General features: G+C 61.2%; 35 protein-coding genes and 1 pseudogene (1 of these 36 running past the window's edge). 8 read left to right on the top strand and 28 right to left on the bottom strand.

Going from position 1 to position 57,671, the window contains the following annotated elements:
- Positions 1 to 710, top strand: the 3' end of a protein-coding gene (gene ppk1 / locus F8C90_RS04775; RefSeq protein WP_211361024.1) for a polyphosphate kinase 1. The gene continues 1,921 nt to the left of window position 1, outside the view; only the last 710 of its 2,631 coding nucleotides appear in the window; its start codon lies beyond the left edge, outside the window; its stop codon occupies positions 708 to 710.
- Positions 711 to 1,254: 544 nt separating this feature from the next.
- Here the strand turns inward: ppk1 and F8C90_RS04770 are convergent.
- The 5 genes from F8C90_RS04770 to rpoB form a co-directional block, all read right to left on the bottom strand.
- Positions 1,255 to 2,205 (bottom strand): leucine-rich repeat domain-containing protein, encoded by a 951-nt coding sequence (locus tag F8C90_RS04770; RefSeq protein WP_158049316.1) that lies wholly within the window; start codon positions 2,203 to 2,205, stop codon positions 1,255 to 1,257.
- Positions 2,206 to 2,274: 69 nt separating this feature from the next.
- The gene (gene glmM, locus F8C90_RS04765; protein ID WP_158049315.1) at positions 2,275 to 3,651 is read right to left on the bottom strand and encodes a phosphoglucosamine mutase; all 1,377 of its coding nucleotides are present in this window, start codon (positions 3,649 to 3,651) and stop codon (positions 2,275 to 2,277) included.
- A gap of 3 nt (positions 3,652 to 3,654) precedes the next feature.
- Complete coding sequence (locus tag F8C90_RS04760; RefSeq protein WP_158049314.1) at positions 3,655 to 4,134, bottom strand: phosphoribosyl-ATP pyrophosphatase; 480 nt, start codon at positions 4,132 to 4,134, stop codon at positions 3,655 to 3,657.
- Between the two features lie 237 nt (positions 4,135 to 4,371).
- The gene (locus F8C90_RS04755; RefSeq protein ID WP_158049313.1) at positions 4,372 to 8,793 is read right to left on the bottom strand and encodes a DNA-directed RNA polymerase subunit beta'; all 4,422 of its coding nucleotides are present in this window, start codon (positions 8,791 to 8,793) and stop codon (positions 4,372 to 4,374) included.
- A 3-nt stretch (positions 8,794 to 8,796) separates the two neighbouring features.
- Positions 8,797 to 12,258 carry a DNA-directed RNA polymerase subunit beta gene (gene rpoB, locus F8C90_RS04750; RefSeq protein WP_417294847.1) on the bottom strand — a complete coding sequence of 1,154 codons (3,462 nt, stop codon included), beginning with the start codon at positions 12,256 to 12,258 and terminating at the stop codon, positions 8,797 to 8,799.
- A 499-nt stretch (positions 12,259 to 12,757) separates the two neighbouring features.
- Here rpoB and F8C90_RS04745 point away from each other — a divergent pair, with 499 nt between their 5' ends.
- A complete protein-coding gene (locus tag F8C90_RS04745; protein WP_158049311.1) occupies positions 12,758 to 15,889 on the top strand; it encodes a YfhO family protein in 3,132 nt (1,043 codons plus the stop codon).
- The gene (locus tag F8C90_RS04740; RefSeq protein ID WP_158049310.1) at positions 15,886 to 16,860 is read left to right on the top strand and encodes a glycosyltransferase family 2 protein; all 975 of its coding nucleotides are present in this window, start codon (positions 15,886 to 15,888) and stop codon (positions 16,858 to 16,860) included. The genes F8C90_RS04745 and F8C90_RS04740 overlap by 4 nt, the downstream gene beginning before the upstream one ends.
- A 608-nt stretch (positions 16,861 to 17,468) precedes the next feature.
- On the opposite strand, the gene F8C90_RS04735 is transcribed toward F8C90_RS04740, so the two are convergent.
- From F8C90_RS04735 to F8C90_RS11115, 10 genes are all read right to left on the bottom strand, one after another.
- Positions 17,469 to 18,581, bottom strand: coding sequence for an IS110 family RNA-guided transposase (locus tag F8C90_RS04735; protein ID WP_246155786.1), 1,113 nt, complete (start codon positions 18,579 to 18,581; stop codon positions 17,469 to 17,471).
- A gap of 272 nt (positions 18,582 to 18,853) precedes the next feature.
- A complete protein-coding gene (locus tag F8C90_RS04730) occupies positions 18,854 to 19,396 on the bottom strand; it encodes an NYN domain-containing protein (RefSeq protein WP_158049308.1) in 543 nt (180 codons plus the stop codon).
- Positions 19,397 to 19,411: 15 nt separating this feature from the next.
- Positions 19,412 to 20,158 carry a 23S rRNA (guanosine(2251)-2'-O)-methyltransferase RlmB gene (rlmB, locus tag F8C90_RS04725; protein WP_158049307.1) on the bottom strand — a complete coding sequence of 249 codons (747 nt, stop codon included), beginning with the start codon at positions 20,156 to 20,158 and terminating at the stop codon, positions 19,412 to 19,414.
- Between the two features lie 137 nt (positions 20,159 to 20,295).
- Positions 20,296 to 20,727, bottom strand: a complete 432-nt coding sequence (locus F8C90_RS04720; RefSeq protein WP_158049306.1) for a hypothetical protein — start codon at positions 20,725 to 20,727, stop codon at positions 20,296 to 20,298.
- Positions 20,728 to 20,812: 85 nt separating this feature from the next.
- Entirely contained in the window at positions 20,813 to 22,375 is a 1,563-nt protein-coding gene (locus F8C90_RS04715) for a hypothetical protein (RefSeq protein ID WP_158049305.1), read from the bottom strand.
- Positions 22,376 to 22,555: 180 nt separating this feature from the next.
- Positions 22,556 to 24,151, bottom strand: a complete 1,596-nt coding sequence (locus tag F8C90_RS04710; RefSeq protein ID WP_158049304.1) for a PucR family transcriptional regulator — start codon at positions 24,149 to 24,151, stop codon at positions 22,556 to 22,558.
- A 319-nt stretch (positions 24,152 to 24,470) separates the two neighbouring features.
- Positions 24,471 to 26,759 carry a methylated-DNA--[protein]-cysteine S-methyltransferase gene (locus F8C90_RS11290; RefSeq protein WP_211361023.1) on the bottom strand — a complete coding sequence of 763 codons (2,289 nt, stop codon included), beginning with the start codon at positions 26,757 to 26,759 and terminating at the stop codon, positions 24,471 to 24,473.
- A gap of 569 nt (positions 26,760 to 27,328) precedes the next feature.
- Positions 27,329 to 28,873, bottom strand: coding sequence for a DEAD/DEAH box helicase (locus tag F8C90_RS04700; protein WP_158049302.1), 1,545 nt, complete (start codon positions 28,871 to 28,873; stop codon positions 27,329 to 27,331).
- Between the two features lie 260 nt (positions 28,874 to 29,133).
- On the bottom strand, positions 29,134 to 30,789 hold the full coding sequence (locus tag F8C90_RS04695; RefSeq protein ID WP_158049301.1) for an ABC1 kinase family protein: 1,656 nt from the start codon (positions 30,787 to 30,789) through the stop codon (positions 29,134 to 29,136).
- 23 nt (positions 30,790 to 30,812) lie between these two features.
- Positions 30,813 to 31,412, bottom strand: a complete 600-nt coding sequence (locus F8C90_RS11115; protein WP_211361022.1) for a phasin family protein — start codon at positions 31,410 to 31,412, stop codon at positions 30,813 to 30,815.
- Positions 31,413 to 31,664: 252 nt separating this feature from the next.
- On the opposite strand from F8C90_RS11115, the pseudogene F8C90_RS11400 reads away from it, so the two are divergent.
- Both F8C90_RS11400 and F8C90_RS11195 read left to right on the top strand, forming a co-directional pair.
- Positions 31,665 to 32,084, top strand: a pseudogene (locus tag F8C90_RS11400) (AAA family ATPase); the annotation flags it as partial.
- Positions 32,085 to 32,264: 180 nt separating this feature from the next.
- The gene (locus F8C90_RS11195) at positions 32,265 to 33,056 is read left to right on the top strand and encodes a DUF4143 domain-containing protein (RefSeq protein ID WP_246155784.1); all 792 of its coding nucleotides are present in this window, start codon (positions 32,265 to 32,267) and stop codon (positions 33,054 to 33,056) included.
- Positions 33,057 to 33,314: 258 nt separating this feature from the next.
- Here F8C90_RS11195 and F8C90_RS04680 read toward each other — a convergent pair whose 3' ends face one another.
- Together F8C90_RS04680 and F8C90_RS04675 are read right to left on the bottom strand one after the other, a co-directional pair.
- Positions 33,315 to 34,622, bottom strand: a complete 1,308-nt coding sequence (locus F8C90_RS04680) for an RNA-binding domain-containing protein (RefSeq protein ID WP_158049299.1) — start codon at positions 34,620 to 34,622, stop codon at positions 33,315 to 33,317.
- Between the two features lie 269 nt (positions 34,623 to 34,891).
- Complete coding sequence (locus F8C90_RS04675; protein ID WP_246155783.1) at positions 34,892 to 35,842, bottom strand: DMT family transporter; 951 nt, start codon at positions 35,840 to 35,842, stop codon at positions 34,892 to 34,894.
- 213 nt (positions 35,843 to 36,055) lie between these two features.
- Here F8C90_RS04675 and F8C90_RS04670 point away from each other — a divergent pair, with 213 nt between their 5' ends.
- Positions 36,056 to 36,961, top strand: a complete 906-nt coding sequence (locus F8C90_RS04670) for a LysR family transcriptional regulator (protein WP_158049297.1) — start codon at positions 36,056 to 36,058, stop codon at positions 36,959 to 36,961.
- Between the two features lie 97 nt (positions 36,962 to 37,058).
- Here the strand turns inward: F8C90_RS04670 and F8C90_RS04665 are convergent, their stop codons facing one another.
- From F8C90_RS04665 to lysA, 5 genes are all read right to left on the bottom strand, one after another.
- Complete coding sequence (locus tag F8C90_RS04665; protein ID WP_158049296.1) at positions 37,059 to 37,715, bottom strand: HAD family hydrolase; 657 nt, start codon at positions 37,713 to 37,715, stop codon at positions 37,059 to 37,061.
- Positions 37,716 to 37,962: 247 nt separating this feature from the next.
- Entirely contained in the window at positions 37,963 to 39,714 is a 1,752-nt protein-coding gene (locus tag F8C90_RS04660) for a proline--tRNA ligase (RefSeq protein ID WP_158049295.1), read from the bottom strand.
- Positions 39,711 to 40,796, bottom strand: coding sequence for a flavodoxin-dependent (E)-4-hydroxy-3-methylbut-2-enyl-diphosphate synthase (gene ispG, locus F8C90_RS04655; protein WP_158049294.1), 1,086 nt, complete (start codon positions 40,794 to 40,796; stop codon positions 39,711 to 39,713). Before ispG ends, F8C90_RS04660 begins: the two co-directional genes overlap by 4 nt.
- Before the next feature lie 23 nt (positions 40,797 to 40,819).
- Positions 40,820 to 42,103: a homoserine dehydrogenase gene (locus tag F8C90_RS04650; protein ID WP_158049293.1), complete on the bottom strand. Its 1,284-nt coding sequence runs from the start codon at positions 42,101 to 42,103 to the stop codon at positions 40,820 to 40,822.
- 9 nt (positions 42,104 to 42,112) lie between these two features.
- Complete coding sequence (gene lysA / locus F8C90_RS04645; protein WP_158049292.1) at positions 42,113 to 43,468, bottom strand: diaminopimelate decarboxylase; 1,356 nt, start codon at positions 43,466 to 43,468, stop codon at positions 42,113 to 42,115.
- 245 nt (positions 43,469 to 43,713) lie between these two features.
- Here lysA and F8C90_RS04640 point away from each other — a divergent pair, with 245 nt between their 5' ends.
- Positions 43,714 to 44,109: a molybdenum cofactor biosynthesis protein MoaE gene (locus F8C90_RS04640; RefSeq protein ID WP_158049291.1), complete on the top strand. Its 396-nt coding sequence runs from the start codon at positions 43,714 to 43,716 to the stop codon at positions 44,107 to 44,109.
- Positions 44,110 to 44,211: 102 nt separating this feature from the next.
- Here F8C90_RS04640 and F8C90_RS04635 read toward each other — a convergent pair whose 3' ends face one another.
- From F8C90_RS04635 to leuB, 6 genes are all read right to left on the bottom strand, one after another.
- A complete protein-coding gene (locus F8C90_RS04635) occupies positions 44,212 to 47,199 on the bottom strand; it encodes a tetratricopeptide repeat protein (RefSeq protein WP_158049290.1) in 2,988 nt (995 codons plus the stop codon).
- Between the two features lie 174 nt (positions 47,200 to 47,373).
- Positions 47,374 to 47,757 (bottom strand): NifB/NifX family molybdenum-iron cluster-binding protein, encoded by a 384-nt coding sequence (locus F8C90_RS04630; RefSeq protein ID WP_158049289.1) that lies wholly within the window; start codon positions 47,755 to 47,757, stop codon positions 47,374 to 47,376.
- Positions 47,758 to 47,962: 205 nt separating this feature from the next.
- The gene (locus F8C90_RS04625; RefSeq protein WP_158049288.1) at positions 47,963 to 53,359 is read right to left on the bottom strand and encodes an S-layer homology domain-containing protein; all 5,397 of its coding nucleotides are present in this window, start codon (positions 53,357 to 53,359) and stop codon (positions 47,963 to 47,965) included.
- Between the two features lie 145 nt (positions 53,360 to 53,504).
- The gene (locus tag F8C90_RS04620; protein WP_211361020.1) at positions 53,505 to 54,704 is read right to left on the bottom strand and encodes a YibE/F family protein; all 1,200 of its coding nucleotides are present in this window, start codon (positions 54,702 to 54,704) and stop codon (positions 53,505 to 53,507) included.
- A gap of 423 nt (positions 54,705 to 55,127) precedes the next feature.
- A complete protein-coding gene (locus F8C90_RS04615) occupies positions 55,128 to 55,499 on the bottom strand; it encodes a histidine triad nucleotide-binding protein (protein WP_158049287.1) in 372 nt (123 codons plus the stop codon).
- Between the two features lie 36 nt (positions 55,500 to 55,535).
- Positions 55,536 to 56,645: a 3-isopropylmalate dehydrogenase gene (gene leuB / locus F8C90_RS04610; RefSeq protein ID WP_158049286.1), complete on the bottom strand. Its 1,110-nt coding sequence runs from the start codon at positions 56,643 to 56,645 to the stop codon at positions 55,536 to 55,538.
- A 209-nt stretch (positions 56,646 to 56,854) separates the two neighbouring features.
- Between leuB and F8C90_RS04605 the strand changes: the two genes are divergently transcribed.
- Positions 56,855 to 57,550, top strand: a complete 696-nt coding sequence (locus F8C90_RS04605) for a TFIIB-type zinc ribbon-containing protein (protein WP_158049285.1) — start codon at positions 56,855 to 56,857, stop codon at positions 57,548 to 57,550.
- Positions 57,551 to 57,671 lie beyond the last annotated feature (121 nt).

The following is a 57,671-nucleotide window of genomic DNA, read 5'->3' as shown; positions in this document are numbered from 1 at the left end:
CCATTGTGGGGCGCATGCTCGAGCATAGCCGCATCTACGGCTTCGGACCGCGCACGAACATGAAAATATACCTGGCGAGCGCCGACCTCATGACGCGCAATATGGACAAGCGCGTGGAAATCGCCTGGCCCGTGCTCGACGAGAAGCTGCGCGACCGTATTCTGTCCTACATCGATGTCTCGCTTTCCGACACGGCAAAGCTGCGCGAGCTGCTTCCCAACCGTCGCTACACGCCGCTTGGGTTCTTCGCGCAGGTGAGCCCCGAGGGCGAGACGATTCGTTTCGACTCGCAGGCGCATTTCATGGACGAGGCGCGGCTTAAGGCGCGCATGAGCACCGAGGTGGAAGTCGAGCGCGAGGTTGAGAAGCGCGAGGTTGAGAAGCGCGAGGCGGTCGCAGCTGCTGAGCCTGCAACTCCCGTGACGGCGACGGCCCCCGCGGCAGCGGCTGCGGCCCCCGCAGGCGCGGCGACTCCCGCGACCTCGGAGGCTGCCACGGTTCCTCCAGAGGCGACGAGCACGACGAGCAGTGCCGCTCCCGCAGACGCGGCTAGCACCTCCGAGCCTGCGCTCGAGCCCGATGCTATCGAGCCCGCCGAGAAAGCGACGACCACGGCGATCTTGCCCCACATCGAGCAACCGCCGCACAAGCCGAGCCTGCTCGTACGCGCACTTGCCGCAGCCATTCGCTTCTCCAACAGGAGAAAGTAAACATTTCTCCCTATTGCCGCGGGCGTATCGTAGCATGTAAGAAGGCCCGTCTAAGCGGGCCTTCTTGCTGAATGGTGCAACGAAAAATGTGTGCTGGCCTGCGTCAACGCCCTTCGGACACACTTTTTAATCGCGTCCCGATTTGTGGTGCATCAAGGGTCATCGCCGGAACCGCCGGCCACCCTTCTTTTCGAAAAACGAGGTGCGAGGGACAAATAATGCCGATATGTGAGTCCTCGAAGTCGGTAGCGATTGCTCGCTCGCGCTTATGTCAGCGTTTTCCCAGGTCCGAATTATCGAAAGGAAGTTTGCCTTATACTACTCCTCACATATCGACCTTTTTTGTCCACGATGAATCGATTTCGAGAAAGAAAGGTTTAGGGGCACAAGAACAGCATCCCGCGAGCCCGCGCAGGCCATCGCGCCCGAGCGCCCGAACACCGAGCTGACAGACACGCGCGATCTTGAACGCCGGGCTCGCGAGCGACGGCTCGGGGCGTATGGGCGCGCACGCACCCCGAGGACCGCGCGCCTCCCCTGCGCGCTACAGCATCGCGAGCAGCTCCTCGTCGGTCGGGTTGTCGAGCGCGTCAATCAAATCGCGCACCTCCGCAAGCTGGCCTTCCAGCTCGTCGAGCCGCGCCTGGATCCGATCCTTCTCCGCACGCGCGAACATGCCCAGGCCAGCGAGCTGCTTGCGCAGCTCGTCCTCTTCGGCGCACAGGCGCTTGCCATCGGCCATGAGCTCCGCCCGATCCGCCTCGTGCGCTTCCTGAAACGCCGCCGAAAGCCGCGTGCGCTCGGTCTTCAACACGACGCCCGCCCTGGCCGCCACTTCCTGCGTGAACGACTCGGGAAAACGCTGCACAATGCTCTCGGGAATCGAGGCCGCATCGAGGCTGGTGCATCCGCGAAACGCCCGCGGCTCGATTTCCTCCACGCTCTCGGGGATCACGACCTCGCGAAGGGCTTGGCATCCCGAGAAGGCCTCCTCTCCAATCACCTTCAACGTGCCGGGCAGTTCGATCCGCTCAAGCTCGGTGCAGCTTGCGAACGCACGTCGGCCGATTGTCTTCAGGGCGCCAAACTGCACGTCAACAAGCGAGGTGCAACGCTGAAAGGCATAGCGGTTGATCTCGGTCACCCCAGGCGCCACGATGCGGGAAAGCGAGGTTGCTCCCTGGAACGTGGCGTCATCGATGCAGCCGAGCGTTTCAGCAAACGTTATCTCGCGCAGCGAGGTGCAGTGTTGGAAAGCGCGCTTTCCCACCATAGCGACATCACCTGGAAAATCGACCTGCACGAGGTTGCGGCAGCCATCGAAGGCGGCATCCCCCACCTCAATGAGGCTTTGGGGGGCGCGCAAGGAACGCACCTCGCCCTTGAAGCGAAACGCCTTCGCCCCGATGCCGACGACACCGTCGGGCAGCACGGCATCGATGCGCTCATCCGGCTCGTCGGGGGTGAACTTCGCGACTATGATCTCGTATGCCATGGGTCTCCCTCACCTCGAGCACCAGGAAAGAAACCGCCCCCGGTGAACAGCGGCGATATGCGATATCTTCTAGATTTCGGCCTCAACGACAGCGGCAATCGCCTCGGCATGCGTCTTCGCGGCGTCCGCGTCCTCCGCCTCGACCATCACGCGAACCACGGGCTCCGTGCCGCTCGGGCGCAGCAGCACGCGGCCCGAATCGCCAAGCGCTTCTTCGGCCTTCGCGACGGCAGCGGCGATGGCCTCGTTGCCTTCCACCGCATGCTTGTCGCGCACCCGCACGTTGATAAGCGTCTGCGGGAACTTCTTCATAATAGAAACGACATCAGCCACCGGCATATCCGCCCGCTTCACCGCCGCGAGGAACTGGCAAGCCGTCATAAGGCCGTCGCCCGTGGAGTTGTGCTCAAGAAGGATCATGTGGCCCGATTGCTCGCCGCCGATGGCGTAGCCCTTCGCGCGCATCTCCTCGAGAACATAGCGGTCGCCCACCTTCGTCTGCACGACAGTGATGCCGTTGTCGCGCATCGCGTGGACGAACCCGAGGTTGCACATCACGGTGGACACGACAGTGTCCTCGGGCAGGCACCCGCGGCGCTTCATATCGAGCGCGCATACGGCCTCGACCATATCGCCGTCGATCTCGGTGCCGTCGGGCGTCATGAGCATCACTCGGTCAGCATCGCCGTCGTGCGCCACGCCGACGTCCGCACCGCTTTCGCGCATGAGCTGGGCAAGCGGTTCGAGATGGGTGGAACCGCAGTTCACATTGATATCGGTGCCGTCGAAGTCCTCGTTGATGGCGATGACCTCCGCGCCTAAGCGGCGAAAGGCCTCAGCACTTGTGAGCGACGAGGCGCCGTGCCCCGTGTCGAGCGCGATGCGCATACCCGAGAAGTCGATGCCCTGCGCGCGCACGCTCTGAACCGCATGCTCGATGTAGATTTCACAGGCCTCGTCAACAGGAAGGGCAACGCCCACCTCGTCGCCGGGAAGCATCGCGGCGGCGTCCTCGCCCTCCGCGCCCTCCTCGGCTCGATCAGCAGCACCCTCGAGGCCGCCCTTCTTGATAAACTCCTCGATCTTATCTTCCACCTCGTCGGGAAGCTTGTAGCCCTCGGCGTCGAAGAGCTTGATGCCGTTGTACTCCGGCGGGTTATGCGAAGCGGAGATCACCGCACCGCCGTCGGCGTGCAGCTCGCGCACGAGCAGCGCAACCGCAGGCGTAGGGATAATCCCCACCGAAAGCTCGGTTCCCCCCGCACTCATGATGCCGGCGGCAAGCGCCGATTCCAGCATGTCGCCCGACAAGCGGGTGTCCTTGCCGACCACGATGTTCTTGCCGAGGAACACGGCCGCAGCCTGTCCCAAGCGATAGGCAAGCTCGCAGGTGAGCTCGGTGTTCGCGACTCCGCGGACACCATCGGTTCCAAATAGACGTGCCATAGGCTACTTACCCCTTTTAACGTGGCCTTGCTTGAGGCGAACCGCCCCCGAAGGTCGCTCTTCGTCGGTCATGCGCTCGTTGAGCTCGGCGGCGAACTCATCCAAATCGATGCCATAACGCTCGAGCACAACAAGAAGATGATACACCACGTCGGCCGCCTCATAGCGCAGGTGGTCGGTGCACGCATCAACGCGCTCGCCCGCGGCAGCGACCAGCGCTTCATGGCCATGCGCGTGGTGCTCCATAGCCCTCAACATCACGAGCTCCGACTCGACGTCCTTGGCTGCAAGTCCCACTTCACCTGCCTCTTCCATCACCTTCTTGAGCGGCTTGTCGGCCGGCCCATAGAGAAGCTGGTGCGTGTAGCTTTCCTCGCCTGCATCCCGGCGCGCGCGAATCGTCGCAGCGAGCGCCTCGATTGTGGTTGCAATCTGCGAAGACGGGGCAACCTCGCCTTCGGGGACATACGTTTTCTCAGACATATGCGCCTTTCCTTGACCTGGCGCCCCATGCGGATTGCGAGGGGGACAATCCCCCTATCCGCGAGGCTTCCTTGTCCTGCACGGGAAAATGACGAAAGGCCCCGAGGTACCCAGGATCGCCCGTGCGCACGCTTGCGTACTTGGAAGGTACGCGCCGCGATGCGCAGGGGCAAAGCTGAGTGCCTCAGGGCCTCACAGCGTCAAGTGGATCCGCCGCCCGTGGGGGCGGCGGAATGATTATTCCTCGTCCTTGTCGTCCTCGTCGGAATCGTCGGAATTATCCTCGTCATCGGCGTGCTTCAAGCTGAAGCCGAAGTTGCCGACCGACCCGAGCAGCTCGTCGAGCTCCTCGAGGTTGCGATGGTAGCTGCGCGGAGGCAGCGCCTCGCCGAGCATGTCCTCGCCTTCCGTGTTGAACGTCGCCGGCTCGTCACCGCCGATGAGGATGTTGTCGTCGGGGCTGAAGACCATGTCAAGCAGCTGGCTCATGTCGTCGGAGGATGCCGAAAGGTCGTCCTCGATGACGTAGAGCAGGTCGTGCTCCTTCAAGCCCTCCTTGAGCTCCTCGATCGCCTTCACGCCGATGCCTTCGATGCGAAGGAGATCCTCCTCGGTGTGGCCCACCAGATCGGCGACCGTCTCGATGCCCGCCTCGCTGAACTTGTTGGCCCAACGCTGCGAAACGCCCAGGTCGTCGAAGATGTACAGGCGCGCATCCTCGTCGGAAAGCTGCGGACCGCGATGCCCGAGCGACAGGCCCGAGTAGTAGTTGCCGTAGCTCGACCCCATGGAGTTGAGGTAGCCATCGCCGTCGAGCGACCAATCCTGCGGCTGCGGCAGAAGCTCTTCCACCTCGCGCAGCGCGTCGGGAGCGGTATCCGGCAGCGTATCGCCGATAACCTTGCCCGTCGGGCGGCCCTTGTAGGTAAGGCCCACCTCGCGGTAGCGCTTAAGGCCGGTGCCAGCGGGAATCGGCTTGCCGATGATAACGTTCTCCTTCAGGCCAACCAAGTGGTCGGTCTTGCCCTCGATGGCGGCATCGGTGAGAACCTTGGTGGTCTCCTGGAACGATGCAGCCGACAGGAACGAGTCGGTGGCGAGCGAAGCCTTGGTGATACCCAAAAGCAGCGGCTGGCCGACCGGCGGGTTCTTGCCCTCGGCGATCAGAGCGTTCGCCTCGTTCTCGAACTCGTAACGGTTGACCTGGCGGCCCGGAAGGAACTCGGAATCGCCCGCGTCGAGCACAGCCACCTTGCGCAGCATCTGGCGCGCGATGACCTCGATGTGCTTGTCGTTGATGTCTACGCCCTGGGACACGTACACGCCCTGGACCTGGGCAACGATGTAGCGAAGCGTCGTGTTGGGGTCGGTCAGGCGCAGCAAATCGTGCGGGTTCACCGAACCCTTGGTGAGCTGCTGGCCAACCTTGACCTCGCCGCCGTCTTCCACGCCGGGGAACAGCGTCGCGCGAGCGGAAACGACGTACTCGCGGTAGTTGCCTTCCTGGTCGTGGATCGTGAGCGTCTTGGACGACTTGTCGCCGGAAACCTGCAGCGTGCCAGAGATCTCGGCGAGGACGGCCTGGCCCTTCGGCTTGCGCGCCTCGAAAAGTTCCTGAACACGCGGGAGGCCCTGCGTGATGTCCTCGCCTGCGACGCCGCCGGCGTGGAAGGTACGCATCGTAAGCTGCGTGCCCGGCTCGCCGATGGACTGAGCTGCGATGATGCCGACTGCGGTACCGATGTTGACCGGGCGTGCCGTCGCGAGGTCCCAGCCATAGCACTTCTGGCAAACACCGTGCTCGGCATGGCAGGTCATGACCGTGCGAATGGTCACTTCCTCGATACCCGCAGCGGCCATCTCGGCCAGCTGATCCATGGAGGAGATGTAGTTGTCGCCCTCGAGGACCACCGTGCCGTCGGTGCCCACAGCGGACTCGAGCAGGCAACGGCCGATGAGGTTCTCGTCGAGCTCGCCCTTCTCGTTGTACAGCGGGTAGGGAACGCCCTCGGCGGTGCCGCAGTCGATTTCGCGGACGATGACCTCCTGCGCGACGTCGACGAGACGACGCGTGAGGTAGCCGGAGTCAGCGGTACGAAGCGCCGTGTCGGCCATGCCCTTTCGAGTACCGTGCGTGGAGATGAAGTACTCCAACACCGACAGGCCCTCGCGGAAGTTCGACTTAACCGGAATGTCGATCGTCTGGCCCTTCGTGTCGGCCATGAGGCCGCGCATGCCTGCGAGCTGACGAATCTGCTTGATGTTACCACGAGCACCAGAGTCGGCCATCATGTAGATGGGGTTGTAGTGGTCGAAGTTGGCCGACATCGCGTCGCCGACCTTCTCGTTCGCATCGGTCCAGATGTCGACGACCTGCTTGTGACGCTCTTCGGGGCTCATGAGACCCATCTCGTAATCCTCGTCGATAGCGTCGACCTTGGCCTCGGCATCGTCGAGAATCTCCTTCTTGTTAGGCGGCACCGTCGCGTCGTACACCGAAACGGTAATGCCCGCGAGCGTGGCGTAATGGAAGCCCGTCTCCTTCAGACCGTCGAGGATCGGCGGCACGTCGGCGAGGTCGTAGCGGTTGCAGACGTCCTCGACCAAGCGGCCGATTTCCTTCTTGTTCATCTGGTAGTTCATGAACGGGTAATCGTCCGGGAAGACGTTGTTGAAGATGATGCGGCCGATGGTCGTCTCGAGGCGCGTGCCAGCCTTATGCTCCTCATAGGTGTGGAACGCAGTGGCAACCTGGGTGTCCTTCGGAAGGCGAACCCAGATCTTGGCCTGCAGGTCGACGTCGGCATGAGCGTCGTGCGCGTTCACGGCGTCCGCGAAGTTCACGAACGCACGACCCTCGCCCGGGAAGTTGTCGCGAGCGGCGGTCAGGTAGTACACGCCGATGATCATATCCTGCGTCGGCACGGTCAGAGGACGACCATGAGCAGGGGATTTGATGTTGTTAGCGGAAAGCATGAGCACGCGCGCCTCGGCCTGAGCCTCGGCTCCCAGAGGAACGTGCACAGCCATCTGGTCGCCGTCGAAGTCGGCGTTGAACGCCGTGCAGACGAGCGGATGGAGCTTGATGGCCTTGCCTTCGACGAGCACCGGCTCGAACGCCTGGATGCCCAGACGGTGCAGGGTAGGTGCGCGGTTCAAAAGCACGGGATGCTCGACGATGACTTCCTCGAGAACGTCCCACACGTAGCTCGCGCCACGATCGACGGCACGCTTCGCAGCCTTGATGTTAGCGGCGTATTCGAGCTCGACCAGGCGCTTCATGACGAAAGGCTTGAACAACTCGAGGGCCATCTGCTGCGGCAGGCCGCACTGGTGCAGCTTGAGCGACGGGCCGACGACGATAACCGAGCGGCCGGAGTAGTCGACGCGCTTGCCGAGCAGGTTCTGGCGGAAGCGGCCCTGCTTGCCCTTGAGCATGTCGGAGAGCGACTTCAGCGGACGGTTGCCCGGGCCCGTGACGGGGCGGCCGCGGCGACCGTTGTCGAAGAGGCTGTCGACCGCTTCCTGGAGCATGCGCTTCTCGTTGTTCACGATGATCTCGGGGGCACCGAGGTCGAGCAGGCGCTTCAAGCGGTTGTTGCGGTTGATCACGCGACGGTACAGATCGTTCAGGTCGGACGTCGCGAAGCGGCCGCCGTCGAGCTGCACCATCGGGCGCAGGTCGGGCGGGATGACCGGGATGACGTCCAAGATCATGTCGGAGGGCTTGTTGTCGGACTTCAGGAACGCGTCGACGACCTTCAGGCGCTTGATCGCCTTCGCGCGCTTCTGGCCCTTGCCGTTGGCGATGGTGTCGCGCAGCTCTTCGGCGGCCCCTTCGAGGTCCATCGCGTCGAGCAGATCGCGCACCGCCTCGGCACCCATGCCGCCGGTGAAGTAGTTCTTGTAGTTCATGCGCATCTCGCGATAGAGCGCCTCTTCGGGAACGAGCTGCTTGGGCTCGATCTTCATGAAGGCCTCGAAGGCGTCCTGACGCAGCTGCTTGCGCTCGATGAACTCCTCGTGGATATCGGCGATCTCGGCCTCGACCTCTTCGGGGGTCAGGCGCTCGTCCTCGTCGATCTCGTCGACGAAGTCATCGTCTTCCGGCACGTAGTCGGTGCCCAGTCGGCGCGTCGCCTCGATGAGGCGGTCGCGCTCGGCGTCGAGCTCCTCGAGGTCGGCGGCAAGCTCGTCACGAAGCTCGTCAGCGTCCTCGTCGCGGCCTTCCTTGTCAACCGAAGTGATGATGGAGCTGGCGAAATACAGCACCTTCTCCAGCTCTTTCGGCGGGATGTCGAGCAGGTAGCCAAGGCGGCTCGGGCTGCCCTTGAAGTACCAGATATGGGACACGGGCGCAGCGAGCTCGATATGGCCCATGCGCTCGCGGCGAACCTTGCTGCGGGTCACTTCGACACCGCAGCGCTCGCAGACGATGCCCTTGAAGCGAACGCGCTTGTACTTGCCGCAGGCGCACTCCCAGTCCTTGGTAGGACCGAAGATCTTCTCGCAGTACAGGCCGTCCTTTTCGGGCTTGAGCGTGCGGTAGTTGATGGTCTCGGGCTTCTTGACCTCGCCGTGCGACCAGCTGCGGATATCGTCGGCGCTCGCGAGGGAGATGCGAAGCGCGTCGAAGTTGTTCACGTCGAATTCGGTCATCTCTTACTCCTCTCCACCGATAAGGTCGTTGGTCGTATCGTCATTAGATGAATCGCCCATCAATTCTCCCAGTTCAGCTGCGATGTCATCGAGAGCCTTGTCAGACTCTTCCTCAGAAAGCTTCGCGTCCGCGGCAATCGCATCGAACAGCGCCTGATCCGAATCGTCGTCCTTCTTCTCGACGACGCCTTCGTCCTCGCTGATCGGCTGCATGTCGTGGCCCTCGAGCTCGACGTTCAAGCACAGCGACTTCATTTCCTTCACGAGAACCTTGAAGCTCTCCGGCACCTCCGCGGGCGGGATGTTCTCGCCCTTGACGATGGCCTCGTAAGACTTCACGCGGCCGGCGGTGTCGTCGGACTTCACGGTCAAGATTTCCTGCAGCACGTTGGAGGCGCCGTATGCGTAGAGCGCCCACACTTCCATCTCGCCGAAGCGCTGGCCGCCGAACTGGGCCTTGCCGCCGAGGGGCTGCTGGGTGATGAGGCTGTAGGGGCCGGTCGAGCGGGCGTGGATCTTGTCGTCGACCATGTGGCCCAGCTTCAGGATGTAGGTCTGGCCGACCGTGATCGGCTCGCGGAACTTCTCGCCCGTGCGGCCGTCATAGAGCCAGGTCTTGCCAGTGCGGGACAGCTGCGGAACGAACTCGTCGCGCGCCAGGTCACCGTACTTGGCATGGTTGATGTTGATGAGGTTCTTGTTCGCATGCTCGATGGCGTCGGAGATTTCCTCCTCGGTCGCACCGTCGAAGACAGGCGTCGCCACGAACTGCGGGCCGGCAACCGGCTTGTCGGTGTCCTCGTCAGACCAGCCCCACTTGGCAGCCCAGCCGAGATGGTTCTCGAGCAGCTGACCGACGTTCATACGGGAAGGAACGCCGAGGGGGTTGAGCATGACGTCGATCGGGGTGCCGTCGGCGAGATAGGGCATGTCCTCCACCGGAAGCACGCGGGAGATGACGCCCTTGTTGCCGTGGCGGCCGGAAAGCTTGTCGCCCTGCTGGACCTTACGCTTCTGAGCCACGAAGATGCGGATAAGCTCGTTCACGCCGGGGGCAAGCTCGTCGCCTGCCGCGCGGCTGAAGCGGTGGATGCCGATTACGCGGCCGCCGGAGCCATGGGGCACCTTAAGCGACGTGTCGCGCACCTCGCGGGCCTTCTCGCCGAAGATGGCGCGCAGAAGGCGCTCTTCAGCGGTGAGCTCGGTCTCGCCCTTCGGGGTGACCTTGCCCACGAGCACGTCGCCCGGGAACACCTCGGCGCCGATGCGGATGATGCCGTCAGCATCGAGATCGGCCGTCATGTCGTCGGACATGTTTGGGATCTCGCGAGTGATTTCCTCGGGGCCGAGCTTGGTGTCGCGCGCATCGACCTCGTATTCGGAGATATGGATGGACGTGAGCAGGTCTTCGGCAACCACGCGCTCGGACACGATGATAGCGTCCTCGTAGTTGTAGCCTTCCCACGGCATGTAGGCGACCATGAGGTTCTGGCCGAGTGCCAGCTCACCGCCGTCGCAGGACGGGCCGTCGGCGAGCACATCGCCGGCATGGACCTCGTCGCCCTTGCGGACGATCGGGCGATGGTTGATGCAACCAGACTGGTTGGAGCGCTGGAACTTGGGCACCAGGTACTCGTCGTATTCTCCGTCGTTGTTGAGCACGATAATCGTCTGGCCATCGACGTAGTCGACCACGCCCGGGTTCTGAGCGACCAGGATCTCGCCGGAGTCGACCGCGATGCGGTGCTCCATGCCCGTGCCGACGAGCGGGGCGTGCGGCTTGAGCAGCGGCACAGCCTGACGCTGCATGTTCGAGCCCATGAGGGCGCGGTTCGCGTCGTCGTGCTCGAGGAACGGGATGAGCGACGTTGCGACCGACGTCATCTGACGCGGGGAAACGTCCATGTAAGTAACCTGCTCGGGCAGCACCTCTTCAGGCTCGCCGAACACGCCGGAGGCGTCCTTGGTACGGCAGAGCACGCGCGTTGCCTTGTGGAACACGCCGTCGGCATCGGTGGTGCCGAACTCGCGGGTCTCGAGGTTGAACGTCTCGTTCGCCTGGGCGATCGTGTAGTTCTCCTCCTCGTCGGCCGTGAGGTAGTCGATGTCGTCGGTCACCTTGCCGTCGACCACGCGGCGGTAGGGCGTCTCGATGAAGCCGTAGGGATTGATGCGGCCGAACGTCGCGAGCGAGCCGATAAGGCCGATGTTCGGGCCTTCAGGCGTCTCGATCGGGCACATGCGGCCGTAGTGGGAGTTGTGGACGTCGCGGACTTCGAAGCCTGCGCGCTCGCGGGACAGACCGCCCGGGCCGAGTGCGGACAAACGACGCTTGTGCGTGATGCCTGCGGCGAGGTTCGCCTGGTCCATGAACTGCGAGAGCTGGGAGCTTCCGAAGAACTCCTTGATGGCAGCCACGATCGGGCGGATGTTCACGAGCGACTGCGGGGTGATCTCGTCAGGCTCCTGCATGCTCATGCGCTCGCGCACGACGCGCTCCATACGGGAGAGGCCGATGCGGAACTGGTTTTGAATGAGCTCGCCGACCGTGCGGATACGGCGGTTGCCGAAGTGGTCGATGTCGTCGACGCTCGCGCCTTCCTCACCGGCATGCAGCGCGATGATGTATTTCATCGTGGCGGTGATGTCCTCGTCGGTCAGGGTCGAGGCGTCGTTGTCGGCGTCGAAGCCGAGCTTCTTGTTGATCTTGTAGCGGCCGACTTTCGCCAGGTCGTAACGCTGCGGGTTGAAGAACAGGCCCTCAAGCAGCGTACGCGCGGAGTCGATCGTGGGCGGCTCGCCCGGACGGAAGCGCTTGTACAGCTCGATGAGGGACTCTTCCTTGGTGGTTGCCGGGTCGCGATCGAGGGTGCGCAGCACCATGTCGTCGGAGCCCAGAAGGTCGATGATCTCCTCGCGCGTCTCGGCAAGGCCGAGGGCGCGGACGAGCAGCGTGGCCGGCTGCTTGCGCTTGCGGTCGATGCGCACGGAGAGGATGTCGCGCTTGTCGGTCTCGAACTCGAGCCATGCGCCGCGGCTCGGGATGACCTTCGCGTTGTAGATGGTCTTGTCCGACGTCTTGTCGCGCTCGGACGAGAAGTACACGCCCGGGGAGCGAACGAGCTGAGAGACGACGACGCGCTCGGTACCGTTAATGATGAAGGTACCGCGGTTCGTCATGAGCGGGAAATCGCCCATGAACACGTTCTGCTCCTTGATTTCGCCCGTCTCACGGTTGATGAAGCGGATTTCCACGAACAGGGGCGCCTGATACGAGACGTCCTTCTCCTTGCACTCATCGACGGTGTACTTCGGCTCGCCGAACTCATGCTTGCCGAACTCCACGCACATGTCTTTCGTGCTGTTCTCGATAGGAGCGATGTCCTGGAAAGCTTGCTGGAGGCCTTCTTCCTTGAACCACTTGAAGCTATCCGTCTGGATTGCGATAAGATTGGGGACGTCCATTACGTCCGGAATCTTCGCGAAGCTTCTGCGATTCCTATAAAGGCTGGTGGGAGCGCTAGTTTTTGCTTTGGCCACGAGGCTTTTCCTCCTTCACGCACGCACTCATTTCCCAAAAAAGTTGCAATCGAAAAAGATACTATGGGGATAGTTGCGTGTCAAGAAAAATTTTTACGAGCTGTGGAAGTTTTTTGTTCTTTCGGCCTTTAAGCTGGGGAAACGAGGCCGAAAAAGTTGCTTTCCGATGGTGTGCGCGGCGGAGGGCGAGGCGCGCAGCAGCGCGCGGGGCAACGCGAGGGGGGGCGGAGCGCGAGGCGGAGGAACCACACCCCGAGCGTACTTGTTCGGAAGGTGGCGACAATCGAGGCATAATTGCCGCTGCAAGGTTGCTTCCCCGCACTAATAATATGTAGTCTTTGGGTAAGCTTTTGGATTTATGCCACGAACCTTCGGCTGAAAGCCCGTTTTCTCCTCGCAGGCGCTAGGATGGCTTTCAGAAAAAATGGCAGTCTGGAAACGAGACATAGCAGATTCAGCATCGAGGGCAGGCGAACCGCTTTCCGCCGCCGCAGGATCTCACGCGAAGCCCGAGGAGCGCCCCGAGAGGCGCACCCCGCAGGCACCGAGCGCGAGGCCCGCTGTGACGAAAAGCGCGATCGCGGCATACGCCCTCTCCTTCGTCGTGCCCTTTTTCGTGATTCTCTTCGCGTTCGCATCGAACAACATCTACCCCTTCGGGGACGTCTCGGTCATGATGTACGACATGCCCGTCCAGTACGCGCAGTTCTTCGGATGGCTCTCCAACGTGATCAACGGCGACGCGTCGCTGCTGTACTCCGCCGACGCGGGCATGGGGTGCGGAACCTACGCGCAATATACCTATTACCTGTCGAGTCCCTTAAACGCGCTCGTCGCCTTCTGCGACCCTTCGCAGGTGCCCTACTTCTTCAGTTTCCTCTCCCTCGTGAAGATTCCGCTTGCCGCCGTGACCTGCCTCGTTTTCCTGCGCGGTCGCTTTGTCGCGGCAGGTGCCAAGGGGTCTTGCGCAACGCAGGTGCTTGCGGTGGTCGGCGCGATCGCCTACTCACTCACCTCGTATGTCACCGGGTATTCGAGCAACATCATGTGGATCGACGGCGTGATTATGGCGCCGCTCGCCTGCCTGGGCGTGTACCGCCTGGTGCGCGGACGCGGATGCGCGGCCCTGTTCGCGTCGTGCGCGTGCGCCATCCTCTTCAATTGGTACACGGGCTACATGGTGTGCTTCTTCACCATCTTCTACTTCTTCTATGAGTACGCACGCCTTCGCATCGAGGAGAGCGAGCGCGCCTGCGACGAGGGCGAACTTAGGCTCGGAAACGAACGCAAGTGCGCGGACGACGCGGGCAAGCGCAACGGAGGCAGCGCAAACGAGCCCGCGCGCATTGCCCCCAAGAACCGAAAGCTCGCAGGCCACCCCCTCATCCACCTGGGCCTACGCTATGCTGCGACGATGATTCTTGCCGTGGGAGCCTCTGCGGTAATCCTCTTCCCCACGCTGATTGCGCTTTTGGGCGGCAAGGGTTCAGGCGCTGGTCTGGCGGCGCTTGCGGGGACCATCTTCTCGCTCAACCCCTTCGACTACGCGAACTTCTTCGCCATCGGCACGCGGCCGGGCATCATCGTCGCGAACGCGACCCCTGCGATCGTGATTTCAGCTCTTGTACTCGTAGGCGTCGCCGTCTTCTTCGCAGACGCTCGCAGGTCCCGCGCCCTGCGCATAGCGGGTGCCGTCATTATGGGCATTCCTGCCTCGTCGCTCGTCCTCATCCAGCTGAACACGATCTGGCTCGGATTCGTGCCCGAGTCGTCCTACACGGGCCGCATGGCGTTTCTGCTGCTGCTCACGATGGTGGCGCTTGCCTTCGAGGGCATCGCCTTCTGCCTGGACAATAAAAACGAGGCGCTCGTCGTCGCCGGAAATCCGAAGAACCGCCCCGTGCGTCACACATCGCTGCGCGCCGTGGTGAAGGGCGGCGCGGCAGCGTTTCTCATCTTCGGGTGTGCCACCTTCAACGTGTGGTACCGAACGCTCTCGATTCGCCCGAGTGCCGCGAACGCCGTGCTCGAACTGGTACTGATTACGGGATTCACCGCCTTCCTTGCGCTCATGGTGCGCCAGGGCCTGCGGGTTCCCGCCGAAGGGAACGCCCGCGAGAAGCGCGAGACGGGGCGCAAGATTCTTGCCCGAGCGGGAATCGCCTGCCTGGTCGTCCTGTTCGCCTTCGAACAGTGCTACGGCACGGCGGCTCAATACGCCGCATGCGACTTAAGCGCGAGCGAATACTCGAACCGCATCGCCGAGCTCGAGGAATACTACGAGGACTACCCCACCGACAACGGCTTCGCGCGCACGGGGCAAACGTGCGTGTACTATGGGTCGTCGAAGTACAACGGACCTGATTGCACGGGGCTCGTGCTCAGTGGGCCGGGCTCGTTCGATCTGTACTCGTCCACCCAGGAAAACAGCGTGCAGAACCTGCTCATGCGCCTCGGCTACTCGAAGAAGACGCCGTTCGGAACCGCGTACCAGTCGCCCAACACGGCGGCAGATGCGCTCCTTTCGGTGACCAACGTCATTGCTGAGGAGCAGCCACCCGAAACCGAGCTCGTCGCCGACCATGCTCAAAAGCTCTACGGGTCGTATCGCGATTGGAAGACGACCTCGTCGATGCCTCTCGGCTACGGCATTGCGGCCACAGCCGAGGAGACGGAATTGGCGAATAAGGCGGACTACTCGGGTTCTGCGACCGATGCGACCGACGACGAGCCCACCGACGCATGGAGTGCCAACCCCTTCAACAACCAGATAGCCATGTACGCGTCCGCCACGGGCGCCGACGCAAGCGGCCTCTACCATAAGGCGACCGCCGTCGACGCGGAGAGCACGAGCACAACCCAGCGCGACTTCACCGTCACCACCACGAGCGCAGGGCCGCTTTTCCTGTACTTCCCGAGCATCTACCTGCTCGACATCGAAGAGGCCGGTATCTCCTGCTATGCCCAGGTCAACGGCAACACCGTCGAGCACGTCGGCGGGCGCGGGTCATGCAACGTGGTCTACGCGGGCACGTTCGACGCAGGCGAGACCGTCACGGTGTCGATTGTCCCGACGGCCATGAAGCAGACGACCGTGAACAAACACGGGCAAATCGTCGACGTTCAGCAGGCGGTCTTCGACGCACCGACCGAGGCAGCCATCAAGGCGGAGACGCTCGATATCGACGAGATGAAGACGCTGCTCGGAAAGCTTGATTCCGCCGGCTTCTCGTTGAAATCGTTCTCGAACGGCCAGGTGAGCGCCTCCTTCGACGCCCAACGCGACGAGACGCTCCTCGTTTCCATCCCCTATGAGAAGGGCTGGAGCGCCACTGTGAACGGACGCAAGGTACCGGTCCACGAGCTCTACGGCGGACTTTTGGGCATCGACGTCACCGCGGGCACCAACGACATCGAACTCCACTATATGACGCCCGGCCTCATACCGAGCGCGATTATCAGCATCGCGAGCGTCGCTGTGTTCTGCGCATGGCGCGCCTTCGAGAACCGTCGCCATCGCACGCGCGCGACCAGCGGAAAGAGAGCAGCGCAATGACCAACCCTTACAGCTTGAGCTTCGTCGTCCCCTGTTATAACGAGGTCGACAACATCCGCCTGTTCAAGCGCCGCGCCTTCGAGTGCTTCGACGCGGAGGGCATTTCGCTTGAGATCGTGTTCGTAAACGATGGCAGCCAGGACGGCACCTTCGAGCTGCTGCGCGAGGTTGTGGGCGAGACCGACCCTTCTCATCCCATGCAGGCCGTGCAGTTCTCCCGCAACTTCGGCAAGGAGGCAGCACTGTATGCGGGCATGGAAGCGGCACGCGGCGAGTGCATCTGCCTCATCGATGCCGACCTGCAGCAAACGCCCGAGGACGCGCTGCGCATGTACAAACTGCTTATGGACAAGCCCGAGTACGATATCGTCGCGGCCTGCCAGGTCGAGCGCAAGGAAAGCGTCGTGTTAAAGCTGTTCAAGCACTCGTTCTACAAGACCTTCAACGGTATCTGCACCGACATCGAGATCCCCGCGAACGTGAGCGATTTCCGCGTGTTCCGCCGCACCGTGGCCGACGCCCTGCTCTCTCTGCCCGAAGGTCAGCGCTTCAGCAAGGGACTTTTCGCATGGGTCGGATTCAAGACGCTCGAAGTCCCCTACGAGCCGGACGCGCGCGCCAACGGGGAGAGCAAATGGTCGGTGAAGTCGTTGTTTCACTATGCAGCGAACGGCATTTTAGGCTTCACGACCTGGCCTTTGAAGGTCGCCGTCTGGATCGGGCTCGTCGCCTCGCTCGGAGGGTTCGTCTATCTTCTGTGGATCATCTTCGAATACGCGCTGCGGGGCACCGACGTGCCGGGCTTCCCGACGCTCGCGTGCCTGATTCTGCTGTTCGGCGGCCTGCAGCTCACCGTGCTTGGCGTGATCGGCGAGTATCTCTCGCGCAGCTACATCGAGGGAAAGCACCGCCCGCTCTACATCGCGAAGGAGCACCTCACGAACGAGGGGCGCGGAGAGAACGAAAAGTAGAGCAAATGCAGCCGGCAAGCAACGAGGTTTGCTGGCATTGCGAGGTCGCTGTCGCGCGTCGACAGGGGCGCATCGAGCATTCGGTCACCTCGCGCACTCGCGAAGCGCGTCCACGGGAGTGTTCCTTTCTCGAAATCGGCTCGCCGTGGACAAAAAATGGCGATATGTGAGGAGTTGCACATATCAAACTTATCTTTAAAGAATCTGAACTGGGAAAATGTCGAGGAACGGATGCCGAGATGCCCAAAAGCGTCGATTCGGACTCACATATCGGACGCTTTTTAATATGAGCAGGACATTGTCAAGAGGCAAAGTCGGGCCTGGCCCAATATTCTGGGTCAGGCCCTTTCTCTATCTCAACCCTCCTGCGGCGACCTCGGCGTGTCTTTCCGACGCTCGTCTTTGCAGTTTAATATCCGCCCGTGGCGCACCTCTGCGCTGGGCAATCCGTTGCTACGGCTGGGGCTGCCTCGTCGAAACGACAGTCTGTGCACGCGGGTGGCGCCTGCGGCGCTCGCAAAAAAAGAGACTGGGGTTCGCCCCAACGGCCTCGGATTCGGCCGAAGGATGGGATGGATCGCGCTATGCCGGCGCGGCCTTCCCTAAGGCTAGCCGTTCTCGACCATGCGGCCTATCGCCCAGCACCAGCATGCGAGCTCGCGGGCGGTCGCGACGTTGGCCTTGTTCTTGTGGACGCCGCGCTCGAGCATCGCGGCCCGCCTGCCGACGAGCCTTCTCACGCCCTTGGCGGCATGGCGCCTCGCGCCGGGGTCCGGCGCTTGGCCTTTGGCCAGGTCTTTCGAATGGGGAGAGCATCCCAGGTAGTGCCACGCCGACTCGACGAGCACGCGCCTCAGATGCTTGTTGCCCGCCTTCGTGATGCCGCCCTGCCGCACGCTCTCGCCGCTGGAGTGCTCCGACGGCGTCAGCCCGATCCACGCCGCGAACGACCTGGCGTTCTTGAACCTGGAGAACTCGCCGGCCTCGAAGACCAGGTCTGCGGCGCTCGTCACGTCGATTCCCTTGAGGCACCTGACGGAGTCGACCCTCTTCTTCCACCTGGGCTTGGACGCCTCGGCCTCGACCAGCCTCTCGAGGCGGGCCTTGTCCTCCATCGCCTGCCTGGCGGCGTCGATGTAGTAGGCGAGCACTTCGTCGTCGGCCTTATCGGGAAACGATATCGACCTTATCCAGGCCCAGTGGGCGGCGGTCCAGTTCTTCTTCCTCTGCCCCTTGGCGTTCGTCTCGCTGAAGACGAGCCCGTGCCGCAGCAGGAACTTCGACAGCCGCTGCTTGCAGCGCTTCAGGTCCTCGCGCGCGTCGTCGAGGGCCCGGGTCAGGTCGCGCGCCGCCTCGCACTCGTCGTCGGGCACCCACACCTCCACGACGTTGCCGACCGACAGCATGCGCGCCAGGAACTCCGCGTCGTTGCGGTCGTTCTTCCTCCGCCTGTCGGCGCTGGGCTTGATCATCTTGGACACCGCGCCGACGACGCAGTCGATTCCCATCGAGGACAGCCTCTTCTGCAGGTCGAACCCGGTGACGCCCGACTCGTAGACGCATTTGGCGGACGGGTCGACGGACGACACCCAGCCCGCGACCTCGGCGGCGTCGTAGCCGAAGGTGGCCGAGCGGACCTCGCCGGTCATCGCGTCGAGGGCGACGGCCTTTATCGAGCGCGCGTGCACGTCGAGGCCGACGAAGGTGGTAGTATTCAACATGAGAGAGCCCCTTTCCATGCTTGTGGCGTGGCCGCCACCGGTTCGAATCAGACACTCACCATTGTCGGCCTAATCCACGGGATTGCATGCAGCAGGGGCTCTCAATGTTTTTATGTCCTGCTCATATCGTCTGTCCACGACTTTGCCCTTGAGCTCATTTGCTCTTCGGGGCAAAGGCGGGGCGCTCGTAGTCGAAGCCGATGATCGGAAAACAGAGGGCGCATCGAGCATTCGGTCGCCTCGCGCGCCGTCAAGAAAGCACTCGCGTGACCTTAAAGTTTCCCGTCGCGCATCGCTTTTAGCTTGGCGAGAGTGTCGGCGGGAATGCGATCGCCGAGCGTTCGCTTCTCGGCCACCTTCGGCGACTCGTCGAGGCGCGCCTGATCGTAGTATTCCCCCACTTCATAGCTGAATCCGTTCGCGCTCATGCGGTCGACGCCGCCTCCGAAGACGGTGTCTTGGATGGTGGCGTCGCTTGTGACCACGAGCGTTTCGACCATGCGCTCGCGGGCGTCGTGAGCGAGCTTCTCGATAACCTTGTCGGCGGACTGGCCAGCTGGGCTAAACATGATGCGCACGCCGCCGATGGTTTGCGTTTCTCCTGTTGAAAACTCGTTTTTCGCACCGTCGAACACGATGATGGCACGCCAATCGCGCCCGGCGAAGTTCACGACGTCATTGATTAGCCGCTCGCGGGCGGTGTTGAACGCGTCGTCGGTATAGTCGGGCCCGAACGCCGTCGTTTTGTAGCGCTCACCCGAGCGAAGCACATTGTACCCATCGACGATGAGCAGCTTGTTTCGTTTCCTTGCCATTTTCGAATGCGCGACCTATTGCTGCTGACGGAGCCACTCGTACATGAAGACAGTGGACGCCTGCGCTACGTTGAGCGAGGACACCTTCCCCATCTGGGGAAGCTTCACCGCGAAGTCGCAGTTTTCGAGCACGAGGCTCGACACGCCCTCGCCTTCCGAGCCCATGACGAGCGCAATCTTGCCCTTGAGGTTCGACTTCCACGCCACTTCTTGCGCATGCTCGCTCGCCGCGCAGACCCAGAAGCCCTCTTTTTTCAGGCGCTCGATTGTCTGGGAGAGGTTCGCGACCTGCGTCACGTTGATGTGGGAAATCGCGCCGGCCGAGCTTTTGTACGTCGCCGCCGTTACGTGCGCCGCGCGCTTGTTGGGGATGACGATGCCGGCAGCCCCAACCGACTCGGCGGAGCGGGCGATGGCGCCCAGGTTGCCCGCGTCGGTGATGTGGTCGAGGATGACGACGAGCGCCGAGCCGCCGTTTTCGGCAGCCTGCGCGTTCGCAGTCTCCACGATAGTCGTGACATTCACGTAGTTGAAGGGCTTGGTTTCCGCCATAACGCCCTGGTGACTGCCGCGTTCGGAGAGCTTCTCGAGACGCGCGCGCGGCACCGTTTCCACAGGCACGTTGCGCTTCTTCGCCTTGCGCAGCACGTCCTCAATGAGCGGATCGCGCTTCACATTGTCGGCAAGAAGAACGCGCTTACACGGAATCTCAGTGCGCAGCGCTTCGATGACGGGGCGTTTGCCCTCGATGAAATCAGCCATGGTGTTCGCTTTCGTGAGTGATTGACGCCGCACGAGGCGGCGAATTCGTCTAGCGAGCAAGTGTACCACGAACCGTCCAAGAGCATACGCCTTTTCGCCGCCGGATAAATTCGAGACAGATTCGCGGCAGTTTAGCCCTAAGACTCGCTTTCGCCATTTTCCCTCAGCCTGAAATAAAGATTCTCGCCAAGGGCACGCGTCGTCTTGAGCTTATACGCTTCATCGGCGGGCATGGGCTGAAGCCCCAACTCGCGTTGCAGCTTCAAGATAAGCAGAACCTTTTTCGTGGCAGTGGAACTGATACCTGTACACGAAACCGAAGCATGCCCCAACTGGACGCTCTTATCGTGCAAGTAAAGCAACTTATCGACGCTTATCTTGGAGAGTTCGAGTAGCTCATCAGTTGTCACCTCCTCTTCTGTCAGCAAGAATTTCAATAAAGTCATCTCTCGAATGAGGCGACAGAACTCGTCAAGCGTAGCTGAAGGATTCTTGAGCCGTAGAAGGAGGCCCTTGAATTCTTCATCGGCAGAGTCGATTCGCTCTTGCAACGTTGGTGAACCGCTCATATTCGACACCTTTCATCGAAAAAGGGGTTCTTGCACTCATCACCAAGAACCCCCTACGGAAATCACTCTGCGCCCATGCGGGTAACTATGCGCGCAGAACTTCCAAGCCCAAGCTTTCCGCCAGCTGAACGAGCTGATCTTCGAAATCGCCGTAAATCAGCGGAACATGGTTGCCGCAGTCCATTTGATACTTCCAGAACGTATGCACGTCTTTGACCTCGAAAAATACGCCCTCGGAGCAGTTGACCGAACCGTAACCCAAGCCGCCAACAATCGTACCCTTGGCAATGAGAATCTTCTTGCAAGTTGGATCGACGCGGCACATCGTGACAACTTGACCCTCATCAGCTGCAAAGTCGTAGCGAATCGTAGCCCCCCAACCACTATGGGTGAAAGGACCGATCGCATAAGGACGAACCGGCGCGTCGTAAGACGTCCACCGACGATTCGGAACCGAGTGGAAGGTCAAGACCAGATTGTCGACATTCTCGAGCTTCGCAAGCTGACGAGCCGTCTCCTCTTTGTCAAAGAACGGCATCTTTGGGAACGGAATGTGCTTGCCGTCTTTTTGACGCGGAATCGCATAGGTATTGCCCATGTACGACGGTCGACGACCGATAGATTGCAACATAACCATCGAGATAAGCGCAGCCAAGTCGTATTCGCAGGCAGAGGGAATACCTTCCTCGTTATTCAGCGCATGATTCAGGCACATCGTAACCTGCTGTTCGTTCATGCGCCGCGTCGAGCAAATGTCACCGCATGGGGCGGCATAGCAATTGCAGTCATTCGCCTCCATGAACTTATGGATGGCGTAACGCATCTCGACGGATTTTTTCACCGCTTCCTCGCTCATGCGCACTTCCTGCGCGTTATCGATGAGCTCGCGAGTCTGCCGCTCGATTTCCTTAGCGTCTTCCTCGGTAAAGTTGAGACCCTTACGACCCGGCGTGCAATGGTTGCCCATCGGATCGCCATAGCTCGTTTGGTCGAGAAGCTCGTGTGCGCTGATTGTACGCTGACGAGCCCCGAATACTTCGTCCATGGTCTTGTCAGGATCTATGATGCTGTCAGAAGAGCTAACCGACACGGACGAATTGTTGCGGATAGCGCACAGGATACGCGTGTTCTTCAAAGCCTTCTTGGCTCGCAGAACAACCATGTAATCCTCGGCTGCCTCCCAGGTCTCAAACGGAATGTACTCGATACCGCGCGCTCGATGCTGGGCGCAGGAGTTGGCGGTATAGCAGCATGCCTGCACCATTGCCCACGGCTTGTCCGTCAGTCGTGCGACCTCGTAATTTAGCAGGAATACGCGACCCAGCTCGACCGAAAAATACAAGTCGACCTCAACACCCGGAGTAGCATCGGTGATGATCTTCCGAACTTCCTCGTCCTTGATGTACCAGTCCTCGGTTCCGTGGATGCGGATAGGCGGAAGCAGATTCACGACATCCTCGTGCATATGCGCTTTAAGCTGCGTATACCAATCCTGGAACTTCTCCTCGTTTATCATTTCGTCGAACGGCTTGGTTAGCGCGTCTCCCTTGCCAAAACGGCATGGACCCTCGAAAACATATTCGTGAACGAACTCTATGGAGACAGGTTGAACGTTGAGTCTGATTTCCTCTAGCTTCTTGATTGCCATGGGAGCCTCCTTCACTTCGGATACCGGGAAGAGCGATGGTCTTCCCCCTCTTGCCGAAGAGTATAGAAAGAGCCGAAACCCCACATCAGGTGCACATTGCACACAGCATCATGCCCGAATGGCTGCGAAATGCTATAACAGCCCGTTTTAAACCTTAGGCGAAAGTCCTTTGCGCTTACCTCACGAAAGCATATGCCTGCGCACCTCGAAGACCAGCATGAGGCTCAACCGTTGCTCGAAAGTCTCGGTTTGCGCACCGAACAACTCCTCGATCCGTTCGAGACGTTTCGGCACGTTATTGCGATGCATGTTGCACAGTTCGGCCACGCGCGTGGCTTTTCGATCGTTTTCCAGATAACATTCGAGAAACTTATAATAGTCTGTCCCGTTTTGGACATCATAGCGGTTCATCTCGTCGATTACCCTAAACGCTCTCGACGATGCGAGCATGCCCCCGTCCACAAGCAGCTGGTTTGCAAGATAGGAGTACAAAAAGAAAGAATCAAACGAAACGAGCGGAGACTCGCACGCCGAAACCGTTCCCATCGTCAGCTCTCGACTATGCATCTCGTATGCCATCCGAGCCTGTTCGTACGCGATTGGCAAATCAGCCAGGCTTCCCATGACCGCGCTGCAAGATCCATGGCGACCATACGACTGCGCAACCTGAGATAGCCTCTGCTTGATATTCTTTCGTCTCCGGGGGCAGCCCTCGCGGCACAGCCCTTTACAAGCACTATCTCGGCAATTGGAGCAAAGCACCAAAAGACAATTGTCCAGTTTCACCGTAATAGCAGGAACGGAGCGCTCGGAGATTTCGGCCACGAAGCGCCAGACGGGTATGTCGCGAACGTTTTCAAGCCCAAAATAGAACAGGCAATAAGGACCCACGTAAAGAATGTCGACAAATCGTGCGCGCTCTTTGATTTCACGTTCGGTCGTGATAACGCCGTGACTTAAATCCCTGATGAAAGTGCATATTGCCTCACTCGCAGTCGTGAACCCTTCGTATTCCCGACGAACATAATGCGCTATCCGAGATACGACCAGGCGATAGACATCCTTCAGATAGCCGCACGGCTCCATGACGTTGCATATCATAACCACAATAACCGAAAAGGATCCAGTAGTTTTAAAGCAATAGAGTATCGAAGGGAAACGCGATATCTTGCGTTCCGTGTTCACGATGAGACCTTCGCTCTCGGACCATAACTTAAATCTTTTATCTAACCTGAATTGCTCGATAGTATCTTCACTGTGATAGCCCAGTTTAACGAGGCGATTCGTTATCGGATCGTCCAAATCGGAATCGTCGCTGTGCGCAAGCAGCTTCATGGCGGGGTCGACGATGTCGATATGGTTCGGTATAAACGCAGATGCGAGATCAAGGAGGGTCTGCAGGCCCTCCTCACGCAAAAGAGAGCTGTCCATATCACGTTCCCATCTTCTATAGCGCAACGAGATATCCTGCAAAAGGGAAAATATATCGCCAAAGGGCTCCTGCGTGTCCACGACACCTATTGCTCCACGAACATCATCTGCGACATCACCGACGTAGACCACGGCATACTCAGCACCATAGCTCTGAACTAAGTCCTCATCACAAGTTACGTAGAGGACGGACTTATCGTGGCACCGATTGCTCAATATTTGGACATCGAGGAACCAGCGATCGCAGCTTTGATTGAAATGATTAGAGACTTTTGCCTCGCTTAATTCACGAGAAATGATTCTGCAAGAGATGCCGCTTACGCTCAACCGCGAGGATCTGACCATAGAGTTTACTCCTCCCTAGATGCGCTCTTGGTCGCAAGAGGCAGCAGCCTTCGCGCAGGGGCAGCGCAAATCATGCCTCTACCGCATTCGATGAACTCACTGTCTTCGATTGCCTTGCGCGTCAACAACTTCGAGAGCGCTCTCAAACGACCTAGCTACCCCATCGCACGCCCAAAGCCACGAGAGCAATGCTAATGCAAGTATACCATCGTGGCAAGGACGGCATACCCAATCCCAGGGAAGGTGAGGTTATGCGGGTGAGGTTTCACCTGCGTTCGCCAAGAGACCCGTGAGGCGCTCGTTCCCTTGAATCCCCCCCCTACAGCGCTGTGCCTTTCGTGGGAACCGAGAGCGCGCTCATGTCGACGCCTTCCAGCTTGAGGAGCGCGGTCTTGCGCTCGATGCCGCCCGCATATCCCGTCAAGCTGCGGCTTGCCCCCACCACGCGATGACAAGGCAAGATAATCGACACCGGATTGTGCCCCACGGCTCCGCCGACGGCTCGCGCCGAGCGCTTCTTGCCCGTGTCGGCCTCGATTGCCTTCGCGATATCACCGTAGGTGACGAGCTCGCCGTAGGGGATTTCCGCAAGTTTCGCCCATACGAGCTGGCGAAACTCCGATCCGCGGGGCGCACAGGGGGGAATCTTGCCCGGGTCGCGGCCCTCGAAGTACGCGTCGAGCCACGCACGCGCTTGCGCAAGCACCGGATCGTCAGGCTTTTCCTGCGCGGTGGGCGAAAGTGTCGCCGCGTCGTATTTCTGACCCTTGAACCACAGGCCGATGAGCGCCTCGCCATTGCTTGCAAGCTCGATATCGCCCAAAGGCGACGCATACGTGCAGGTGAAATCCATGGGTCCTTCTTTCTTTTGTTGGTTTGCGCGCCTCGCCGTTGTTGTTGCGCGCTTCGTCGCAACCGTCACGCTCACGGGCAGCGCGTCAGCAGTCTTTTCCGCAGCGGCCGCGTCCGCCGTGTTCGCCAGGGGCGACTCCGCACGCGCCTTCCTCTTTCCTTTCCCCTTTTCTGTCTTCGGGGTGGACTTCTTGGGTTTCTCGTGTGGCACCGACCACATCGACATCACGGCATACGACCGCCAGGGGCGCCAGGGCTGCGACAGTTTCTCCAGCTCACGCGGCTTCATGTCGGGAAGCGCAAGTTTCACGCCATAGTCGGTGGGAAGGAACGCATCGGGATAATCGTAGGCGCGCATGAGCACGTACTGCACCGTCCAGTCGCCGATGCCGCGGATGCTGCCGAGGCGTGCGGCCTCCGCCACGAGGTCGGCGCCAGGATGCAGCGTGAGTTCGCCTGCTTCCATGGCGCGCGCAATGGCGCAAATGGCATTCGCGCGTTGAGCGATGACGCCGACCTCGCCAAGGCGAGCAGGCGCATCGTCCGCGCAAAAAGCTTGTGGCAAGGGAAATGCGCAGGTCAATTCAGGTATCGGCCCCTTCGTCTGCGTGCCGAACTCGCGAGCCACGCGTCCCGCGAGCGTGCTTGCCGCCTTCACGGTGATTTGCTGCCCTAAGATAGCGCGGGTCGCCATCTCGAAGCCATCGAAGGCGCACGGCACGCGGATGCCGGGGATGCGGTACGTCTCACCTGCGTGTTCGTAAAAATCAGCGAGCCCCTGCTCGACCGCCCCAGGCACGCAATCGGTATCGAACAGGCGACGCGTACGGGCAAGCACCGAGGGAATGTCGCCAAAAAGCTCGGGCGATATGGTGACGGCAAGGCGGCGATGCGAGGGGTCGTTCTCCACCTTGACCCACCCAGCGCGCTCGCCATCGGAGGCGCGAACGATGCGCCAATACGCACCGTCGAGCACCGCCTCGACGCCCTCGATAGCGCGCATCTGCAGGAAACCGAGCAGCAAATCAAAGCGATACGGCTCGCGATAGTCGACATGCAGAACGATAGGCGCCGCCTCCGTTTTCGCAGATGCCGAGTCTTGCGCGCTTTTGCGGAATCGCGTCGGCTGCATGCCATAGCTGTTGACGAACGCGTCGTTGAAGCGGCGGACCGAGGCAAACCCACTTGCGTAGGCTATGCGCGTTATGGAAAGTTCCGTGTCTGTGAGCAGGCTTTTTGCAAGAAGCAAGCGACACGTTTCGCGATACTGCGCAGGTGACACGCCGTGAGTTTGCTCAAACAAGCGGCGCAGATGGCGCTCCGACATGCCTTGCTCCGCGGCAATCCGAGCGATGGGAGCATCCCCGGGCCGCTCCCGCATGCTTGCAGCGGCGCTTGCAACCGCATGGTCGATGTCGGGCGCAATCGGAGTTCCCGGCGCAAGCTCGGGGCGGCATTTCATACAAGGCCGATACCCCGCCGCTTCCGCCTCGGCAGCAGTTTTGAAGAACGTGCAGTTTTCGCGCTTGGGAATCTTCGCCCAGCATACGCCCACGCGACAGTAAATTCCCGTCGAGGAAACGCCGACGAAAAGCAAGCCGTCAAAATGGGGATCGCCCGACAAAAGGGCCTGATAGCAGACATCCTGGCTGGGAAGAGTGTTTCCCGCGAACAGACCGTAATCGACTTCGCCTTTAACGATTTTGCCCTCGCCAGCTTTTCCCATGCTGCCGCTGGCCTTTTCCTTGTCGTCCATATGCTCGCCCGCCGAACCTTCCATCTGCGACTCTTTCTTACGCAGGCAATGAAACCACAACGCGGTCGCCAAAACCAGCCATTTTCGGACATGAAGACCCGATAAAGACCGCACTCCCAACCCGATATTTTCGCCAATGCCGCCTTGTTTTCTGCCACGGGACTGAGCACGGAGCTCAAGCCGCAATCGGACGACAGATAATCGGGATGCCGACGCCCCGTTCAACGATAGGCTATCAGCTTACCGCCCTTCGCTCTGACGGTGATGATTTTGAAGCGATCAGACACAAAGCTTCATTACCGACCCTAAGAAATAACTGTCGAAGAGGAATAGGTAACGCTCAAACGCAAGAGGGACCCAGCTCAGCGAGAATGAACTGGATCCCTCTCTATTTGCACCAGGCGGAATAACCTAAGCGCGACCATTCCATCTGATGCTCTACCGTTGCCGCCAAAGTCGACTTAGTGGCGCTTCTGCCTGCTCGCAATGCCCCGCCTCGCTCGTGGTGCCTCCGCTTGCTCGCAATGTTCCTGCTCCCTCACGGCACCTTACCAGCGGCGCCCCGCTTGCTAGTGGCGCTTCTGCTTCTTCTCGAAGTTGCGGCGCTCGCCGAAGGAGCGCACGTCGTTCATGTTGGAGGGGCGCTTCTTGTTGCGCTTGGAAGCGGTCGCTGCGGCGCCCTTGTTGCCCGACGGCTTGCTCGTGCGATGCGACTCGCCGCGCTTGCCCTTCGAGTCGCCGCGCTTGCCGCCCTCGCCGCGCCTGCCGCCCTCGTTGCGCTTGTCGCCGCGCGAGCCGCCGCGTCCGCCCCGGCCCTCGAACTCATCGCGCCCGCCGCGGCCGCGCTTGCTATCGCCGAACTTCGCCGCACGACGCTCAGCACGGTTGGCGAACTCGCCAGCCCCGCGTCCATCGCGCTTGCGACCAGCGCTGTTGCGGCTCGAGCCACCGCGACCCTTGTTCTTGCGATTCAGCAGGTCGGGATCGAGGTCGTACGTCTCGAGTCCCATGAAGGGAATGTCGCGATCGATGAGCTTCTCGATGTCAACCAGAAGGCGGCGCTGGTTGGGGCTCACGAACGAAATGGCATAGCCGTGCTCGCCCGCGCGGCCCGTACGGCCGATGCGGTGCACGTAGTCTTCGGGGCAATCGGGAAGATCGAGGTTGATGACGTAGTCGACGCTCGGCACATCGATTCCGCGAGCAAGCACATCGGTCGCAACGAGGATGTTCGCCTTGCCGCGGCGGAACTTGTCGAGCGCACGGCGACGCGCACCCACCGACTTGTCGGAATGAATAGATTCCGCCTGATAGCCGTCGTCGTTCAGCGCCTTCGCGAAATCCTCGGCGCGGTTGCGCGTGCGGGCAAACACAATCACGCGCTCGTGGCCCTTCTCCTCGAGCACTGCGCGAAGGAGCTCGGGCTTCTTGTCCTGCTTGATCGGCATCATGTACTGGTCGACGGTCTTGGCCGTCTCGCCCTTGTGCGCGATTTCCACCACGGCGGGGTTCTTGAGCAGGTTGCCAAGGTTCTTCTGGATGGACTCGTCGATTGTCGCCGAGAAGAGGAGCGTCTGGCGCTCGTCGGGCGTGGCCTCGACGATGGTGGTCACATCGGGAAGAAAGCCCATGTCAAGCATGCGGTCAGCCTCGTCAAGCACGAGCGTCTGCACGCCAGAGAGGTCGACGACCTCGCGCTTCATGAGGTCGTTCAGACGGCCGGGCGTCGCAATGAGCACATCGGTGCCGCGGCGGATCTCCTTGATTTGCGGGCCGTAGGGCGCACCGCCGAAGACAGTCGTCACGAACTGCCCCGTGCAACGCGCGATCTTCATGGCCGTGAAAGCAATCTGCTGTGCAAGCTCGCGCGTAGGCGAAACCACGAGCAGGCGCGGCGGACGGTTGTGGCTGCGGTCGCGCGGCATGCGGGAGAGGACGGGAAGCAGGAAGGCTGCCGTCTTGCCGGTGCCCGTGCTCGCGGCGGCAATGAGGTCGCGGCCGGTCAAAACGATGGGAATAGCCTGCTCCTGAACGGGCGTGGGCTCATCGTAGCCCAGGCGTGCAACCGCATCGAGGGCGTTATCGGACAGGCCAAGGCTGGCAAAGTTTTCCATGTAAGACTCTTTTCTTCAGTTGCCACGTTCCATCGCCCCTTGCGATGCGAATCCGTGGGCGCACCCGCTCCCAGCGGCGTGCATTTGCGCTTGAGGCGAGCCGCTTTCCAATTCATAGGCGGTAAAAACGCGCAGCTCAAAGCCGTCGCGGATATGCGCAAATAAGAAAAGAGAAAGATTTTCGCTTGAAGCGACTGTCCATTATGCCGCTTCATTCCGCCATCCGCGCGCATCGGCACGGGAAATCCACACCGCGGGGGCTATTTCCTGCGCCAAATGCTGAAGATGAGCCAGATCGACAAAACGAGCGAACCGAAATACCCGAAGAACGACAGCATCGGCACGCCGAGGAAGCGCGGCTCCATCGCGGTTCCCGCCATCAGGCTCGAGCCCACGAACAGACCCGCGATCACCATCGCAATCGCCACGCGGTTGATCATGCGCGAAAGATGCGCAAGCGGCGCCTCGGAGCCGAGCACTTCCATGTTCATCTTCAGCTGGCCGCGCGTGAGCATCTTGAGCGCCTCGCCGGAATACGACGCCGCGTCGAGCGTGCCGCGGCCCGACGAGTATATCGCGCGCGCAAGGTCCTCAAGCGCGTCGCGAATCTCTTCGCGCGTGCCTTTCTTGCCCTTGATGTGGGCATTTATGATTGCGACGATATTCTGGTTGGGAATATAGGGCGCCACCGTGCCCTCGATGGTCACAATGCCACGCGACACGCTCGTAACCGACGCGGGCAACATCACGTTGCACGAGCGCGTGAGCTGCATGATGTCGCTCAGGAACTGGCCCACGTCGATCTCGGCCACATCGCACGAGCCGTAATCTTCGAGCAGCAGGTCGAGGTCGGCGAGAAAGCGCGCGTGATCGATGGCCGCGTTGTCCTTTTTCGCCGCGAACCGCATGAGCGCATCCTTGAGCGCGCCCGGGTCCTTAAGCCCCACAGCCTCGATGATGTCGCCGAACCCGGCGCGGTCGCGTGCCGACAGGCGGCCCATGTTCCCCAAATCGATGTAGACGATCCGCCCATCGCGAATAATCACGTTGCCCGGATGAGGGTCGGCGTGGAAGAACCCGTGGTCGAGAATCTGCGTCGCGTAGTTGTCGAGCATCTTCGACCCGATTTCCTCCAGGTCGTACCCGTTGGCCACCAACCGGTCCGCGTCGCCGACGGGAATGCCGTCAACGTATTCCATGACCAGGACGAATTCGCTGCACAGGTCGGTATAGACTTTCGGACACGCAACGAAGGCGCAGTCGCGGTTGAGCTCGGCGAACTCGGCGAGGTTCGCCGCCTCGCGCCGGAAGTCGGTCTCCTCCAAAAACGTCGCCCACATCTCCTCGACCACAGCTCGTAAGTCGAGCATCTGCTCGCCCTTCATGTACCTCGAGGCGCGACGGGCGAGCGTGCGCATGATGTCGATGTCGAGCGCCATCGTGGCTTTCACGCCGGGACGTTGAATCTTGATGGCAACCGACTCTCCCGAGGTCAAGACCGCACGGTGCACTTGGGCAAGCGATGCACTGCCAAGCGGCTTCGAGTCGATTTCGGCGAAGATTTCCTTGCGGCGACCACCGAATTCCTTGTCGAGCGCCGCGAGCATCTCATCGAACGGCAGAGGGTCGCATTCCGTTTGGAGCTTGGTGAGTTCCTCGCAAAACACTTTGGGGAGGATTTCCGATCGCGTCGAAAGCGTTTGCCCGATCTTCACGAAGCTCGGGCCCAAGTCCTCAAGCATCGCGCGAAACTCTTCGGGCGTGAAGCCCTCGAGAGCGCGATGCTTGCCGACGATGCCGATAATCTCGCGCATGCGGCGGCGACGGGACTTGGAATTGAGCCCGAAACGACCCTCGGGGTCGGCGTCGGCCCCGGGAGCGAAAAAGTGCCTGAGCAGTGTGTTGTTTTCGGCCATGAGGAAACCGTGGCGGCGCGGCGCTAGGCCGTGGGGGCGCCTTCGCCCTCGGGGGCCTCGCCTGCGTCAGCGGCGGGTTCCGCGACAACCTCACCTGCGACGACTTCCGCAGCCGGCGCCTCGGCAGAAGCGGCGTCCCGCTGAGCGTTCAGAGCCGCAGCCTCGTCGAGCACGGAACGCGCGCTGTTGGCGACCGCCTCCACCGCAGTGCCCACCGCGGCGACTGCCGTCGCACACGCGGTTTTCGCTTCGGCAATGGGGTTCGACTCCGCAGCCGTGCCCGAAGTCGAAGCGGCGTTCGCGGCCTTCAGCTTCTCAGCAGCCGCCTCGGCATCCTTCGCGTTGGCAGTATCTGCCATTTCGCGCACGATGTTGGCGAACTCGACGCGCTCGTCGGGCGACATCATGGACATGCGCGCCTCGATGGTATCGCGGCGAATGGATGATTCGAGGTTCGATGCGCGGTGTTTGAGCTCGGTGTTGATCTGCTTGCCTTGCTCAACCGTCATCTCTCCGCGAGCAACCAGCTGATCGACCAGCTCTTTTCCCTTTTCGGCGCCAATGGCAACCGCACCGATACCTGCCAGAAAAATACCCTTGAAACCGTCTCCGAGTGTAGCCATGGTGGCCTCCTTGTCCCTCAGATGGACGTGCCGCGCGGCGACACGCGCTACTTATTCATAATGCCGCATTTGGGGAGAAAGGGCAAACCCAGGAGGAAAAACGTTGCCAGGGCGTAAAAAGCCCGAACCACAACGACGGCAGGAGGCGTACGACGGAATTTCGTGTATCTGGAATACACGATTTTGCTGAAAAACGTGTACTTTGAATACACGAAATTCTATAATAACCTGTATTCCAAGTACACATTTTTAATGCGAGGCATTATGAGCATTATGAGAAGAGCCATCGAAACAACCATCGAAACCTGGGCAGCGAAAGATTTCAGCCGCCCGCTGTTGATCCGCGGCGCTCGCCGCGTTGGCAAAACGCATGTCGCTGAAACCGTCGGCAGGCGAATTGCCGGCGACGCCTTCGTAAAACTCGACTTCCAAACCGATCTCAGGCTCATCGAGCCCCTGTTCGACGGCCCGACCGACGACGTCGACGACATCATGGCGCGCATCGCCGACTACAAACGCATGCCCATAGAAAAAGAATCCGCCTTCATCCTTCTCGACGAGGTTCAATTGTGCGAACGCGCTTTGAACTCCCTGCGATTCTTCTCTGGTTCGGGTTGGCGCATCTGTGCGACAGGAAGCCAGCTCGGCGTTGCAACACGCAAGCGCAGGCTCCCCTTCCCCAGCGGAGTCCGCCAAGAAACCATGCATCCCATGACGTTCGAAGAGTTTCTCTGGGCGCTTGGCGAAGAACACATGGCAGAGGCGATTAGAACCCACGCGCAAACGCTTGAACCATATGCATCCCATCACCTTGCAACGCGTTATTTCCGCCTTTACCAGGCAATCGGAGGAATGCCGGCGGCAGTTTCCGCATATCTGCAGCAGCAATCGATTGATGACGCGCGCATCGAGCAGCGCGAAATTGACCAAACGTACACTGCCGACATGACCGACCCCGACAATGGCATCAGCGGCATAGCGGCGCGCAAAGTGTGGAAGTCGATTCCGGCGCAGCTCATGCGTTCGTCCACGAAGAAGTTCAAATATTCGGAAGTTGAACGGGGCGGGCGGCGCGCGAAATTGATGGAGCCTCTTGAATGGCTCGAAGGAGCAGGAGTTATCTCCTTAAACGAAATGACCGAATGCGTTGCCGCCCCGCTGATCCCGTTCGACGAAGAGGAAGGCAGCTTTTTCAAAGTCTATCTAGCGGACACGGGACTTATGTTCTACAAGCTTGGGATAAACCCTCGGCTTTGGCTCGAAGCGGAAGAGCTCGGCGCTGCGGTTGCCTCTTCCGATTTCAGGGGCGCATTGGCGGAAAACTCCACAGCGCAGGCCTTCTCGTCCAACGACCTTCAAACGTTCTATTGGACGCCGCCGAGCTCTTGGAAGGCAACGGGCGAGCTGGACTTTCTCCTCCAAACCGACCGCATGGAAGTAATCCCCGTGGAAGTCAAGTCCGCGCGAAACGTCCGGGCGAAAACGCTGGCCTCGTTCATGGAGAAAGCGCATTCCCCCTACGCATACATTCTTTCGGGGAATGACTTTTCGCGCAGCAAAACCGAGTCCGGAAACAAGCTGCGGCATCTGCCCCTCTACGCCGCCTACTGCCTCGACGTCGGATTTTTGCGCAGCGAGCTTTAACGCGGCCGCGCGGAACCAGCACTCTATGCGCGATTCGAAGCGCATTGCAAAACGGAGTCGCAGGGAGCGCTGCGTCCTCAACCATCACTGGGATGTCGCGTACCGCATTGTAGTTCGCCGTATCAGTTGGGGTGAAAACAACATAGAAGACGCGATTTCCTGGTGTGCCGGAGAACATGTCGCTCATGTCGGTTTCAACAGCGCACGTTGGCTTTTCAATGCTTCAAGATTTTGCCCGATTCCCGCCAACGAGGGTTTTCAAGATGTCTCGGCGCGGCGATACCGCGTACTCCTCCCCGCCCCCTCGCGTTGGATAAGACCCTTGTCGTCCAGGTGGGAGAGAATTCTGATTGCCATGGTCTGGGAAACGCCAAGCGACTGTTCGATATCGCTGCGCTTCACGACGGGATTGCTCTCGAACAGCCGGTACGCCCTCTTCTCGGAGCCCGTCAGCCCGTTAAGCTCGGGGCGGTCGACGGCGGCGTAGTTCAGATTGGGCAAGGTGACTTTGAAGGCGTTGGGCGTCGTTTGGATGACCGGCTGCTTCCCGGTGCCGTCGTAGCATTCGTAAATCTTTGGGATGCCCGTCCCGTACGCCTCGATGAGCTTCAGGCGGTAGAAAACCTCCGCCAACCGCTTGTTCCGCGGGATGGAAATACCGAGGGCGATATCATCCGCCGAAACGCCTTTCACCAACCCCCCGAGCGTGACGAACTCGATTCTGTCGTCGAAGATGCTGATGAGGGCGGGCCCGCTTAGCGCGTAGTCCCTGTGGACGATGGCGTTCAGCAGCGCCTCGCGGATGGCTTCCTCGGGATAGTCCGGCATGTCGATCCGCTTCAGCCCCTTGAACTCAGAGCGAAGCCGGTTGAACCGGTTGATGTACTCGTACGCGCCGTCCAGCTGCTTCAGCACGGATCCGCTCAGCTCGCATCGATCGCGGAACACCGACTTCTTCCTCCCTTGGAACACAGCGAGCTTTACTGCATGCGGGCATTGGTCGGACAAGAGGAGCGCCAAGTTGGTGTGCACGCCATCCTCGGTGACAAGGCCGAGCGTACGCCGCTTTCCTTCCCCAAACGTCAGCCCCGCCTCAGCGAACGCCGTCTCCGCTTCGCTGAAAGAGAGGCTCTGCTCGAGCGATCGGGCGCTCTCGTAGCTTCCCCCATCCGTTTCCCTGATCATCTGCAGTATTGCCGCCTCAGAAGCGGGCACGGAGGACGGGCCCTGGCGAACGTAGACGCCTGCCGGACGGATGCCCTTGTCTGCAAGATAGTACGGGCAGGAAGTTCCTTTTTGAACCTCGATGGCGATGATGGTTTTGTTCTCTACTTCCCGCGCGCTGCACGACACGTGCATCGTCACGTCGGGCTTGATGGCGTCGCGAAGCGCGTTTTGCGCGCGAAGGATGGTCTTGTCGACATCGTCGACGCCTACGACCCTTCCCGAATCATCGACGCCGACGAAGACGGTACCCCCATCCGTGTTCGCGAAGGCGACGACGGTCTTCTTGATGTCGTCGACGTACGTTTCCTTGAACTCGGTCGACTGATCTTCTCTTCTCATCTTCTCATCCCCCTTCTTTATCTAACACTATTCTATTACATTCTAACCAATCTAACACTATTCTAATCATTATTGCATCGATTTGTTTTTGGCGGCAGCACCAACGAGCAACTGATGACCATGCCGTTCAACCATGCCACGACTTCGTCAAAGCTGCGTTTCTCGCCGCACTCCTCGTTTAACCGACGGGGAAGGTCATGATTAAATTTCGTGTATCTGGAATACACGATTTTGTAGAAAAACGTGTATTCCAGATACACGATTTCTCGTTATTGGGCGTTCGAATCGGAGGCGAGCTGCGACACGAGCCTCTCCATACCAGCGCTCGAGGGCGCTTCGGAATTCCCATCACGTCCCTCGACAAGCGTCGCGCCGACAACCGCCACTAAGATGACGCCCGCGCCAACCCATCCGCCAATCGAGAGGAACTCGCCCAGAAGCGCCATGGAGAACAGCGCCGTGAACACCGGCTCGCCGGTGAGAAGGAGCGAAACCGTTGAAGAGGGAAGGCCCGTGAGCGCGACGTTTTGGAGCGCGAAGGTGACGCACGTGCTCAGAATCGCGAGGAAGACGATAACGCCCCAGGCCACAGGCTCGATCGTCGCAACATCGACGACGGGCTCGGCCGCAATCGCCGCAGCGAGCGACAGCACGAACGCCGCGAGGATCTGCGTCCCCGCGATCGTCGGGGCAGACAGCTTCTCGAGGCCCTTCTCCCCGAACACGAGCGAGCCGGCGATGGCCGCCGAGGAAAGCAGCGAGAGCGCCTCGCCCGCGCCGAACGAGAACGAGCCGCCGTTGCAGCACAGAAGGTACAGCCCGCCGACTACCGCCACCTGGAAGGGAATCATCGCGCGGGGGTAGCGCACGCGGCGTACGACCTGGGCAATGAGCGGGGCAAACACCACGGGAAGAGCCACGAGGAACCCCACGTTGGTCGCCGTCGTCACATCGAGCGCCAGGTTGCACGCGATGTAGCCGACCGCCAGGCACACAGCGGCGGGTGCCCAATCGGCAAGCTTGGCCCCGCGCAGCTCGCGCACCATGCGCGGGCCGAAGATAAGCGCGAACACGGCGAGCGCCAAACCAAAGCGCAGAACCATGCACCACAGCGGCGTCACGCTTTCGTAGGCGAACTTCGTGATGACGTTGCCGAGCCCGAAGATGACGGTTTGCACGATGACGCAAAGCACGAACGGGCTTCTGCTCCCCTGCTGCATTTTCATCGTCCCTACCCCATCTTTCCCGCTCGCGCGCAGCATGGCGCGCGGCCGTCGAATTCGAGTTCCACCGCAGAACGCAGCGCGACGTTATGTCGCCTGACGCGATGTCGATGGTAGGGTATGGATGCATCCAAGTAAAACTTGTATCTCTTTCGAATGATTCAAGATATACTTGTTTAACGAGTTCAAACCCCATTCTTAGGACGGCTGATGCGAAATCAGAAATACGAAGCGTTCCTGGAAGCGGCGCGAACGGGCAGTTTCAAGCAAGCCGCGAGCGAGCTTGGGTACACGCAGGCGGGTGTCAGCTACCTTGCGAACGCACTCGAAAAAGAGCTGGGAGTTCGTCTGTTCGTGCGCGAGCACGGCGGCGTCCGGCTCACCTCGGAAGGCACCGCGCTTCTCCCGTGGATTCAGGAAGTGTGCGCGAGCGAGCGCAGGCTCGAGGCGCATCTTGCGGACTTGAAGCAGCTAGAAGAAGGGTCGCTTCATATCGTCGCGTTCACGAGCACGCTCACGCAGTGGCTGCCGCAGATAACGAAGCGCTTCACCGAGGCGCACCCGCATATCGATCTGCGCATCACCTGCTACGATGACCAGGCTCAACTTGAGCACATCGTGGAAAGCGGGCAGGCGGATGTCGGGTTTGTGGCGCTGCCCGTGAAGCGCCCGCTCGAAATTGAGCTGCTCGTGCGCGACCCGCTTCTCGTTACCGTCGCCCCCGACAGCCCCTTCGCGTCGCGCAAACGCTTCCCCAAGAAGGCGCTTGCGAGCAAACCGTACATCAAGCTTGATTCGGGCGAGTATTCCGAGATGGACCGCCTATTCCGCGTGAACGGCGTTGAGCCGCGCGTGAAGTTTTCCATCGTGAGCGACTATGCCGCGATGGGGATGGTGGCAGCAGGGCTCGGATACAGCGTGCTTTCGGGGCTCGTGCTGCGAAACGCTCCGTTCGACCTGGTCGCGCTTCCCGCGGAAGTTCCCGCCTATCGGGAAATCGCGCTTGCGCAGAAATCGAGCGAGACGGCGTCGGGCGCTGCACGGGCCTTCATCAAGTGCACGAAAGACTGGATCCGCGAAGCCTACGAAAGCGAACCCGAGGCGCTGCTGCTTTAGGGGCATCAGTCCTACAATCCGTCGCAAGTCAGCATGGCGAATGAGCGCACGCCGCCCGTACTCGTTCGCCAAATGGGCGCACTCCGCCTCTCTGGCGCTACTTCCCCACCGCTATCGGAACAAGTTCGGAAAGCGAGGTAATCGCGTAGTCGGGGTGCTCTGCCAGGAGCTCCTCGCGAGCGAACATGCCCCAGAGTGCGGCGACCGTCACGCAGCCGGCGTCCCGTCCCGCCTGCAAATCGTAGGGGCTGTCGCCGATGTAGATGCATCCATCAGGCGAAACGCCGAAAAGCTCGCAGCCGTGCAGTACCGGCGCCGGGTCGGGCTTGTGCGCGGGGAACGTATCGGGCGCGACGAGGAAGTCGAAATACCCCTCAATCCCCGTGCTCTCCATGGCGCGGCGGGCGTTCCCGCTGCGCTTCGACGTGACGATGCCGAGCGGAAGCCCCGCCGCCGTAAGCTTCCCGAGCACCACCGTCGTGTCGGGGAACGACCTGATGAGCTGCGAGTGTACGCGGTCGTTGTGCTCGAGGTAGGTGTCGAAGAGCCTATCGTGCACCTCCTGGCTGCCGTCGGCCCAGTCCCACATCTGTACCGTGAGCGGCTGGCCGATTTTCGCGCGCAGCTCCTCGTCGGGAATGTCGCGCCCTAGCACCGTCTTCGTCGCGTAGCGAAACGACGCCAGGATGAGCGCCTCGGTATCGACCAGCGTGCCGTCCAAGTCGAACAAGACAGCTTTAACGGAAGAGGCCATGCAGTAGTCCAATCGATGAGGATACGAGATATTTGGAGGGAAAGATAAAAGAACCCCCAGGTCGAACCGTGAAATTCAACAGGTCTCCAAGGAGTCAGCGAGAAGCGCCCTGGCGAGTGCAGATGCCCCGAGAATCCGAGGAAGCGTACTTAAAGTACGCGACGAGGATTCGCAGGGAACAGCTGCGCCGTCAGAGCGCTTCGCAGCGTCGGCAAGTTCCGCGGGCCGACAGGTCCGCGGAACCCTCCTATTCGAAGATGCCCGCGAAAGTGCCCAGGCCAGAGGGGTGCTTGCGAGCATTGCGCTTCGCGAAGCGCAGCAGCTCGGCGATGGTGGAAAGCGAAACGTCCTTCTTCTGGCCCGTGCGGCGCAGCTTCACTTCCACATTGCCCTCGGCCAGACCGCGCTTGCCGATGACCACCTGCAGCGGCCAACCGATAAGGTCGGCGTCCGCGAACTTCACGCCAGCGCGCTCCTTGCGGTCGTCGATGACCACGTCGAAGCCGAAATCGGCAATCTCGCTCGCGAGCTTCTCAGCCGCGGGCTGCACCTCGTCGTCGCCGACCGTAAGCGGGATAATGCACACGTGAGCAGGCGCGACGTTGAACGGCCACTGGATGCCGTTCTCGTCGTTGTGCTGTTCGACGATGGCGGCCACCGTACGGGAGACGCCCACGCCATAGCAGCCCATGATGAACGGGTGCTCCACACCGTCCTCGTCGTGGAAGGTGGCGCCCATGGTCTCGGAGTAGCGGGTACCCAGCTGGAACACCTGGGAAACCTCGATGCCGCGGGAACCCGAAAGCGGCAGACCGCAGTCGGGGCAGCAGTCACCGGGCTTCACGACGCACAGGTCGGCCCATTCGTCCACCGTGAAATCGCGGCCCTCTTCGGCGCCCACGTAGTGGTAGTCGTCCTCGTTCGCGCCGACGACCCAATGGCTGATGCCCTTCAGGCTGCGGGCAGCGACGATGCGCGCGCCCTCGGGCAGGCCAACCGGGCCCATCGAGCCCTTGTGCAGGCCGAAAGATTCCATTTCCTCGTCGGTGAGCAGCTCAAACCCGGGAACGGCGCGCTCGGCTTTGATCTCGTTGAGCTCGTGGTCGCCGGGAACGAACATCACGACGAGCTTGCCCTCGGCGTCCTTGCCGGAGAGCGCCTTCACCGTGGAGCTTTCGGGGATGCCGAGAAACTCCGCGAGCTCCTCGATCGTGCGGACGCCGGGGGTGTGGATCTTCTTAAGCTCGGTGGCCTCGTACTCCGTCGGGCGGGCCAGGCACTCGCCAGCCTCGGTGTTCGCAGCGTAGCCGCAGGTGCAGTGCACAAGCTCGGCCTCGCCCGCCGGGGCAAGCGCCATGAACTCGGTCGTCACCTTGCCGCCGATCTGACCGCCATCGGCCTCGACGGGGCGGTAATCCAGGCCGCAGCGATCGCAGATGGTGCCGTAGGCGCGGCTCATGTCGTCGTAGGTTTCCTGCAGCGATTCCTGCGTCGCGTGGAAGGAGTACGCGTCTTTCATGATGAACTCGCGGCTGCGGAACAGGCCCAGGCGCGGACGGATTTCGTCGCGGAACTTCACCTGAATCTGGTAGAGCGTGCAGGGAAGCTCCTTGTAGGAACGCAGCTCGTTGCGGATGAGCGACGTGATGAGTTCCTCATGGGTGGGCCCGAGGCAGAAGCCGTGGTCGTGACGGTCGACGAGGCGCATGAGCTCGGGACCGTAGTCGTCCCAGCGGCCGGACTCGTGCCACAGCTCCGCCGGCTGCAGCGCCGGCATCATGATTTCCTGCGCGCCGATCTTGTCCATTTCCTCGCGCACGATGTTCTCGACCTTCGAGAGCACCTTGTAGCCAAGCGGCAGGAAGGTGTACACGCCCGAAGCGGTCTTGCGGATCATGCCCGCGCGAAGCATCAGCTTGTGGCTCGCGATTTCCGCATCCGCGGGGTCTTCCTTCAGCGTCGGAGCATAGAGCTTGCTCATTCGCATAACTTCACTCATAGTTTTCCTATCTCCTCCATCAACACGTCGACGATGGCGTGCTCTTCCACTTTCCGTTGCACCTCACCGTGCTTGAACACGACGCCTACGCCCGCGCCGCACGCCACGCCGATATCGGCATCACGCGCCTCGCCGGGACCGTTGACGACGCAGCCCATGACAGCGACCTTTATGGGCTTGGTCGTGCTCATGAGGTTTGATTCAACCTGCTTGGCCAGCTCGATCAAGTTTACCTGACAACGCCCGCACGTGGGGCAGCTGATGATTTCCGGGCCGCGGCGGCGCAAATCGAGCGCCGAAAGCAGCGCCCAGCACGCCCGCATCTCGACGACGGGGTCGTCGGTAAGCGAGATGCGCATGGTGTCCCCGATTCCTTCTTCCAAAAGAATTCCCAGGCCAGAGGCGCTTTTTATGACGCCTTGGAACTGCGTTCCCGCCTCGGTGATGCCGATGTGCAAAGGGATATGGGGCAAATCGCGCGAGAGCTGGCGATACGTGCGCACCGTGGTCATGACATCGTGGGCCTTCGCGCTCACCACAAGGTCGTGGAACCCGCGGCCCTCACAGTATTCCACGTAGCCCGCGGCGGACGCGGCGAGCTTTTGCGGAAGCGTGAGGTCGCGTCGCGCGGCGAGGTCTTGGTCAAGCGAGCCCGCGTTCACGCCAATGCGGATGGGAATGCCTGCCTCACCTGCGGCGTCGAGCACGGCGTCGGTCTTTGCGAGGCCGCCGATATTGCCGGGGTTGATGCGCAGCTTGGCCGCCCCGCGGCGTGCCGCCTCCACGGCAATCTGCGCGTCGAAGTGGACGTCTGCCACCACGGGAAGGGGCGACTGCTCGCAGACGCTCTGGAAGGCGTCGAGGCAATCGCGGCGCGGGATGGCCATACGGACCACCTCGCATCCCGCCGCGGCGAGTTCCCGAATCTGCGCAAGGTTGGCGTCCACGTCGTTTGCGGGCGCGTTCAGCATGGACTGCACCACCACGGGGGCGCCGCCGCCTAAGGGCACGTTGCCCACCATCACGCGGTGCGTGAGCTGGTTGGGCTTTTTGTCGTTGGTTGTAGCATCTGTTTTACACATGGATAGCATTCTAGCAGGTGCGCCTAGCCTTCTACGCGAATTACCGACGGCTCGGCACGCAGGACGTCTTCAAGCCCCGCGATTTCCGCGAGCACCGCGCGCACGCTCGCTTCCTTGGCGGTGTGCGTGACGTAGGAGAGGTTCACCGTCTCGTGCTCGGAGTTGCCGCGCTGCACCACGGAGCGCACAGAGACGCCGTGCTTGGCGAACACGCCCGCCATCGCAGCGAGCACACCGGAGCGGTCGGCCACGGCAAAGCGGATATAGTACTTCGTCTGCAGATCCTCCACCGGAAGGATGGGCAGGTTGTCGGTACAGGTGCATCCCACGATGGGGGAAACGCCCAGTGTGAGATGGCGCGCCACCTCGAGCACGTCGCCCATGACGGCGCTCGCCGCCGGGCCCGCGCCCGCGCCCTCGCCGAAGAACATCGTCTCGCCCACGGCGTCGCCCGTCACGTAAATCGCGTTGAACACGCCGTTCACGGTCGCGAGCTGATGCGCCTTCGGGAGCATCGTGGGGTGCACGCGCACGTCGATGCCGTCGGGCGTGCGATGGGCGATCGCCAAAAGCTTGATGACGTAGCCCATGTCGTCGGCAGTGTCCAGATCGAGCGTCGTGATGTTGCGGATGCCCTCGGTGTGCACATCGTCAAGCGTGACGCGCGAGTTGAAGGCGATCGACGCCAAAATGGCAATCTTAGCCGCAGCATCGAAGCCGTCGACGTCGGCCGTGGGGTCGGCTTCGGCGAAGCCACGCTCCTGGGCCTCCTTGAGCGCCTCATCATAGGAAAGGTTGTCGTCGACCATGCGCGTGAGCATGTAGTTCGTCGTGCCGTTCACAATGCCCATGACAGACGTTATCTCGTTCGAGATGAGCGAATGCTTCAGCGGATCGATGATGGGAATGCCGCCGCCGACGGACGCCTCGAAGGCGATCTCGCGGTTCATCTTCTCCGCCAGATGCATGACTTCCTCGCCATGGGTCGCCATGAGCGCCTTGTTGGCCGTGACGACGTTCTTGCCCGCCTCAAGTGCCGACACGACCACGTCGCGCGCGACCGTGGTGCCGCCGATGAGCTCGATGACGATGTCGATGTCGGGGTCGTTGACGATGTCGTGGTAGTCCAGCGTGAACAGATCGCTCACGCCGTGGGCTTCGGCCTGCTTAGGGTCGCGCGAGCAGACACGGGCAAGCTCCACGTCGATGCCGTAATGGCGCTTGAAGTCCTCCTTGTGCTTCTGAAGGATGTCGATGCAACCGCCACCGACCGTGCCGGTGCCGACGAGTCCGAGCTTGATGGTCATAAGGTCCTCCTAGATGTCGCGGGCGTAGAGGTCGGCGTAGGTCTCGCGGCGCGTGACGACGCGGGCGACACCGTCTTTCACGAACACTACGGCCGGCTTGGGCTGGCCATTGTAGTTGCTAGACATGGTAGAGCAGTACGCGCCCGTTGTGAACACGCACGCGATATCGCCGATTTCCGGATGCTGGATGGGCATGTCGATGACGACCGCGTCGCCGCTTTCGCAGTGCTTGCCGCACAGCGTAACGATTTCCGTGCGTGGCTCGCCCGCCTTGTTGGCGATCACGGGCTCGTAGTCGGCGCGGTAGAGCGCCGTGCGGATGTTGTCGGACATGCCGCCGTCGATGGCGACATACTTGCGGATGCCGGGCAGGGTTTTCAAGATGCCCACGGTGTAGAGCGTGACGCCGGCGTTGGCGACAAGGCTGCGACCAGGCTCGACGAGGATACGCGGCTCGGCGACGCCGTATTCGGCGCAAAAGTCCTTCACGGCGCGGGTCGTGCATTCCGCGAAATCGTCGATCGAGGAGGGCTTGTCGGTCGCGAGGTAGGCCACACCCAGGCCGCCGCCAAGGTCGAGCTCGGGAATCTCGATGCCGTACTCCTTCTGGACGCGCGCGATGAACTCGATCATCACCTGCGCTGCCTCGCGGAACGAGTGGAGCGCGAAGATCTGCGAGCCGATATGGCAGTGGAAGCCGACGAGCTTCACGTTGGGAGCCTCGATGGCGTCCTTCACGCACTTGAAGGCGAAGTCGTCGAGCATGGTGAAGCCGAACTTGGAGTCCTCGCAGCCCGTGCGGATGTATTCATGCGTGTCGGCCTCGACACCGGGCGTGATGCGCATGTAGATGGCCTGCTCGACGCCAAGTTCGCCAGCGATCTCGGACACGCGCGCAAGCTCGATGCGGCTGTCGACCACGATGCGGCCCACACCTGCGGAGATGGCCTCGCGCAGCTCGGCCGGCGTCTTGTTGTTGCCGTGCACGAAGACGTGCTCCATCGGGAAGCCCGCCATCTGGGCGCAGGCAAGCTCGCCGCCGCCCGACACGTCGAGGCAAAGTCCCTCTTCGTTCGCAATGCGCACAACTTCCTTGTTCAGGAAGGCCTTCGAAGCGTAGATGACGTCGGAGTTCTCGTAGCGCGAGCGGAACGCCTCGCGGTAGGTCTCCATGCGCCAACGAAGGTCGGCCTCGTCGAACACGTAGAGCGCGGTGCCTTCCTCGCGCGCGAGCTTCACCATGTCGACGCCGCCGATGAACAGGTGGTTATCGCGAACCTCGGCCGTGCGGGGAAGAACCTCGCCCAAGTCCATGGTGGTGAGGTTGTCGGGCTGCTTGCTGGTATCGGATGCTGGGAGAGACATAGCTGTCCTTTCTGATGCTGTGGAATTTTCCCAGTCTATCATTTGGGCGATGAGCAAGTATTTCCCATTCGTAAAATGCACGCGTTTTATAGGGAAGGGGAAGGTGAGCGGGACGAATAGCAAACCTGCGGATTCGCGGAAGCTGGAGTGCGCACGCCCGCGGAAAGGCCCACTTCGAGTACAATGGGCGTCTAGATAGCGCCTGGGGAAGGGCGCCTGAACACTCAACGTTTTGGAGGCAACTTATGTCCAAACCTGAACCGTCGATCGACCAGTGGCTCAAGGAAGCCAAGGCCGACCCGAAAGCCGCGCAGTGCGGCATGTTCCTCACCCACAACGGCATCGTGCGCATTACGCCTAAAAAGCAGGTGCGCGAAGGCGTCCAAGGCCTTGGGGAAGTCGCGAAGGTGCAATTCTCCTACGACGCCGAGGGTGTTGCCGCAGCCGAGAAGGAAGCGCTCACCTGGCCGGGCGTGTACTACGTGCGCACCTGGATGAACGAGGGCGAGCTTGGCGTGGGCGACTCCATCATGTACGTGCTCATCGGCGCCGACATCCGCCCGAACTGCGTCGATGCACTGCAGAAGCTCGTCGGCAAGATCAAAAACGAGCTCGTCGTGGAAAAGGAAATCTACGCGTAAAGCTTTCACGTGAACGCAGCGGCGCCCCGGGGAGAAAAGCCAACCCCGGGGCGCCGCACTAATGCAACGAGACGAGCGGGGACGCGCCTCGTTGCATTTCCCCTAGTCGAGCGCTTGCGGCGGAAGGGGCGCGTTGAGGCTCTTGTGCACGTTCACGAGCGCATCGTCGGGGCGATAGAACAGCCGCAACGCCAAGAGCGGCTGGCCGACCTGGAAGATGTTGTCGTCAATCGCCGTGCGCATGGCGTCGTCGAGCGCATCGAGCAGCGAGTCAAGCGGCGCGATGGGCACGCCCTCGCCTGCTAGGATCGCGTCGACTTCCTCGCGATCGATAGGGCCCTGTCCGGTCTCCGCCATCAGCCGATGCATCTCGATGGTGCATTGGGCCAGGTAAATCGGGGCTGTCATCATCGACTTCATGTAACACGCCACGCCGAGCGCCGTTTTCCCCGCCTTCCATTCCACGTACGCGAGCTGATAGTACGCAAGCGCGATCTCGTCGGGCTGCGTCGCGATTTCCAGGCAGCGCCTGAGCGTGCGCGAGGATGTGGACACGTCGCCCATGAGCATGTATGCGCGTGCCGTCTGGCGATACGCAGGCGTGTAGGTGGGCGCGACTTGGATGCAGCGCAGGCCGAACCGCACGGCCTCCTCGGCGTGGCTGAACGACTCCTCGAGAAGGCGCACCGACTCCAGGTAGCACATAGCCAAAGACGACGGCAGCAACTCGACGCGTTTTCCCTCATCAGGATGGGGGAAAGCAAGTCCGCTGCGCCAGGGTGCGCTCCCCTGCCGCTCGCGGTTGTAGATGATGCGCGACGCATACGTGTCGAACATGCGATGGACAGCTTCGGAGTTGTCCGCAAAGCGCTTGGACTCCTCGGCCTGACGGATCGCCTCACGCAGGATCGACGCCGCCCGATGCGGGTCGGCCTGCGCGACGGCGCGCGCCTGTCCGAGCGCATTCAGGTAAGGATCCTCTCCCATAAAGCAGCTGACCAGCGCGTTCTGGTCGTGCGCATCAACATTGCCTTCCAGAAGGTCGGTCATAAGGCGCGTGCACGCTGCGAAAATACGCGGGTCGTCGGCTGCGTTCTGCTCCGTCTGCGCCAAGCGGATTGCCTCGGTGGTGCTCGTCGCGCGCGCAATCGCGTCGGCAAGCCGCTCGCCTGCGTGGCGCAGTTGGGCATCGGAGTGAATCCTTAGGTCACGAAGCGATTCGGCGCCGAAGGCCTTCGCCTCGCGCGGACCGAAGGCGAGCGAGCCCACCTCGGGCAACTCGCCGCGAATGCGTTTCGCTTCGGCATCGACGGCGTCATCGAGCGAGAAGTCGACCGCGTCGACGCCGAAGCGCGCACCGCATTCCGCGAACAGCGACTCGGGGTCCCCCTCGAGCCCTTCCTGGAAACGGGCACCCTCGCAGATGCTTCTCGTGAATTTCACCTGGTAGAGAGTATGCGCATCGCGGCCGTCGGCATCGGCACTTCCGCTGCCGTTGTCGCCGGGTTCGACAACGACGCTGCCGTCTTCGGGCTCGACGATGACGCTGCCGCCATCGAACTCATCGCCTTCGGCGTCAAACTCGCCATCTTCGCCGCCGAAACTGGTGCCAAACCCGGTGTCGACGCCGGTGCCGTTGCCATGGCTTTCGCCTGCCATCTTGCTGCCTTCGGGTTCGACCTCGCCGGCTGCTTCCAGTTCCCGCGCACAGACGACCACCTCATCGATCGCGCACCCCGCATGGAATGCTGCCGCAGCGAGCATCATGCCCACGTGCTCGGCGTAGCGCAGCGCCATCCGCCCTCGCTCGGCGTCGGATTGATCGACCCAGGAACCCATCTGAGAGGAATATACCCGCTGCGGCATAAGCTGCGCAGGCGGAACAACCATCTCGAACGCAACCTTTCCGCAGCGCACGTCGACGCGGTACTCGACCACGAAGCGAACGGGCAGCTGGAAGCGCTCGACCGATTCCCCAATCGAGCGGCGGACGTCCCATTCCCCCGCCTTGTTCGGCGCCGCGGCGTTCTCGTCTGCGGGATGCGCGGCGCAGGGAGCCTGCGCAGCAACCGCCTCGAACAGCTGCGTATCGATGGCACCGCACACATCGATTTCGGAAATGTCCTGATCAGGCGCATCGCAGCACCCCGCGCTCGAATTCTTCTCGAGCTTTCGCGCGATGAGCACGAAGCGGTTGATCGCCGACTCGATAGCCCAAATCGTCGCCTCGGGAATGCCGTCGCCGCCTTCCCCGCGACCGAGGAAATACGTGTCCGAATAGCGCTGCGCCCGAACGAATCGCAGCGACGGGACGTTCAACCCGTCGCTCTGGGCACCCGCCAACACGCCCATCGCGTTCGCGTCGTAAAGCCAGCTCGCAAGCAGAAGCGCGAGCGACGGAGGCTGCATCGCGGGATCGAGGGCCGCAGAGCGGATGTCGTGCAGGGCGCCGAGCAGGTCCTCGAAGGGCGTTTCGGAGTCGAGGCTCTCCATGATCTCGCCGAGACCGCGCGCCGGGACCCGCGCGCCGCCGAGCAGCGGACGGAAGGTGAACGCGAAAAAACAACGAGCGAGCGCCTCGTGATACGTGAGGTTGTCCGAGTGGGAGCCGAAATCGCACCAGGAATCGAAAAGCGAGTAGCGGCCGTTTTTCAGGGAGAAGCAAGCGACTTGACGAACCCCGCGCTTGTCGCGCAGCTGGACGGTGCCGCGAACCTCCTGATCGCGCTTGAATTTCGAGTTCGGCATGACAAGCGTGCCGAAATCCGAGGGGGACTTCCCATCCCACGGTCGCGAGAACAGGATGTCGGGATCGCGCGCCGGGGGCGCGAAAAGCGGGCGGTCGGTCACGAACGCGCGACCGTAGCAATCAACATAACCCCAGATACGAAACTTGTTTTCTGCGACGAACTCAACCAGGTAGATATCGCCTGAGGAGGGAGTAATGCTCGAATCGCGAATCCAGCCGAACGACGACGTCGGTGCGGGAGAGCCAGGCAGGGGCATCACCACATCGGGCAGCACTTGAGGTCGCGCCCCGAAAAGACCGACCCTGCCATCGATGCGATACACGCCGTCTCGTTCTGCCACGCAATGCGCCATCAAACTCCCTTTCCTCTTGGGGAAAGAATAGCACTGCACAGCGCAGATGCCCCGCTCAACGAAGCGCAATGTCGATACGAGCGACTCGGTACACGGCAAAGGCCCAATTCCGGCATACAAAAAACGCGGCAGCTCAATCGAGCCGCCGCGCAAGGGGAAAGCTTAGTGGTGATGGTTGCACGCCTGGTCGGCGGACATGATGGGCGCTTCACCAGCCGCAACGGCTCGAACAGCGTCGCCCACGATCGGGTGCTCGGCGTCGTAGTATACCGTAATGCCCGCCTGGTTGAAGCCCATAAGCGGGCGCATCCCCATACCGGCGGCAACGATGGCATTGCAGCCAGCATCGGCGAGCAGGCCCACTGGGCGCAGACAACCGCCCTCTTCGTGAGGCGGATTCGCGACCATCGTTGCCTCTTCGGAAACCACACCGTCCACGATGTCGACCACGGTGAAGCAGTCGCAGTGACCGAAATGGCCGGAGCGCTCAGCGTTGAGGCCAGCTGCGCCCATCGTCGGCACAGCGAGTTTAATCGAGGTAGTCATCTTGCCTTCTTTCTTCGGGACCTCCGCCCCGCTTCCTCGCATGCCGTACGATCGACGCAGCACCGTCGCGGCCATGCATCCCAACTCATCTCGTTGAGTTCAAAATACTCTAGATATGGAGTATTTTACCGCGACGAACACGTTCTAAGACGAATGGCGCGAATTTGTCTCTAAATGACACTTAATTACTATCATATTAATCGAGTTACCGGGAGGTAAGCAGGCCCACGCCGAACGCACGCTGGAGAACCATCGCCGCACGCTCGCGTGCCACATCCTCGCCCGGGACGAGTACCTGCCCCGCATCCGTGTCGTAGCCCTTCACGAGGCCCTGGCCGGCGGCCCAGTTAACGTACTTTTTCGCCCAATCGGACACGCTCGACGCGTCCAGGAACACCGACAGATTGTCGCCCGCTGCATCGATATCGCCAGACTTCGCAGTGAGGCGAGCGAGAACTGTAACGAGCTGCTCGAAGGTCACGTTCTCGTTCGCCGCGAAGTCGGCCGAGCCGTCATCGCGGATAAAGCCGGTCATCACGCCCTTCTTCACCGCCCAATTGGCAGCGGCGGTATAGTACATGCCGTCGGCAGACCCGGCGATGCCAGTCTCGTCTTTCGCATTAGTCGGATCGTAGGATGCCGCCTCATCGGGGCAGGCGTTGCGCCAAAGGATCGTCGCGAGCTGACCGCGCGTCAGCGTGTCGCCGACACCGAAGAGGGTCGTTCCCGTATAGCCCGTCATGAGGCCCTTTCCGGCAACGAACGTCACCGCAGGCCCGTACCAAAGCGAGTAGTCAACATCAGTGAAGGTGGGTACCGCAGGCTCGGACGCCGCCTCGGTCGTGAATTCCTGCACGGCGGTACGTGTGACGCCGCCCTTGTCGTTCGTGACCAAGGCATACCAGCCGTACTTGGTGCTCGGGGTCAGCCCCTTCCAGGTGAAGGAGACATCCCCCGACCCCGTCGCAGCGCCGATCTCGGTCGCGCTCTCAACGCTCGCGCTGATCGCAGACGTGGTCAGGCTCTTCTTCAGGTCGTCGGCGCTCTTCGTGAACAGCACGTCAAGCTCCATGATGTCCTGGTTGAGATACTGCGCGCCGGCCGCATACGAGCTCTGCTTCGCGGTGTCGTAGTAGTTGAAATCGTCGCGGTAGGGGGAATACGAGTTAAGGTAGACCTTGTTGTTCTTCAAATCGAAGTACAGGAACTTGAGGTACTCGCTGCCGCCCTCGGGATCGGACTGGTAGTCGGTGCAAATCTGGTACACGGTGCGCTCGTTCACGCCGTCGCCGTTGTCGTCGAACGCGCTCGTCTCGATAGACGACCCGTGGTAGTGCCCGTTGAGCACCGCGAACACGTTCGGGTTCTTTGCGACGACTTCCTCCTGCAAAAGCTTGCCGGTGTAGTCGAGCAGCCCCGCATCCGTCTCCTTCACGTTGGTGTAACGGTGCAGGCAGATGATGGCCTTGCGATCGGGGTACTGCGCGAGCACCTCGTTCATCCAGTTAATCTCGTCGGTGTAGATGTCCCAGCTCATATACAGGACCAAGAAGTCCTGACCGTTCTCGGAAAGCAGGTCGTAGTGGCCGAGGTTGTTCTTGTACGAACCACCGTACCAGGGGTTGCCACTGTAGCGGTCCTCACCGAAGTACTTCCAGTAGTTGCCGTAGCCCTCCATGCCCGCATAGACGTCATGGTTGCCCGCAAGCACGCCGTTAGGGATGCCCGCGTCGTCGAGGATCTTCATGGAGTGGTCGGCGTTCACCCATTCGCCGCCCATGTCCACGTCATCGACGATGTCTCCGGTGTGCATGACGTAGCGGATGCCGAGCCTTTGCGCGTTGTCCACGATCCATTGGTTCATGTTGTCGTAGTGGTACGGGAAGCTCTCGGCGTAGTACTGGGTGTCGGTTTCCCAAGCAAACGAGAAGTCGTAATTCTCGGGAATGCCCGTGCCGTCCCAACTGGACTGGGTCGTCTGGCCCGCCTCGTCGAGGGACTGCAGGGACACAGACTCCGTGAACGCAGACTCGTCAGGAAGAGCCGTCGTCGGATAGCCATCGACTGCAACCTGCTGCACGAGAATTACCGCGTTGCCATCGCGCAGGTGGTCGGCAGCGGGGAACTCGCCGGTCATCTCGCCATTCGAGTCGGCGGTTGCGACCTTTTCCCAACCTTGCGTCGTGAAGTTGTAGACATACATCGTGACCGGGTGGGCGTCATCGGTGCTCGACGCCTGGCCCTTCCAGGAAAGCGACACGGTGTCGCCCTCGGCGGCAGTTCCCACCTTCGCCTCGAACAGCTGAGCCGGGAACGAGCCATCGTCGGTGGCCGCCTGATTCGTCGAAGCCGCAACGATATCGTCAGCGGAAAGCGTGCGGCCCTGGCGGAAGCTCACGTTGGCGGGGTCTTCTCCCACGTTGACCGTCAGGTTCGCCGTCGCGGTCGTGACGCCGTCCCCGTCCGAATCGACCGTCACGTCGGGGTCGTTGTCCTCGACGGTGAACTTCACCTGCGACGTCGTGACATTGCCCGCCTCGTCGACCGCAACGACGGCAAGCGTATGTTCTCCCACCGCAAGCTTCTGCGGGTCGATGGCGGAAGGCAGCGCGAGATCCTCCCCGTCAAGTGTGGCTGCAACCGACTTCAGGCCGTTCATATCGGTCGCGATCTTGGAGGGATCAAGGGTGACGGCCTGGTAGAGCGGCTTGCCGTCCTCAATGCCCAGGTCAACCGTCGGTTTCGTGTTGTCAACAATGACGTTGGCAGAAGCCGTGCCGTTCTCACCCTGCGCGGTCACGACATGCAAGCCGTCAGTAATCTGCCCGGTAGCCCAATCAAAGCCCATGGCAGTGGCATCTGCCGCAGGAATCTCAAACGTGGCATCGAGATGGGTCTCCATGCCCGCGGAATCGCCGATGGTGTGCCACTCGCCGAGTTCTGTGCTCGTGTTGGTCTTCTCGTTGTTGGGCGCGATGCTCACCGGCAGGTAGCTCTTGTCGTTTGCCAGCTTCATCTGCAGGCCGGACACCTTGTAGTCCTCATGGTTCTCACCGAACACCGAGGGGTAGAGAGCCTCCTCGAACGGCGTGCCCGAATCGCCCGCCCACAAGGTCAGCGTCACGTCGTAGGTATCCTTCTCCGCATTGTAGGTGAAATACTTGTTGTCGATATGCACCGCACGCGACGTGGGCGATTCGCACCACGGGCCCAGGATGGTGATGATGTCGCGCGGGTTGTCACCGTAAGGAGCGGTGATGGCGTCCTTGAAATAACTGTCCATGCCGCTCGTCTGCACCATGAACCAGGTGCCGTTCTCGAAGGTCTTGCGCGCATCAGTGACTTGGCTGCCATCAACCGAGATCGTCGTTTTCACGTTGTCGGAGCCGTCATTGGCGGTGACCGTCGTGGTGCCCGAGACGACGGCGCCGTCCTTGAGCGACAGACGCATGCCATCGGTGGCGTTCAAGCGGTTGATCTTCACCGTCTTCTCGTCGGTCTCGCTCATACCGTAAAGGGAGTAGGCGCGCACCTTGTAGGTGACCTTGTCATGGCCGAACAGCACATCAGAGGGGGTCTGCATCATAAAATGCCCCAAGCGCCACTGGGTCTTCTGCTTAACGACGGTCCAATCGGAATCATCGTCGAGCTTGTAGAGCACCTCGGTGCCGAGCAGGTACGGGCGCGTCTTGAGCGCCTCCGCGCCACCAGGATAGTTCGTCGGGTTGTCGGCACCGGACTCATTTTCCTTGTTGTCGGTGAAGGCATCGCGGCGCTCGTCGCTCGTAGCGCCGAGCAGAAGGTCGGTGTCGTAGAGCACCTTCAGGGTGTCACCCTCGTCGATGGAGTCGGGAACGGTGTAGATATCCTGCATGTTCTCGGAAAGCGTCGGAGCCTTGCCGTCGTCGGCAGGATATCCCGGATAACCTTGAAACTTCGCCGTCACCGGGCTTTTCTGCCAATCGGCAACCTCGCCGGGCGTGGCAGCGGAGACCTCGACGGGAATGGATGCATTGGTTGCAGTAAGCCCGCTCGTGCCGACCGGCTCGCGATCGCCCGTGCCGCGGGGGTACGTGTACTGCAGCGAGGTGTCGTGATCGCTGCGCTCCTCAGCGCCCTCGTTGAATCCCGCCACGGTGAACGCATCGTCTTCCGTGGTGCCGAAACGAATCCAGCGCGCGTCGGAGGAATGCAAGCCCGCGTAGTTCACGCGCACGATATCTTTGCCCTCTTCGAGGCTCGTGCCGTAGAAGTTGTTGAAGTCCTCGACCGTGGTGCCGTTGCTGGAAAGGTAATACACCATGGTCTTGCCAGGCTCGAGGTATGCCGTGAAATCGTCAAGCGACCAGACCTTACCCGACGCAGATGCCGTCTGATCAGGGTATTCGTAGTAGTAGAAAATCTTGAAGTAGCTCAGATTGATAGGCTTGTCGGAAGCGTTGTACACCTCGAAATAGGAATACTGCTTGCCGTCGGTGCTTTGCGGATTGGCATGCACCTCGGTGATGTAGTAGGGTGCCGCCTTCTCCGCAACAGGCACCTGCGCGGCGTTCTGAGTCGTCTGTGCGTCCGTGCGCACCTCGTTGCCGGCGTTGCCGTACGCGGTGACGTACCACTCGACGCTCTCGCCGAACAGCTCGCTTGAGTCAATCGTGCCCGTGAAGGTCTTGCCGTCACCGGTCGGCTCGAGCGCAACCGTCTTCTCGTCGGACGCTTTGTCGCCGTAGTGCTGCTTATAATGCAGATTCACGAACATGCTCGCCGACGAGCCATCGTAGGGAACCTGGGCGGTTACCTTGAACTGCCCGTCGCCGGTCGCTGTGACCTTCTCGATCGTCGCCTGCTTGTCGCTCGCGTTCGCGCGCTGCGCCGGGACCTGATCGGCGGAAACCGAGCCCGGGGTCGCCTGCGCGAGCCCGCTATCGACGCACTCGCGACCGGAGCCGGGATAGGTGTACTGGATGCCCTGCTTGTCGGGGTTGCCTGCGGGAATCTCGTCTCCGTTCGCGTTCGACCAGGCGCCTACCATGACGGCGTCGTCGTCTTTTCCGAAGAAGTACCCGCGCTTGTTCGTGGTGTGGATGCCCGAATACGGCGTGCGGATGATGTCCTTGCCCTCGATGAGATTGGTCCCGTAGGTCTTGTTGAAGTCGGCAAGCGATGTCTCGTTCTTCGAACCGCCCATCCACAGGACAAGCGTCTTGCCAGGCTCGATTACGACATCGGAGTCTCCGCTACCATAATCGATGCCCTTGTGCTTATCGGAGGAGCTGAACACCTTTCCCGTGCCCATGCCCCCTTCGTAGCAGTAGTAGTACACGTAATCTTTGAAGTTGATGGGGCTGTCGGAGTTGTTGTACACCTCCACATAGGTGTATTTCCCCTTGCCGGGAGAATCGGTGACCACTTCCGTCACCAACAGCGGAGACACCTGGTCGGAAGCCGCCTGGGCCTCCCCCGCATCTCCCTTTGCCGTCCCCGTCGCCTGTGCGGTGCCGCCCGTTGCGTCGCCTTCGGCCCCGTCGGCAAATGCCGCAGGCAGCGGTACCGCAAGCGACGCAGCGAGCGTTGCGGCGATCACGGCGTTGAAGCATCGTTTCATACTTCCGCGTTCCTCCTCTTTCGCATGGTTATTCGTGTCCGCGCACTGCGGGCACGATTGGAAAGTGTGGCCGACCAACGTAAGGTCGACATCAGGCGGAGGGAAGGTTTGGGCATAGCTTTCGCAAGAAGCGCGTTAAGCTCTGTTAAGAAGTATGCAAGGCACCTGAGCCCTGGCGGCTCTTCCTCGAAAGGCAGAAAGCTGTAATCAGCGCAGCACAGGGAACGGAGACGATGATTCCGATCGATCCGGAAAGGCCCCGCAGGATCTCAATTCCGATGGCGTATTCGTTCCAGTACTCGAAGTACGGCATCGCGTAGGCGTAGATGATCACGAGCGTGTTGACCGCCCCGCCGGCGAACGCGAGGATGAGCGTGTGCGTCATCGTGCCCATCATGTCGCGGCCGACGGACATTCCCGACTTGAAGAGCTCGCGCACCGAGAGCGCCGGGCTGGCGGCGTGAAGCTCGCACTCGTGCGACGTGACCGACATGGAGATGTCCATCACCGCGCCGAGCGAGGAAATGAGGATTCCCGAGAACAGAAGGCCCGAAACGTCGAGCTTGCTGTTCTGTCCAACATACGCAAGCGTTTCGATCTCGCTGACGTTCAGCCCCGAGATGTGCCCCAGCGAGCCGAACACGCTGGCGACCAAGCCGGCCACAAGCACGCCCACGACCGTAGCGACTATCGAGCAGAGCGTTTTCGCAGACCAGCCGCCAATAAGGTACATCCCGACAACCGTCACGAGCACCACCACGAGCACGGCGGTCCAAAAGGGAGACGCACCGCTGTAGACCATCGGCAGGTACAGGAAGAATATGCAGGCGAACGTGAATGCCAGGCCGAGCGCCGAGAGCGTCCCCGAGCGACCGCCCGCCACGCAGAGCAAAACGAGGAACAGCCCAACGAGCGCCCAGAGCACGATTCCGCGATCGTAGTTGTAGACCGTCGCGACCAGGGAGCCATCTTGCCCCTCGTTCACCAGGACGATTACTTTCAACCCCGGCGAGCAGAACGCGCCGGAGTTGTTGGAATACGGGCTCGTCGCCTCGGCCTGCTGGCCTGCGTACTGGCCCGACGCAATTGTGAGAAGCACTTTCTGGTTGCCCTGCATCTCGCCCGAGTCGCTCAGACTCACGTCGCTCGAGATGACCTCGTCGACCGTCGCTTTCTCGAACTCGCTTCCCCCCGTCGGCCGCAAAGGAACGCGGTCGATTCCCGCGTTGAGCCACATGAGAAACCCCGCAAAGGCGACGAGCAGGATGGCGAACGCGGCGACAGCGATGCGGGAGCGACACATGGGGCACGCAGCCGACAGCCTCCCCAGGCGATTGGATTTCACAGTTTGACCCCTCTTCACTAGGCAACAACCGTTAAACCCTATCGGGAAGGGCGGACGCAGATGGGGCGCGCACGAACTCTTGAGGAGGATTTTTCCTTCACCTTACGTTAGGGCGAGGCGTGCGCGCCCATGCGAAGCTTGCCGCGTCACACGCTGGGCGGGTCGTGCCGCGCTCACATGAAGCTTGCCGCGCGTCCCGCGTTGGGCGGAGAAATGGGCGCTCGCAATGCCGCAGGTCACGAAACAAGAAAGCCCCTCCGTGCAGTTCAGGCTGCGATCTGAAGGGGCTTGAAAAGAGCATGCCGCCGGCGGGTTGCCAGCTTGTTCGTTGGCGAAGGGGCATGCGCCCCGAGATCCGCCTCGACGAAAGCAACCAGGCAAAGGCCGAGCGGCCAAGCGCAGCGTCACGCCAAACGCCAGGGCTTACTCCTTGCCCTGCGCGCGCTGGGAGTTCTCGAACGTGAAGCGTCCCATTTTCACCCCACCCAGAATGTGAATATGGAAATGCTTCACTGTGGTCGCGGAATCGGGACCGGTGTTCACCACCGTGCGGAAGCCGGACTCGCGCACGCCCTTGATCTCGGCGACCTTCGGAACGACCGACATCATGTGGCCGAAAACCTCCTCGGGTACGCCGTCGCACATGTCGTCGTAGTGCTTCTTCGGCACGAGCAGCGTGTGCACGGGAGCCTCGGGCTCGATGTCGTCGAACGCGAAGCAGATGTCGTCCTCGTAGACCTTGTTCGTGGGGATCTCCCCGGAGATGAGTTTGCAGAACAAGCAATCGTCAGCCATGTCGGCTCCTTTCGATAGCGTCACATCAAGACAAGTTTACAGGTACTTCACGACTAAATCGCCCATGCCAGCGCAGTTGACCACCTTGTCGGCAGGAGTGGTGGCGTCTTTCAGATCGCCCGTGCGCCAACCGTCGTTGAGCAGGTTGGTCACCGCGCGGCGGATATCGTCGGCGGCGTCGTTCATGTCGAAACTGTAGCGCAGCATCATCTCGACGGAGAGGATCTGCGCGAGCGGATTCGCGATACCCTTGCCCGCGATGTCGGGCGCGCTGCCGTGGGAAGGCTCGTAGAGCGCGGTGCCGTCGCCCAAGCTAGCGGAAGCGAGCATACCGAGCGAGCCCGTAATCTGGGCTGCCTCGTCGGAGAGGATGTCGCCGAACATGTTCTCAGTCACCACGACGTCGAAGTCGGCGGGGCGGTTGATCAACTGCATCGCCGTGTTGTCCACAAGCAGATCCTCAATCTCGACATCAGGATACTCGGTCTCGCCAATGCGATGCACGATCTCGCGCCACATGCGGGAGGTCTCGAGTACGTTGGCCTTGTCGACGCTCGTCACCTTCTTGCGGCGCTTGCGCGCTGCCTCGAACGCCTGGCGCGCGATGCGCTCGATCTCGTACTCGCGATACTCGAGCGTGTCGTAAGCGCGCTGCCCCTTGGCGCCGTTGGTGCCGGCACCCTCCTCGTCGTAGAAGCGCTCGCGCTTGCCGAAGTACAAACCGCCCGTCAACTCGCGCACGATCATAAGGTCGACACCGGCAATGACCTCGGGCTTCAATGTGGAAGCGCCGGCGAGCGCGTCGAAAATCTGCACGGGACGCAGGTTGGTATAGAGCCCCAGCCCCTTGCGGATGCCGAGCAGACCCTGCTCAGGACGCGGGGCGTTCGGGTCGGTCGTGTCCCACTTCGGTCCGCCCACAGCAGCGAGCAACACGGCGTCGGCGGCCTTCGCGGCATCGAGCGTTGCCTGGGGAAGCGGCTCGCCCGCCGCATCGATGGCGGCACCGCCGATAAGCGATTCCTCGCACGCGAATTCCGTGTCGTACTTCGCGCCGACGGCGTTTAAGACTTTAACTCCTTCCGCGATGATTTCCGGGCCGATGCCGTCACCCGGCAAAAGGCAGATGTTGTACTTCGTAGTCATAGTTGCATGCCTCTTTCGATAAGCGGTTTCTCGCACCAGCCTATAGTAGCGCAGCGCGATAGCAAGGAAGGGCCTTACTCGGATTTCCCCGCGCAAACTCGCAAAACGAAAGTTGCAGCAGCGGCGCGAAATGGGCCATAGGGGTATTCCCAAACCCGCGCTCGCTCCCACATACTTCCTAGCGACAGCCCGAATGCTAAGGAGGCTTCATGGAAGATTTCTTCGCTATCAAATGTCGCAACTGCGGCGGCCCCATGTATTCCCATCAGGCAACCCGCGGCTTCGAATGCGCGTATTGCGGGACGAGCGAACCCTGGGGAGAAGGCGCAGCGGGGCAAGATTCCATCGTAAAGTTCCGCCATCAACCCCTTCAAATGGTAAACGGCCTGATCAAGCTGCCCCAAGTGTCGCGCCTCGAGCCCCCGAAGGAATCCGACTGGTACTTCTTCAAGCCCTACTGGCGCAACATGTCCCTCGCCGAGTGGATTGTAAACGAGGACCCCGCCACCGCAGGCGAGTTCGAGCGCGCGACGACCGTAAGCATCCCCTGCCCGTTTTGCGGCGCGGCGTTCGAGGGCGAGTCAACCCAGAGCGTGTTCGAATGCCCGTCGTGCGGAAACAAAATCGGCGCCACCGACCTGCTGCAACCCGGCACCTTCAGCAAGTACCTGTCCATTGGGACGGGCTCGGAATACATCCCCGACCAGGCAATTCCCTGCCGCATATCCGAGCAGCAGGCGCGCGCAAACGCCCGCGAGCTCGTGCGTCAGCACCCCGACCTCTTCGCGGGACACAGCGTCGAGGATGCCATCGACAACCAGATGGTTCTCGCATATGCCGCGGTATCGCTCGCTGACCTGCGCATAATCGCGTCTTACCCCGGCAAGAAGCTCCAGAAGGGGTAGTGTCCCGAATGTTGGTGTAGAGCTCGGTTCTCGAGGGTAGCCGCAGGCTGCCCGAGGAGCCGAGAATCACCTAGAATGCCGTCATTCTAGCGCATGCTACGCCGCCTTCCTGCCGGGAATC

The sequence above is a fragment of the Ellagibacter isourolithinifaciens genome, assembly GCF_008831035.1.
Lineage (GTDB): Bacteria > Actinomycetota > Coriobacteriia > Coriobacteriales > Eggerthellaceae > Ellagibacter > Ellagibacter isourolithinifaciens.
This window is presented reverse-complemented; position numbering and strand designations above follow the sequence as displayed.

What these genes read in the sequence shown, in the direction of transcription:
- F8C90_RS04755 (WP_158049313.1), bottom strand. Translation starts at nt 8,793, where the DNA reads ATGACCGAATTCGACGTGAACAACTTCGACGCGCTTCGCATCTCCCTC.
- F8C90_RS11290 (WP_211361023.1), bottom strand. Translation starts at nt 26,759, where the DNA reads ATGGACGACAAGGAAAAGGCCAGCGGCAGCATGGGAAAAGCTGGCGAG.
- F8C90_RS04640 (WP_158049291.1), top strand. Translation starts at nt 43,714, where the DNA reads ATGTCCAAACCTGAACCGTCGATCGACCAGTGGCTCAAGGAAGCCAAG.
- F8C90_RS04605 (WP_158049285.1), top strand. Translation starts at nt 56,855, where the DNA reads ATGGAAGATTTCTTCGCTATCAAATGTCGCAACTGCGGCGGCCCCATG.
- F8C90_RS04715 (WP_158049305.1), bottom strand. Translation starts at nt 22,375, where the DNA reads ATGGCAATCAAGAAGCTAGAGGAAATCAGACTCAACGTTCAACCTGTC.
- leuB (WP_158049286.1), bottom strand. Translation starts at nt 56,645, where the DNA reads ATGACTACGAAGTACAACATCTGCCTTTTGCCGGGTGACGGCATCGGC.
- F8C90_RS04625 (WP_158049288.1), bottom strand. Translation starts at nt 53,359, where the DNA reads ATGAAACGATGCTTCAACGCCGTGATCGCCGCAACGCTCGCTGCGTCG.
- F8C90_RS04675 (WP_246155783.1), bottom strand. Translation starts at nt 35,842, where the DNA reads ATGCAGCAGGGGAGCAGAAGCCCGTTCGTGCTTTGCGTCATCGTGCAA.
- rpoB (WP_417294847.1), bottom strand. Translation starts at nt 12,258, where the DNA reads ATGGACGTCCCCAATCTTATCGCAATCCAGACGGATAGCTTCAAGTGG.
- F8C90_RS04730 (WP_158049308.1), bottom strand. Translation starts at nt 19,396, where the DNA reads ATGGCAAGGAAACGAAACAAGCTGCTCATCGTCGATGGGTACAATGTG.
- F8C90_RS11195 (WP_246155784.1), top strand. Translation starts at nt 32,265, where the DNA reads ATGCCGGCGGCAGTTTCCGCATATCTGCAGCAGCAATCGATTGATGAC.
- F8C90_RS04740 (WP_158049310.1), top strand. Translation starts at nt 15,886, where the DNA reads ATGACCAACCCTTACAGCTTGAGCTTCGTCGTCCCCTGTTATAACGAG.
- F8C90_RS04680 (WP_158049299.1), bottom strand. Translation starts at nt 34,622, where the DNA reads ATGAGAAGAGAAGATCAGTCGACCGAGTTCAAGGAAACGTACGTCGAC.
- F8C90_RS11115 (WP_211361022.1), bottom strand. Translation starts at nt 31,412, where the DNA reads ATGGCTACACTCGGAGACGGTTTCAAGGGTATTTTTCTGGCAGGTATC.
- rlmB (WP_158049307.1), bottom strand. Translation starts at nt 20,158, where the DNA reads ATGGCTGATTTCATCGAGGGCAAACGCCCCGTCATCGAAGCGCTGCGC.
- F8C90_RS04720 (WP_158049306.1), bottom strand. Translation starts at nt 20,727, where the DNA reads ATGAGCGGTTCACCAACGTTGCAAGAGCGAATCGACTCTGCCGATGAA.
- F8C90_RS04700 (WP_158049302.1), bottom strand. Translation starts at nt 28,873, where the DNA reads ATGGAAAACTTTGCCAGCCTTGGCCTGTCCGATAACGCCCTCGATGCG.
- glmM (WP_158049315.1), bottom strand. Translation starts at nt 3,651, where the DNA reads ATGGCACGTCTATTTGGAACCGATGGTGTCCGCGGAGTCGCGAACACC.
- ispG (WP_158049294.1), bottom strand. Translation starts at nt 40,796, where the DNA reads ATGTGTAAAACAGATGCTACAACCAACGACAAAAAGCCCAACCAGCTC.
- F8C90_RS04615 (WP_158049287.1), bottom strand. Translation starts at nt 55,499, where the DNA reads ATGGCTGACGATTGCTTGTTCTGCAAACTCATCTCCGGGGAGATCCCC.
- F8C90_RS04630 (WP_158049289.1), bottom strand. Translation starts at nt 47,757, where the DNA reads ATGACTACCTCGATTAAACTCGCTGTGCCGACGATGGGCGCAGCTGGC.
- F8C90_RS04710 (WP_158049304.1), bottom strand. Translation starts at nt 24,151, where the DNA reads ATGGTCAGATCCTCGCGGTTGAGCGTAAGCGGCATCTCTTGCAGAATC.
- F8C90_RS04665 (WP_158049296.1), bottom strand. Translation starts at nt 37,715, where the DNA reads ATGGCCTCTTCCGTTAAAGCTGTCTTGTTCGACTTGGACGGCACGCTG.
- F8C90_RS04760 (WP_158049314.1), bottom strand. Translation starts at nt 4,134, where the DNA reads ATGTCTGAGAAAACGTATGTCCCCGAAGGCGAGGTTGCCCCGTCTTCG.
- F8C90_RS04735 (WP_246155786.1), bottom strand. Translation starts at nt 18,581, where the DNA reads ATGTTGAATACTACCACCTTCGTCGGCCTCGACGTGCACGCGCGCTCG.
- F8C90_RS04770 (WP_158049316.1), bottom strand. Translation starts at nt 2,205, where the DNA reads ATGGCATACGAGATCATAGTCGCGAAGTTCACCCCCGACGAGCCGGAT.
- F8C90_RS04745 (WP_158049311.1), top strand. Translation starts at nt 12,758, where the DNA reads ATGGCAGTCTGGAAACGAGACATAGCAGATTCAGCATCGAGGGCAGGC.
- lysA (WP_158049292.1), bottom strand. Translation starts at nt 43,468, where the DNA reads ATGTCTCTCCCAGCATCCGATACCAGCAAGCAGCCCGACAACCTCACC.
- F8C90_RS04670 (WP_158049297.1), top strand. Translation starts at nt 36,056, where the DNA reads ATGCGAAATCAGAAATACGAAGCGTTCCTGGAAGCGGCGCGAACGGGC.
- F8C90_RS04695 (WP_158049301.1), bottom strand. Translation starts at nt 30,789, where the DNA reads ATGGCCGAAAACAACACACTGCTCAGGCACTTTTTCGCTCCCGGGGCC.
- F8C90_RS04660 (WP_158049295.1), bottom strand. Translation starts at nt 39,714, where the DNA reads ATGAGTGAAGTTATGCGAATGAGCAAGCTCTATGCTCCGACGCTGAAG.
- F8C90_RS04650 (WP_158049293.1), bottom strand. Translation starts at nt 42,103, where the DNA reads ATGACCATCAAGCTCGGACTCGTCGGCACCGGCACGGTCGGTGGCGGT.